Source organism: Methanosarcina sp. 1.H.A.2.2, assembly GCF_000979975.1.
Taxonomy (GTDB): Archaea; Halobacteriota; Methanosarcinia; order Methanosarcinales; family Methanosarcinaceae; genus Methanosarcina.
Window position 1 is genome coordinate 1 of the sequence record NZ_JJQL01000037.1, and the last position, 57,671, is coordinate 57,671.

The window sequence follows — 57,671 nt, forward strand, 5'->3', positions numbered from 1 at the left end:
GAACATGAAAATAAGATCAACTGGAAGTTTACGAGAAAAGTTGCTGATGAGAAAATGTCTAAATATTATGCACCATAATTAAGTTTCTAAGACACTAGTGCTTAGAGCAATAACCCTTGAAGGCGCAATCAATGGAATTGAATGGTACCTGAAGCCGGATTTCAGCAAACTCACAGACATAAATGTCTGGCAGGCAGCCTACGGACAGGCCTTTTACAGCCTGAGTCTTGGAATGGCAATAATGATTACTTATTCAAGTTACCTTCCAAAAAAGAACGATATCGTAAACAACGCTTTCATTGTCAGCCTGGCAGACGGAGCCTTCAGTTTCACCATGGGTTTTGTGGTTTTCGGGACTCTCGGACACATGGCTTATGCAAAAGGGCTCGGAATTGAAGAAGTCGTAGCCCAGAGCATAGGCCTTGCCTTTGTGGTGCTGCCAGAAGCCCTTAATATGCTCCCGGGATTAAAAACTCTTACTGCAGTTGCTTTTTTCCTGTGCATCGTAATTGCTGCCCTTTCCTCCCTCATCTCCCTTGTGGAAGCTTTTGCCTCCTCAATAATGGACAAGTTTGACATGAAAAGGAGCAGGGCAGTTGATATCACTATCGGCTTTGGGCTGCTTTTCAGCCTGATCTATGCGACCAGGGCAGGGATTTACTGGCTTGATATCATAGACCACTTCATCAATACCTACGGGCTGATTATAGTGGGCATCCTCGAAACCGTTGCAATCGGCTGGATCTATGGTGCAGATAAGATAAGAGAATGGGTCAATACTTATTCGGATTTCATGGCCGGAGCCTGGTGGAATGCCTGCATAAAAGTGGTGATTCCGGTTGTCCTGATGTACCTCGTCTACATAGATACCCGGTCAAACCTGGCTGCACCTTATGAAGGTTATGATCCTGCAGCCCTGATGGTCGGAGCCGGAGTAATTGCCCTTGGAATTCTCATCTCTTTCCTTGCGCCTTTTATCAATAAGGAGGTAGAGTAAAATGATGCTCTCGACAGGCAGCATTCTGATGGCCGCTTTCGGGTTCATAATCCTTTACGGAGGGCTGGGGCTCTGCCTGAGCATAGCCCTGAGAAAAAGGAATCCCTGAGAGAAAGGTGAAGAAATAAGGTCATTTGGGCGAATTGTTGACCAAGAAAGAAACAAAAGAAACAGAAAAAAGCAAAAAGAAACAGAAAAAAGCAAAAAGAAACAGAAACAGAAAGTTATCGGTTTCCCCGATTCTTTCTATCTACTTGTTTTTTAGAGGTGTCCTCAGCTGTTTTTACTTTCTGGCTTTTTTCTATTTATTCTTCTTTTTTGTCTGGAAGACCGCTCTCCTGCGTCGAGTGTAACAGGAACCAGAGCTTCTGTAAATCTTTTGACCCAGTATGGCGAATAAGATTGCGCGGAGTCCTTCTTAGAGAAGCTCACTGCTAAAGCCCATAAATAAGTCCTCTTGAGCGAATCTAAAAATAACAGTTACTTGTCCATAAATAAGTCCTCTTGAGCGCAGCGAAAAGGACTGCGTACTGTTGCGATTACATCGCAACTCCCAGGAAATCTCCGATTTCCTGCGATCCCGAATCTCAATTCGGGAGGGACAGAGGGAGATAGTCAAATTCGCTCTCATTAACTTCATAGGGAAGATCACAGATCCCGTCCTCGTCCAGGTCCGTACAGTTCTGGCTGAACCCCGTACCATCGGGTTTTGCCCATAAATTGCCCCCTATGCTGGGTCCACCTGCGATGTTCTTTCCTGAAGTTTTTGTAGTGTTCCAGCTAATATTCTTATTTCCATAGGCGGGTTCCAGGTTCAGGGTGTTGTTGAAAAGGTTGTTATAGAAAGTATTGTTACTGCCCGCAGCCAGGTAAAGCCCGAAATTCCTGTTTGATTCTATCAGATTGTCCCTGAATAGATTATCACTCGAATAAGAGAGGAGAATTCCCATGTCATTGAGATTTATGGTGTTGTTCCTCACTGTATTGTTCTCAGAGAAAGATGTGTAAATCCCATAATCGTTTTCGGAAATAAGGTTATCTCTGATCAGATTTGAATCTGCAAAACCATAGTCTCCGGAATAAATGTAGATTCCCTGATATTCGTTCTGGTATACGGTATTATTTTTAAGGGAATTATTGCCTGAACTATCCAAAACAATACCTTCAATATTGGTTAAAACCGTATTGTTGTTCAGTAAATTAGTTTCCGAATTTTTAAGGTATAATCCCCTCTGGTTGTTTTCGACATTGTTGTTTGTAATGTTGTTCCGGTCGGAAGAAACCAGATACACCCCATAAAGGTATTCGGAGACAATATTGCTCTTAATGGTGTTTTCGGAAGTGTTGTACAGGTAGATCCCGGCTGCTTCTTTCCATATAGAATATGGTCCGGATATGTAAAATCCCGAAATCATAACGCCTTTTGAAGTCACTTTAATCACGGGCTCGGTTGTATTGGAAGCCCTGATAATTGTGCTCCAGGGATCCGCCGATTCCGAAACAAGGCTTATGTTGTCCACATCCAGAAGGACATTTTCTTCATAAGTACCGGGATAGACAAGAACAGTACTTCCCGGAACTGCGGAGTCCACAGCATCCTGAATCGTGAGAAAATCTGCAAAAGGAGAACTGTTCATTATAAGCAATACAGGTCCGGGAGCTCTTGCAAGAGGAAGGGCATCAATTATGCCTGTATTTTCGATATTGTAAGCAGAATCGCTAATTCCATCAATATTGGAATCTTCAGCAGTTTCCGAAAAGCCGCCACCATCAGGTTTTGCCCAGAAATTGCCGCCAAGATATGGACCCCCCATAAAATTCGTTCCCCGGGTCCTTTCCGTGTTCCAGGTATTGTTTCCGCTCTTTTCCAGCTTTACATCTATTGAATTGTTGAAATAATTGTCATACAGCCTGTTGCTATTGGAATCAGAAAGCAGAATTCCGCAGTCCGTATTTTCCCTGAGGCTGTTACGGATGATTGTATTATTCTCCGAAGCCTCCATTAAGATTCCACAGAAACTGGCCAGAATCTCATTATCGCGGAGGATATTTGAGCCCGAATTCGACAGATAAATAGCAGGTCCTGAAGAAGAGTTCGCATTGTATGCAGTATTATTAATCAAAAGGTTGTTATCTGAAAAGTTTAGGTATATTCCGGAATTCCCGTTGATCCCTGCACTGTTTTTGGTGAGGATATTATTGCTTGAAGACTGAAGGACGATACCGAGGGCATTTCCGGTCACACTGTTGTTGCATAACCTGCACCCGTAAACGGAGTCTAAGTAGATTCCCGCTTTCCCTCCGGATTTCATGCCTGTGCCTTTTACCGTAAACCCGCAGATTGTGACATTGTTTGCATTCACATGGAAGATATTGTCATCAGGATCAAGAGCCTGAACTGTAACCTCTTCAGGGTTGATGGACCGGGAGTAGATTTTCAGGCCCTGCACATCCACAGCCACGTTTTCTACATAAGTCCCCGGATAAACGAGAATGGTTGATCCCTGCTCCGCAGCCGAAACAGCCTTCTGGATTGAATCATAATCGGCATCCTGCTCATCATCTCCAACAGTTATGGGCACCGATTCGGGAGGCGTTGAAAGAGGCAGATAATCGATATTTTCAGGGCCTCCTATTTCATAAGTGGTATCGCAAATCCCGTCAAGGTCAAAATCCCTTGAGGTCTGAGAGAAACCCTTACCATTCGGGTTTGCCCAGAAATTTCCTCCAAGATACGGGCCCCCGACAATGTTAGTACCCGGAGTAAGGGAATTGTTCCAGGTATTTCCTTTGCTAATTCCAAGCTTTACGTTTATAGTGTTGTTAAAATAATTATTATAGATCCACTCATCACCTTCCAGATCTGGAATGGAAACCCCGCATTCTGCACTGGAAGTTATTGTATTGTTGAGTATTTCAATACCATAACAGGCATCTCCTTGATTAATTCCGATGCTGCAATTCAAGATCATATTATTATGAATTCTGGTTCCACTCGCCTGAGAAATATCTACCCCGTGAAAACAGTCCGTAATCGTATTATTCCGAATATTTATGCCCCGATCGTATACATCGATCCCATTGGAGCAATTCGAAATCGTGTTTCCGGATACTACATCGCCTCCTCCGCAACAGGCGAAACTTACCCCTCCGCCGTTTGAGATTTCATTTTCGGCTATTAAATTATTCGATGCCCATGGGCCCATTAAAATGTAACCTTTTTCAATGAGGTTCCCTGTCAGATTATTTATCCCGCTTCCTTCGCTCAGAGAGATCCCATCATTAAAAAGCAGGTTTTTCGAGATAGTATTATAACTGGCATTATCAAGGTAAATTCCTCTATAGTTTTCAAAAAGTGCGTTTTCGGTAATGACGCAATTGCTGGCGTTTTCAAGGTAGATTCCGCATAGAGGCCGGTAGTTTCCGTATCCCATGGTCTTAAAAATCTCCTCTGCTGCAGAAGTGCGAGCGTATTCCGGAGAAGATTCCCCGCGTAAATTCACAGGGTCTGCAAAATTTCGGGCAATAATTCCCCAGGGATAGTTGAAAGGCTCTCCAGCTCCTGTTATGTTAAAGCCACTGAGAGTCACATTGTCGGCTTTTATATGAAATACGCTTTCGTTTTCATCCAGAGGTTCCACCAGCACATCAGGATTTCCTGACTCCGACCTGACCTTAAGCCGGGTCACGTTTACAATAATGTTTTCCCTGTAGGTTCCAGATCTAACTATAACCGTATCTCCAGAAGACGAATTGGTTACTGCTTCTTGAATTGATCTGAAATCCGCTCCAGAATCGTCATCTACAGTAATTTCCTTTGCGGACGCGGAGCTGTAAACTTCAATCGTGATAAGCGCAATAGCTACTAAAATAATAATTCTGTTTGCTCTCATTAATTCCCACTCCCATGAACCATTCATGTTTTTGTGAACCTGTTTCAAAGCTCCATTTAGTTCTGTTTTGAGAGCAGCCAGATTTTTACCTGTTTTAAATTGTTTTAATGCTGTTTTATCTACGTAAGATACTGACCGAATTGAATATGGGGAATTTAAACAGGTTCGGTGAACTAATACAAATGGGAACTGTGAAAACCCTTTTCTGAACCGGGTATTTTTATCGGGATGAATGTAATACTTATCTATGTAAATGTAATACTTATCTATGCAAATGTAATACTTATCTATGCAAATGTAATACTTATCTATGCAAATGTAATACTTATCCATGTAAATGTAATACTTTAGACAACGTGATAATAATAAATAGATCCATATTTCAAAATATCAAGAGTTACTATTATCCGTAATCAGGCGCGAGGATTTTTGCAGTACCCTATAAAAGAAGCTAAGCATACGGGCAGATATAATTATCTAATGGCAACTGGAAAACTACGAGAGATAGGAAGTTAGAGAAGCACGTTTTTTAAAGATAGGCGGCAGAGAATCATAGTTTAGAGAGTTTAAAAGAAGGCAAGAGTTTAAAGCACGACATCAACAGCTATCAGTATTATTTGTAATTTCTCCTGTAGAATTAAACCATAAAAAGAGAGGTAAAGAAGGAGGTTCTGCAAGCGGGATATAGTCAAAGTCGATTCCGTTGACGTTGTAAGGCAGGTCGCAGATCCCGTCAGAATTCGAATCTTCAGCGGTCTGAGAAAAACCGGTACCGTTCAGGTCAGCCCAGAAATTGCCGCCCAGGTATGGCCCCTTCACGATATTTGTTCCAGATGTTTTTGTAGTGTTCCAGCTGTTTCCTTCACTGTTTTCAGCCTTTACATTTATAGAGTTGTTAAAGTAATTATTATAGATGCGGTTGTCAGTACTGTAGTCCAGCAAATAGATTCCGGATTCATTACTGGAAGTTATCGTGTTGTTGAACAGTTCATTATTCTGGCTGTTTTCTCTCAAAAAAATGCCTCTGCTGCTGTTCGAAATTGTGTTGTTATATACCGTGGAACCATAGACTAAAATCAGGTAAATCCCATAATCGCAGTCCGTAATCAGGTTGTCACGAAGAACAGTCCGTGCCTGAGTGTCATATAAATCAATCCCTGTACTGCAATTAAAGATCTCATTGTTCGAAACGAGGTTTCCTCCCCCGCAGCACGCAACCCCTATCCCTCCTCCGTTCGAAAGCCGGTTCCGGGATATTGTGTTATCCCAGCAGTGTGCGCCAAGAATAACATTTCCCTCTTCAATGGAATTGTTTATTGCCATATTCTTGCTGCACCCTTCATCAATCCAGATGCCGTTTCGGAAATAAGTATTGTTCGAGAGGGTATTGTTCATTGCCCCCTGAAGGTAAACTCCATACTGATTTTCAAAAATATAGTTCCTTTCGATTGTGCAGTTCTCAACCTGATCAAGGCAGATTCCTGCCTGAGGACATTCAAACCCATTCGATCTCGAGACAAAGATCTCTCCTGAACCGGGCCTGTAAGCCTTTCCCACTTCCGGCACATCACTCATATCCGAGTTGCCTGAACTTCCGGAGATAAAAGAATTTCTGAAGCTGACAGCCTCAAAAACACTGAAAACCTCTCCTGAACCGGTTATGTTGAAGCCACTGATAGTTACATTATCAGCTTTAACCTGAAATACGCTGGAGTTCTCGTCCCTCGCTCTGATAAAAACGCCACCAGGGTTCTCAGGTTCCGAAGTGACTGTTACCCCCGAAACATTGACAACGATATTTTCCTCATAGTCCCCGGCTTTCACAATCACAAAATCCCCGGTTGTAGAGTTATTTACCGCAGCCTGAATTGAAGCTCCGGGCTCAACATAAATAATCTCTGCACCCGCAACGCCTGCAGAAACCAGGATCAAAGAGATAACAAGCATTGCACTCATTAGCCTGGTAAAACAATCTCCGATAAGTATGATTTTCAGAACTAACCCCCTCCCAGATACTTTACACAGCCCTGCCGGTTCAGGATAAGATAAATTTTGAACCGACACTTTCCGTGCATAATGACTATTATTTCTTATGATATTATCAAGTTCATTACTATATATATCAACTGTTACTTTGTTTTTACACAAAAAAATGGCTACCAATCATGAAATATTCCGACAGAGATGGAAACAAATTGCTCAGATATCCGGTTGGACTTAAGTACAATTTCCAGTATCAATAAATTTTAGTAACTAATTACTTCATTTTACTAAGAAGCTGTCTTAAAATTCAAACCATTTCTGTATTTGGATAGTGGGCATTGTTGATATAAAGTTCAAAACCGTAAATTTATTACATAGGACTTATTCACTCGAGGTATAAATTCAGATACATTAGACATCATGGTTAAAATATACACTTTAGAGATATAACAGTTTAATACTACCGGTTTTCAGTTCAAATGTGTAAGTCCTATCCCAATTGTATTATCAAATTTAATTTTAAAACACGCCCTAAGGCTATCAATCTTTCATTGAGTTCTTTAATTTGAGATTAAAAATTCACAATGTAAGCAATAATTTCATGGTTTGAAGCACACTAAGCAAGAATATCTTCACGTTTCACAATCGAAAAAAGAAATCATTTTATACCCAATTTTTCCTCGGAAAGAAGAAAAATTGGTAGCCTTCACAAGGCTACCTGAATAGTTACATTATTTTTAATGAAAGTCTGAATGGATTGTTTTACATTACGAGTTTGTGAGATTTCAACATCGTAAATTGCTTAGTAACTTTCAGACTTTTTCAATATTCTGGTTTACTTCATTAGTTTCTTCACTTGCTTCTTCACTTGCTTCTTCACTTACTTCTTCAGCGTCTTCACTTACTTCTTCAGCGTCTTCACTTACTTCTTCAGCGTCTTCACTTACTTCTTCAGCTTCTTCACTTACTTGTTTAGTGTCTTCACTTGCTTCTTTAGCTTCTTCACTTACTTGTTTAGTGTCTTCACTTGCTTCTTCAGCTTCTTCACTTACTTGTTTAGTGCCTTCACTTACTTCTTCAGCGTCTTCACTTACTTGTTTAGTGCCTTCACTTACTTCTTCAGCGTCTTCACTTACTTCTTCAGCGTCTTCACTTACTTCTTCAGCTTCTTCACTTACTTGTTTAGTGCCTTCACTTACTTCTTCAGCTTCTTCACTTACTTCTTCAGCTTCTTCACTTACTTGTTTAGTGCCTCCACTTACTTCTTCAGCTTCTTCACTTACTTTTTCAGCTTCTTTATTCATTTCTTTAGTTTCCTTGCAAGTTGGTTTAGTTTCTTTACATACTAATTTAACTTCTTTGCAGACTGGATTAGTTTCCTTACATGTTGGCTTGGTTTCCTTGCAAGTTGGTTTACTTTCCTTACAGATTGGCTTGATTTCCTTACAGATTGGCTTGATTTCCTTACAGATTGGCTTGATTTCCTTACAGATTGGCTTGGTTTCCTTACAGATTGGCTTACGTTCCTTACAGGCTGGCTTAGTTTCCTTACAGGTTGGTTTGGTTTCTTCACAGACCAGTTCACAAACGGGGTCGTTTTCTTCGCAGACTGATTTACAAACTTTGTTAGTTTTATCACAGATTTTCTTACCTTCTGTTTCTAAAACATTTATTGTGGCTAACTTTGAATCTATACCGTTTTCATTACTTACGGTCAGTTTAACTGTATAGACTCCTGCTGTCGAGTAAGTATGAATCGGGTTCTTCTCTGTTGAAGATGTTCCGTCTCCAAAACTCCAGTTAAGAGAAAATGCATTTTCAGACCTGTCATTAAACTGAACTGAAAGAGGAGTATGACCTCCACTAACGTTGGTATTGAAGTTTGCTACAGGAAATTCGATACCAAGCACGAACTCCTTCTTTGTTATCACAGTCTCATTAGCCCATATCTGACTTATATTTCCGTTAATATCCACAGTGCGCATGCCGATGGTGTAACTTGTTTCGGGTTCGAGGCCGGTAGAGTTGAAGTATTCTGCGGAGGTGTTGGTCTGGAAGACGCCGTCAAGGTAGATTTCATAGTAGAAGAAGTCAGGGTCTGTTGGGTTGGTCCAGGTCCAGTTGATCCAGGTAGTACCTTTAGTGGATTGGAGGTTTATTGAGGAAGGAGGTAAATTACCGGGTTTCAGAGCAGTATATGAAATAGAATTATCCCATGCAATGTTGCCTGCTTCGTCCACAGCAGATACATTCACTGAATGAGTGCCTTCAAGTGCTGTAATGTCACCAGTCCAGAGATTTCCACCCTGATTAAGGAGTGAAATATCATTTGCTTTTACACTGTTAACTCCAACATCGTCTGTGGCATTGACTGTAACAGCGATCACAGAGCCGGGGGTGGGGTTTGCTGGATACAAATCAACTGAATTGATCACAGGAGCTACGACATTATCTGTTACAACACCTTTTGTTACATGTAGATTCACAGTGCAAGAATCACCCCCTCCAACACCAGTTGCAACGATTTTGCCAGTGTAATTTCCAGAAACTGCACTTTCAGGTACATCTATTGTAATTAGAATGTTTTCAGGCACCCCTGCCGAAACATTGACTGTTGTTGGATCTACTTTGATATTACTTGTATCAATAACATCACCATTCTCTGATTGGAGTAAAGTCGGTGTTATTGTAACCAATGTTGAGGTTTGAGATGTACTGACAGTAACGTTCTCGGTAATCAGTCCCCCAGCCTTTCCATCTAGGGGCAGGTGTTCTGGTGAAAGCGAGATCGAACTTGTTCCCGAGATTATTTCAAAGGAAGTATCATTAATTCTGGTGAACTGAGATCCATCAGGTAAACTTCCTGTAGATGTAGCATCAACTTTATAATCTCCCATTAAAGAAGTATCCACGAAATAATTTGCATATACTCCATCCTTTGCTTCACCATCTCCGTTGCCACCATTATCATACAGTGTAATCTGTTTAATACTCGAATCTGGGAGAGTAATATTGACATTGACATCAGCTCCTGTGATTTGAGTTCCTGCATCAGAAAGACTAGTAATGATTTTTACAATTTCACCCTGGTTGTACTGGTCTTTATCAGTAGACAGCAACATGGATAGCGTTGATTCAGCGCGGACCGTAACATAAACATCCTCTCCACCTGCTGGCATGTCGGTCGCATTCAATTCCATATTCCACATTCCAGGTTCTGGATCTGTGACTTTGTAAATCTTATAAGTGGGACCAGACAAATATTCAATAGTAGGATCTGAATCTGCAATAGAGGGATCTACTAACGACCCATCAGGTTTGTACAATACGAGGTCTACATTACTGCCTGGCCAACTAACGCCGAAGGATGCTTTCTCTATTGAAGAGTCTATTTTAACAGGTATTGACAGGACGTCATTGGTAACCATATTAACAGTGAGTTTGTTAGCAGTATCCAAATCGAGAATTTTTGCACCAATGTCATTATATATTTGATTTAGATAACCTTCCTCGCGAGAAGAATAGTACTTGCCTCCTGTCATTTCAGCAATTTTTTCCAGCAAGTCTACATCAACATAATTACCAAGACCAATGGTGTAAACCTTTATGTCTTTGTTTTGGGTCTTTTGGAAAGAGGAGATCACGTCGTATGGATGTTTTCCACTATTTTGATATCCATCAGAAAGTAAAACAATTGCCTTATGACTATTTTTGTCACCATTATCCTGTAATTCATATAAAGCAAGTTCCAAGCCTTTTCCAATCGCCGTAGTATCCCAAGTAGAAATTAAGCCTATTTCATTTTTAATGAGTTTCCTTTCATTATCAGTAAGAGTGGTGAGGGGATAATTCTTACTTGCATATGAGCAGAACGATACGACCCCTGCTTTATCCTCAGATCCCATTTGGTCTATGAATTGTTTCGCTGAGTTTTTAGCATTTGAAATTGGCGTACCAGACATGCTACCCGAACGGTCGATGACGAGCATCACATTAGCGTTACCCTTTGCCTCATCCATTTCGGTTTGGGGACGGTGTGAGTTAATGAAATCAGAAGGGTCGTGATAGTTTTCAAGTACTTTTGTCTTGCTTGAAACATCCCATGCACCAGGTTTTAGAAGTTTTTTACGTATCTCAAAATGCAGATGTGCAACGCCGTCATCCTTTCCAATTGTCCCAATTTTTTGACCTCTTTGGACAACATCACCACTACTGACTAACATATCTTTAAGGTGGGCGTACTGTGACCAAACAGTAGTGCCATCCTGCAGTCTATGTTCTATTAAAATAATATTTCCCCATGCGTTACTATCAAGTGATGCATAAATAACTCGTCCGTTAGAAATTGCATAAACGAGATCGCCAAAATCAGCATTGCCCACGGGATTTCCAGAATCATCTATCCCGTTCCAATCTTCTCCTGGATGAAATATTTTTTTGTTTTTGTTATATTCTAAGAAGTCCCAGCCGTTCTTATCGTTTACTGTTCCATGTTTGTAACCTTTTCCATCTGGCGCTCCAACTGGAAAATCAAATCCATCAGAGAGGATTTCTACTGGATCTTCAGGAGAGTCATTTTGAGTTTTAGTGAGTATGATATCTTCACCGTAGAAGTATTTTAAAACGCGAATCCAATCATACCCTTTACTAGCTAGTTCATTTGCCTGAACTTGCCCCATACAACCCCGATTATAAGGGTTACTAGAAGGAGGTTTAGTTATCCAACCCAGAGAAGTTTGATAAATACTATCTCCACTCTTACCCTCATTGTAAGTAACATACGGTGCCGTATCACCAGTTCCTTTTACGTAAAAACTGCAAATTATATCTCTATCATATCTTAAAGTGACACCATTTGTTTCAGAAACTGCTTTTTTGTGATTCTTATTGAGGACTTTATTAGGATTATAGACTTGGTCCCTCTCATCATCATATAAATCAAAGTTTGATCCACGTGGGTTTTTTATCTTATAGTAAGCAAATGTTCTTGAAGCCACGGCCTGTGCCTTCATGGATTCAAACGGAGCTCCACCATTTTCTGCAGCTACAACATATGGCAAATACTCAGTTTCTATATCTAATACATCAATTTGACCCGTAGCAGTTCTATACACTCTTATGGTATCTCTGGTTGGAGTAACTGGTTTGACTATAAAGTCGGGTTTATCTTCGGAGTTACCTCCTGCACTGAGCCAGGATCCTGTGACACCTGCGGAATTCTTTGCTCTTGCTTGCCAGTGATATTGTCCGTTAGATAAACCTGTACAGGTTACAGAAGCTGTGCTGCCAGAGGCTACTAATGACGAGGTTTTTGTGGGAGTGCCAGTAAAAGCCGTTCCAAGAGGTTTAACTTCCACTTCTAATTGTACTTTATCTCCATTAGGGTCCAAAACAACACCTTTCATAATGACGGAATTTTCAGTCGTAGTGCCACCAAGAGGTATCTCAGTTAATTCATCAGAATTGTATTGAGAAAGGGAAGCTGGAAGATTTGGAGACGGCTGTTCTTGTGGAGCATCTCCGTAATATAATTGAATACCGTGCAGTATTGCAGTAGCTGCCTTCTTTTGACCGTCTTGACTGACTAATTTTTGACGATCATCTGAATTACTAATGAATCCGAGTTCTACATTAACTGCAGGTATTTGTTTTGCACTATATCGACTTGCATCTAATACAACAATAGATCTTGTCCCAATAGCATCTTGAATTGGAACAGCCCGATCACCTTTGGTTTTGAGATCTGATGTCACTTTTCCATATATCTCATTAGCGAGGGTCTTAGCAAGAGCCCCGGCATCTGTATTTTCTGGTGGATAATAATATACTTGAGTGCCACTAGGCTTAGTCTTGTCATTTGAATCACAGTGAATTGCTATAAATATCTCACAATTATTATTTTGTGATGTTTGCCAGCGATTTTTATGAGATGGATTAATATTTGTATCTCTAGTCAATACAGGTACAGCACCTTCTGAAATTAAGAGTTCTTTTAAGTCAAGTGCAACTTCCAGATTTATATAATCTTCTCGGAACTTAACCTCTCCCGACTCATCCTTCCATACGGCACCTGTATTAGCACCGTGCCCAGGATCTATACATATCTTCTTTCCAGCAATACCGTCTGCTGAAACCACTCCTGTTGTCACAAGTAGTACAGTTGCGGTTAGAATTACCAACATAATATATCGTTTCAAACTGTAAGTCATATATATACCTCAATCTGCTCACTCGCAAAAAGCACTCTTTTAGTTATCCTACATATCATCAAATTCGACGTAATCTAGCCAATTCGTCACTAAACATCGAATAATGAATCATGCTTTTGTAGAGTTCTAGTACATCGACTTTTTTTGAAGTGGCCAATACTTTCAATCATTTGCTTCTCCAATTTCGCTCTAACAGTTTTTTCTTCATTTTACCGCCAACTATTTTCTTCATTTTACCACCAACTATTTACAAGCGTATCCAAGCAACTCAATATTGCTGAATTCTAATTTCGGGATACCGACACGTGCAGTTATGGACTGAGTCCATCAGAAATAGAAATTGCAGCATTAGCGGTTCCTGGTATCAAAATTAAAAAAATAACAAAATAACGATTCTTGTACATGCTTTCAAAGTCATTCAACCACCATTCTTGTTTATAAAAAAGCGTTCCACCTCAAAATTAAAATGTACAATCAGGAATATGCAGAGGTCATGCTGTGATGAATTCTCATCTAAACTTTATAACATCAGAACATTAAAAATTTTAATAATTATTACTAATCCAGCGACCGTATATGCTAATTGTGTTTTGGTTTTTATCATAAATATATTAACAACGAAATTTTTCGGTCAAATGATCTCTCAACTTAGATCCAAAGCTCTGGATGAGGACACAAAAAGCACTTACAATAAGGAATAAAACTTACCTCGAAGCTGTCAGAGGTAAAAACTTGCTCAGAAAAAAGACTCTTTTTTAAAGATTACAGCCACTTCACATTTTAAAATGGGTTTTCAGTACTGTATAATAGAAATTAAAAAATATAAAATGTTATGATGGTTTTAGTTATGCAGCACAGTGAACCTAATAAATATAGGATAAACAACTCAGAAATTCATATCACAAATAAGAATTTCCGTATATAACGAAAGAAAAAAGAGCCAAAAAAGAAAAGAAAATAAAGCCGCCATAAAAGCAGCTTTACTTAATGATGTGCGTGTTCCTGCTCGATCTGCTCTTTTTTATGCCTGAGATAAGACTCATCGGCTGCTTTCAGGCACCTGTAGCAGAGATCCACATCTTTTTTTACGACTCCCTTTGAGAAGTCAGGGACCTGCAGTTCTACGGAGAAAACTCCGGTTTTATCTCCGCAGAGGGCGCATTTACCTTTTCTGCATGAAGTCTGATTTTTGTTTACAGTTAAGTAAGTTTTCTGGGCGGAATCGAGGCAGGTCTCACAGAGGCCTTTCCAGACACCGTTGGGGTAGGCGAATTTGAGGAGGGGGCGGATAGCCCGGACCGGGATAACGGTCGGGATTGCACGCCCGCAAAGATCACAATCTGTCATTTCTCATACCTCCTTAGAATGGTAATAGTACCATTGCTGCTTCCATTGCCCACTTAATGAAGGGTTCGGGCCAGAGACCCATTGCCAGTACACCGGCCACTGCAACAAGAAGAGAGGCTGCGTATGGGAAAGGAATGCTGACTTTTTTACCTTCGGGGGGAAGGAAGTACATGTATTTCACAAGCCGTGCATAGTAGAACAGTGAAAGGGCACTGTTCAGGATTGCAATCACTGCAAGCCAGGTCATGCCTGCCTCAATGGTTGAGGAGAAGAGCACGAACTTGGCCATGAAGCCGGCAGTTGGGGGGATACCTGCAAGGGCAAAGACGAAGATCGTCATGGAAAGGGCTGCCAGAGGCATTCTCTTCCCAAGGCCCCTGAAGCTGTCAAGATGATCGGGGATATCGAGGTTTCCTCTCTTTTCCGAGGTTACCATCCAGACAACTACTCCGGCTGCGATAAAAGCTCCTGCTTTCATAAAAGCATGGGCAAGGGCGTACATGATGCCGCCTGTAAGAGCCACCGGGGTCATTACCGCAAAAGCCATTGCAATGTATCCTGCCTGTGCCAGGGAGGAGTAGGCGAGCATGCGTTTTACGCTGGTCTGAGCAACTGCGACCACGTTTCCGAAGGTCATTGTTACCACTGCCAGGATTGTGAAAGCAAGCTGCCAGTCAGGCTGGAGGGCTGCAAGAGCCACAATGAAAATCCTGAAGGCTGCCACAAATCCCATCTTTTTGGACCCGGCTGCAAGCAGAGCGGAAACAACTGAAGGGGACCCCTGGTAGGTATCCGGAGCCCACATATGGAAGGGCACCAGAGCCATCTTGAAGCCGAAACCTGCAATCAGCAGCACGACTGCGACAAGCCCTATAGGGTTTTGTGTCAGGAGGCCGGAGTTTGCAGCAATTATTGGGATGCTGGTAGTGCCGGTTGCCCCGTAGACAAAGGAAATCCCGAAGAGCATGAGCGCTGCAGAAACCGAGCCGATCACGAAGTACTTCATGGCTCCTTCGAGGGACCTTGCGTTCTGCTTTTCAAAGCCTGCAAGAGCGTAGGTTGCAAGACTTGCCAGTTCAAAGGCACAGAAGAGCACTATCAGGTCGTTTGCCGATGCTACAAACATCATTCCGACGGTTGCAAAGAGCATCAGGGTGTAGAACTCTTCTGTGTGCTCGCTGTTTTCAGTGTACTTGATTGAGGCAAGCGAAACAATCAGAGCAACTGCCAGGAAGACCAGTTTGAAAAACTGGGAGAGGGCATCGATACTCAGAGTTTCTGAGAAAATCGAATATCCAACCTGGAAGTCTTCCATCCTCAGAAGCCCGAAGCTTTTAACCGTCAGGACAAGGGCTGCAAGGATTCCCAGGGTTGCCAGGTAACCCAGTACATTCTTAGACTTGGGGGACAGGAAGACTCCGGCCATAAGTACGGCCAGGCCGGTTGCAACTAATACAATTTCAGGTGCAAGATACATTAATTCTTCCATTTCTTACACCCCCAGGACAGCCGCAAGGCTGACTATTGCTTCCGAATTCTTAATCATCATATCAAGCACCGGGCTCGGGTTCAGGCCGAAATAGAGCACCAGAAGGGCAAGAGCTGCCATTGAAAAGACCTGCAGGGAATTTATGTCCCTGACATCCCCGAGCTTCTCATTATACACTCCGAACATTGCCCTCTGCATTGCCCAGAGGTGGTAACCTGCAGTAATCACTATTGCCAGCAGGGCAAATAAGACAAAGCCAGGCAGGTTCACGAAAGTGAAGGTCAGGACCAGGAACTCGGCAATAAAGCCTGTTAGCCCCGGAAGGCCAAGGGATGCCATAAACCCGACCATCATAACCACAGTGAGCATTGGCATCTTCTTTGCAAGCCCGCCGAGGTCGTTAATGATCCTTGTGCCTGTGGTGGCCTGGATTGCACCGGCAGACATGAACAGGATGCTCATGATAAGCCCGTGGGAAAACTGCTGGAACATGGCGCCTGAAACCGAAAGGGTAACAAGGCCGGCTGAACCCAGGGTAACAAATCCCATGTGGCTCAAACTGGAGTAAGCGATCATGCGCTTGAGGTCTTTCTGCCGCAGAGCCAGAAGAGCCCCGTAGACTATGCTGAAAGAACCGAGCAGGCCCAGCATCATGATCATCAGCTTGGGATTACCAGTGTTCGGGAGCATAGGGAGTGAAATCCTGAAAAGCCCGTACCCTCCGATTTTGAGCAGGATAAAGAGTACACTGCCTGCAGTAGGAGCCTCGGCATATGCATCCGGAAGCCACGAGTGGAAGGGGAAAGTCGGCATCTTTGCCAGGAACCCGAAGAGGATTGCAAGGAATATTCCATCTTTCATCAGGCCGGGTTCGAAGAACTGGAACTGTGCGATCAGTTCTCTTATATCAAATGTAGGAACACCTGTCTGATGCAGGGCTGCGTAAAAGAGCCCGAAGATTCCGAGCAGCATCACGAGAGATGCAACATGCGTGTAGATAAAGAACTTGTAGGACGCATGAGCCCGCTTTTCTCCACCCCAGATATTTACAATGAAGAAGAGTGGCACCAGGGTAAGTTCCCAGAATATATAGAAGACTACAAAGTCAAGGGCTACGAAGACGCCTATGACTGCGGCCTGCATGGTAAGGATCAGCCCGTAGAACCTGTTAGGGGCTTCCCGATCTTCTTTCCAGCTATAGAGGATCATAAGCGGGATAACGAGCGCATTCAGGAGGATAAGAGGCATGGAAATGCCGTCAATTCCAACTGAATAGTTGACCCCGAGGAAGGGAATCCACTTCACAGATTCATAGAACTGCATTGCAGCAGTACTGCTGTCAAAGTTCAGATAGGCGTAAAGGGTAAGGCCCAGAGTCGCAAGCGACCCGACAAGGCCCAATCCTGCAGCCTGGTCTTTTGTTTTTGTGAAAAAGGTCACGACTGCGAAAATCAGCGGCACCAGAATCAACAACGATGCGACCGGCAGCATCAGAGTACCTCCATTATCAATTTAACGAGTATTATTAGCAGGCTCACACCTGCAATTATGACGGTTGCATAGGTCTGGACAACCCCTGTCTGAACCTTCCGGAGTTCTTCACCTATACCAACCGTGAGAATTCCTATTCCTTCCACAATGCTGTCAACGATCACATCAACTACCTGCGTGAGGAAAGCAATAACGCCGTAAACTATTCCGATTGAGAAAAACTCGGTATAGATTTCGTGCTGGTAGTAACGCTTGTAGAGCAGCTTGTAAATCGGGTTCTTCATGGAAGCAAGAGGCCCGAGTTTCACTGCTCTGAGGTAATAGATCACGAAAGCAATTGCAAGGCCTGCAAGGGCGACTATTAACGGGAGCCACAGAATAAAGAGAGGCTCGTGTCCTGCTGCCTCTACAAGCTCGTTTCCGCCTATGCCGGCAAGGCTTCCTATGTCAAGGTTTACGAAACTGTTGGCAAAGGTCTCTTCAAGGAACTTCATGAACCCGGTATGGGTCAGTGCGCCGAAAACAAGGGCAAAGAGTGCCAGAATGGAAAGAGGAATGGTCATAATGGCAGGGGACTCGTGCCCGTGATAGTTGCTTCTCGGCTTCCCTGTAAAGGTCATGAAGATCAGCCTGAAGATGTAGAGGGATGTCAGGAAGGCAGCAGCAATTGAGAATATGTACGGGATCCAGTTGTTGCTGTGTTCTCCGAAGAGGTATGCAGCTTCAATAATTGCATCCTTTGAAATGAAGCCGCTTGTCCCTATTGAGGTCCCGGGGATACCGAAACCTGCCAGTGCAAGAGCTGCAATTGTCATGGTGGCAGCAGTAATTGGCATTACCTTTCCTACGCCTCCGAGTTCCCTCATATCCTGGGTGCCGACTGCATGGATTACACTGCCTGCACAGAGGAAAAGGAGAGCCTTAAAGAAAGCATGGTTGATCAGGTGGAAAAGGGATATACCAACTGCTTCAAGCCCTATTGCCGAACCGAGACCAAGACCCAGCATCATGTATCCGAGCTGGCTGATGGTTGAGAACGCAAGTACACGCTTGAGGTCGTTCATTACAATGCCCATTGTGCCTGCAAAGAGAGCGGTAAAGCCTCCAAAGTAAGCGACTACCATAAGGGAGTCAGGGGCTGCAATAAACATCGGGAAGGTCCTTGCGACCAGATAAACACCGGCAGTAACCATTGTTGCTGCATGGATGAGAGCTGAGACGGTTGTTGGGCCTTCCATTGCGTCAGGCAGCCACACATGGAGGGGGAACTGCCCGGACTTTCCTACTGCTCCTCCGAAGAAAAGCAGGGTGATAATAGTAAGGTGGCTTATTTCAAAGCCGAAAATGTTTGCCTGCAGAGCCGAAAGCTGGGGGATATAACTGAAGATTTCATCAAAACGAAGCAGGTAAACTCCGTCCTGGAACCCGCCTGCAACCTTAAGAAGATCGGAAGTGAGCACGATTATTCCTGTAAGGAACATTACGTCTCCGATCCTGGTTGTAAGGAAAGCTTTCTTGGCTGCGGCTGCAGCTGAGGGTTTTTCGAACCAGAAACCGATCAGGAGATAAGAACAAAGCCCGACAAGTTCCCAGGAAACAAAGAGCTGCACAATGTTGTCCGAGAGGATCAGGGAAAGCATTGCCGCGGTGAAAAGTGCGGTTTCTGCAAAATACCTGGCCTTTCCGGCATCATGGGACATGTAGCTAACTGCGTAAATATGGATCAGCAGGCTCACGAAGGTGACCATTGACAGCATGACTGCAGCCAGGGGGTCAATTAACACTCCGAGATTGAGCACTGCAAACCAGGAATAGGACTGGTTTACGACCTCTTCGGGGTTTGCCAGCAGCCCGAGGGTAATCGCAAAAGAGATTACGAAGGAGGCAGCAATGGCAAGGATGGGAACGATTGCCCCTCCGGATGGCATTTTCTTGCCAAAGAAGAAGGTGATCGCAAAAGCCAGTGCCGGAAGCAGGGGGATCAAAAATGCAAATTCTTCCAGAGCCGTTTTTACCACCTCAGGATGTTAAGCTCATCAAGATTAATTTTTTCGTGCATTCTGTAGATTGCCATGAAAATCGCAAACCCGACTGCTGCTTCAGCAGCTGCAAGGGCAATCGAGAATATGGCAAAGACCTGCCCGTTAAGGGTATCCGTATAGCTTGAAAAAGCCACAAGGTTCAGGTTTGCGGAGTTCAGCATGAGCTCTATACACATGATCATCCTGATACCGCTTTTGTGTGTCATCACGCCATAAAGCCCGATTGAAAAGAGCAGGGCTGCCAGGCCTAGATAAAATGTTAATGGAATAGCAGTCATCTGTTGCCCTCCCCTTTTGCCATGTAGATTGCTCCTATAAGGGATGCGAGCAGGACAATTGACAGGACCTCGAAAGGCACTACATACTGGGTAAAGATCAACATACCTATGCCCTCGATATTGCTCGGGTCAGCCGGATTCTCAGGGAGTTCCGAAACCGTATTCCAGGAAGTCCCAAAAACTCCTGTAACAACAACAGCAACAAAGAGCAGGACTACGAGAAGAGCCGGGAGTCTGTTAATTCGCACCGGACCCACCTCCCAGTTCGCGCTTTGTAAGCATAACTGCAAAGAGGATCAGCACTCCGATTGCTCCGATATAGACCAGCACCTGGACAACTCCCAGGAACTGAGCGTTTAAGAGGATATAACACGCTGCAATGCCGAACATGCACATGATCAGGGAAAGCCCGGCTCTTACAACGTCCTTTGCAATAACAACAAAGATTGCAAAGAAGACTGTGACAACCGCAAGAAGCCCGAAGACAGCCATTTCCAGAGCTGCTCCGATAGTTTCAATTCCGATCATTTTTCATCACCTTCATCGATATCTACTTCCCTTGCGAGTTTGTCAGGAGTCATGAGCAGGTCTTTATGAGTCCATTTCACCATGCCTTTGGCGTATTCTTTCCCGCTGGAAAGAGCACCTTTGGGACACTGGTCAATGCAGAGCCCGCAGAAGAGGCAGTGGCCTATGTCGATTTCAGGGAACCACCTCTGTTTGCCGCTGCCAGGGGCAACCGGGGCTTTAATGATCTTAATCGCGCTGTTAGGGCAGGTGTTGGCACAGATTCCACAGCCAATACATTTGCTTTTGTCGAGGATCTGAAGCCCTCTGAACCTGTCGGAGAGCGGAGTTTCCACTTCCGGGCACAGCCTGGTTACGCGTTCTTTAGGGATGTTTTTAAGCGCATATCTGATGTTTTTAAGAACCATACTCTTAAGCCCCCAGATATAGTCCAAGGCCCACTGCCCAGACAAGGTTCAAAAGGGACAGAGGGAGGAGTTTCTTCCAGCTAAGGTCTACTACCTGATCGATCCTGTACCTTGGGACAGCCCATCTCATTCCGATGATCGTCATCAGCACAAGCACGGTTTTAAGAAGCAGGAAACCTGTGGGGACAATAAAGCCAAGCACCGGGCTGTTTGAAACAAAAGCCGGCACGTTCCAGCCGCCAAGGAAGAGGAGTGCAACAAGGAAGGAACCGAGGATCATGTGGATATACTCGGCAAAGAAACCGAGACCGAAACGCATTCCACTGTATTCGGTAATCCATCCTGCGACCAGTTCTTCTTCAGACTCGTTCTGGTCGAAAGGAAGCCTCCCCATATCAGCCATAAGTGCAATAAAGAAAACAATGAATCCGATCGGCTGCAGGAAGATATTCCAGAGAAGCCCCTGGGCGCTGGCAATTTCCACTATGTTCAGGGAACCTGTCATTATACCGACACTGACAACAGTGATCCCAAGGGGCACTTCATACCCGACCATCCGGGCAAAGTTCCTGAAAGCTCCGAGAAGGGAATACTTGTTGTTAGAACCATAGGCAATCATGAAGATCCCGAAAATGGTAAGCGCAGACATTGCCTCAATATAAAGAATACTGATATCCATCTCGGTTACAGCCAGAGGGTACTCGACCCCGTTGATGAAGACTGCACCTACCGGGATTGCGACAAGCATCAGGAAAACCGAGCTCATCATGAAGATCGTGGCGTTGTCAAAGAGCATGCGGTCAGCATTCTTCGGCCTCAGGTCTTCTTTCGTAAAGAGCTTAATAGCGTCAGCCACCAGCTGCAGGAGCCCGAACTTACCTACTCTTGAAGGCCCGTACCTGAACTGGATGTCGGCTGAGAGTTTACGCTCAATCCAGACAGCACCCATTGCTCCAAGGAAGATGGCTCCCACAAGAGACAGGCCCACAAGCCCGCGGATCCAGGGGATAAAGGGAATTATTAATTCAGGGATTTCTATCATTACAATCACCTGTCCGCTTCACTGGTGCAGCCGTCCATACTGCCTGAAATCGCTGCAACGTCTGCAACTGTTGTGCCCTTGATCAATGGAGGCAGAGCCTGAAGGGTCGGGAAGTAAGGTCCTCTGACTTTTACCCTGTATGGCTTGTCTGTGCCGTCGGAGATCATGTACATGCCCATCTCGCCTCTTGGGTCTTCGACTCTGTGGAACACCTCACCTGCAGGAACTCTCATTACAGGAGTCCTTCTGCCGTAAGGGGTCCCTTCAGGGAATAGAGGGCCATTGGGGATCTGGTCAAGGCACTGTTCAAGGATGTAGATACTTTCCCGCATTTCGTTAAGCCTGACCTGCACCCTTGCAAAACAGTCGCCTGCAGTTTCCGTGCAGACCTTGAAGTCGAGGTCTTTATACACAAGGTAGGGTTCATTCTTCCGGATATCGAAAGGAACACCCGTTGCCCGCAGAGCAGGCCCGGAAACCCCGAAGCTCTTTGCAACGTCTGCAGTCAGGACTCCGACTCCTATGGTCCTTTCCCTGTAAATTCTGTCCGAGTAAAACATTCCCTCGTAATCTTCAATAACTTTCTTGAGGTTGTTCAGGATCGGGAGAGCTTTTTCTTTGAACCCGGCTGGCAGGTCGTCGCGTACCCCTCCGAATTTAAGGTAGCTGTGAGTGACCCTTGCCCCGGTGACCATATCAATAAGGCCTACAACTTCTTCCCTTTCCTTAATCGTATACATGAACATGGACACGAAGCCGATGAACTCCCCGAACTCTCCCAGACCAAGCAGGTGACTCTGGAGCCTGGAGAGTTCTTCTAAAATAACCCTTATATACTGTGCTCTCTCCGGCGGTTCGATGCCTAACAGCTTTTCGGCGCAGCCCACAAAACATTCTTCGTTTGTCAGGGCTACAAGGTAACAGATCCTGTCAACTATCGTGATTCCCTGAAGGTAGGTCTTGTTCTCCAGGATTTTTTCAATGCCTTTGTGAATATAACCCAGTTCCACTTCAGCATCCATCACAGTTTCCCCTTTCAACCTCAGGTTTAACCTGAAAGGTCCGGGCTGCATGGGATGCTGGGGGCCCAGGTGTACGATCATTTCATTTGGTTCAAGCATTTCTTCCATTTTTCACCCCTCACACCAGGTTTCTTGCGGTCTTATTCGGGAAACCCTCGTAGTCTTTTCGAAGAGGCCACTCACCCAGCATATCTTCGGGGAGCACAAGAGGCTTCAGATTAGGGTGGTTTTTAAACATAATCCCGAAAAGTTCGTAGGTCTCTCTCTCATACCAGTTTGCATTCCAGTATACCGGTACAATAGACTCGATTTCCGGAGTATTCCTGGGCAGCCTCGCTTTCAGCATCAGAACTACAGGATGGTCATATGAAGCTATATGATACACCGCTTCCAGCTCGTTCCTCGGAGGGTAATCCACTCCGCAAACGGAACAGAGGTGGTCGAACTGAAGGGAGTCCTTAAGGTACTGGCAGACTTCTTTTGCTTTCTCCTTATTCACATATGCCCGGATACGGATCGGAGATTCGATCCCGGCTTCGGAAATTGCCTCCGGAAATTTGCCGGTTAATGATTCTATGATTGTTCTGGCATCCATTGTATTCCCTCAAATAAGCCTGAAATCTCCTCAGTATTCCGTTCCCAGGTCTTTTTTGGCTGTTATCTTTTCCTGCAGTTCCACAAATCCCTGGATCAGGGCTTCGGGTCTGGGAGGACATCCGGGAATGAAGACATCGATAGGAAAGAGCTCATCGATATTCTGCACCGTGCTGTAGGACTCATAAAAGGGACCGCCGCTGATCGAACAGTCTCCCATGCAGAGAACCCATTTAGGAGCAGGCATCTGTTCCCAGAGCCTCTTCAGGGCCGGCAGATATTTTTTTGTCACATAACCACTGATGATCATGACATCCGCATGCCTTGGGGAGTTCCTGGGAATGATCCCGAAGCGGTCAGTATCATAGTGGGCACAGCCCGTAGCGATCATTTCCACACCACAGCAGCCCATTGGCTGGGTCATGAACCAGAGCGAGTTTTTCCGCCCCCAGTTGATAAGATCCTGAGCCTTGGTTTTCTTAAGGAATTTGTGGATTGCACTGGTGGTTGTTGTGATAACGCCGGGGATTTCTTCCGGAGTTTCTTTTGAGTAATTCGTTTTTTTCTCCTTCACTTCACCCATGTAAGGGCCTCCTTCTTCCAGAGATAAACGTATCCGAAGAGCAATATGAAGATAAATGCAAACATCTCAACTACTGCAATTGAGGTAATCCCATGCCCCTTATAGACTGTAGCCCATGGGTAAAGGAAAAGGACCTCAATATCAAAGAGAACAAAAGCAATCGCATAGAGATAATACTCGACATTGAACTGGATCCTGGCAGTTCCTATAGGAACGGAACCTGATTCGTATGTCGTGTATTTGCTGGCTGCCTTGCTCCTCGGACTCAGTTGCTTTACGATAAACATTGTCATGGGCGGCATGACCAGTCCCACGGCAAGAAATATTGCAACCGGTATATAGCTATCAATTATTCCAGACATTGTATCACCTATCAAAGTGCAGCAATCTGAAACTGCAGTTCCGCATGATCATAATTTTATATTTATAAAGATGAGCGGACAAAAAAACTGTATCCGGATTCCCAGGTTATTTAGAAAAACCATAATGATCCGAATACAGGTCCTGTAGGGAATGCCCGTATCCGGGTACCCCCTCTTCCGAATAGGGCCCTTTGAATACAGACACCTGACTGCCGGGCTCTGAAAAATTTATTTTTTCCTTGCCCTATTTTAGGTAATAAATTACCGAAAGTCAGGGGAAACCCTTCTTCCGGTGGCATGGATTCAATTGCCGTGAAAGTAGTATTATTAATAATTAAGATTCCAGGTAGCTATGCTAGTTCTGCAAATGAATCAGGGGTTATTTATAGCTATTTGCTAGATAATTAATATTATATAAATATTAAGTCTAAATAATTAAAACTCTGTTTTTAAAATATACATATGTTGAAATAAATCTGAGGAAAAGCCTTGACCTGCTGACGAAATTATATATACAACATAAATATGTTATTATCTTTGAACCGCCACAAAATTTTGTGAATAATTTAATATAATGACAACATTTTCTCCGGAAATGGCAAGGAATTATATATATCAGCTAATTATTTTAGTTTCCATTAAAAATCCTCTGAATATAGTATAAATAATAATGATAAATCCCGAGGATAAAAGGCTCTTGAGGCAACCTTTAAAATAAAAATAATAAGGAACTGAAAGTGCTGAAAATTTCCTGCTTAAGTGCGGGAGAGACGGCACTCAATTTCCTTCAAATATGCAGGTCAAGGGCATCAGATAGAAAAGAGTGATCAAAAGATTTGATTGTCGTCAAAAAAAATACAACACTTGTCAAAAAAATACTAGACCGGTCAGAAAAAACAATAACTATCATACCATGTGGCATATCAGAAAGGTCATAGTAGCTATATGCAATGGTGTACTGTCATGTGCGTTTACTATTCCCCGGGGATGTATCCATTAAAAGGCAGTACAACAGTTGCTCACATCCCTTTGTGCTATACTTCAGTACAATCCCTTAGTAATATATGTACACTTGTACCTGCCTGAACTCAAAATAATCTAATATTGATGAGGAAAACGGGTCTTCTTGACCATTTGACAGCGTTCTTTGAAGCCATATTATGTTCTGAAAGGGATAAATCCATAGTGTGCTACCGATTACATATTACAACAAGCACATTATCATAAGGGAAGCCCGCTTTCCATTGACCCTGAGAAACTAATATGAGCAAAACGCTATACCAACACATTATAATAAGTCTTTTCACGATAGAAAAGCTGGTGGATCGCATGAAGATAAACGATAATTGTGTAGGATGCGGCCAGTGCGCTTCTTTTTGCAAAAAAGGAGCAATAGAAGTAAGGGGAAGAGCACGAGCTACCGATGCCTGCGTAGAATGTGGGATGTGCATCCCCTACTGCCCTGTAAAAGCCATCGAGGTACCGGCATGAAAACGATTGTAATCGGTGCAGGCCTTGGAGGGCTCTTAAGCGCTGCCAGGCTCTCTAAAGCAGGGCATGAGGTTGAAGTTTTTGAAAGGCTTCCTATTACAGGAGGCAGGTTTACCAATCTTAATTATAAAGGGTTCCAGCTCTCAAGCGGAGCTTTCCATATGCTTCCGCACGGACCAGGGGGCCCACTTGCCCGGCTTCTCGGGGAGATCGGAGCTGAAGTGAGGGTAGTGCGGTCAGAACAGACCACTATACGCGTTCCTCTGAACCAGGGAAAACCCGATTATGCAGAAGGCTTCAAGGACATCTCTTTTATCGAATTTCCATCACTACTTTCGCATAAGGACCGCCTGAAAATTGCTTTTTTGATCGTGAGCACAAGGAAAAATCGCCCTTCAGGAGTCACTCTTGAGGCCTGGATAAAAACTCAGGTTAAGGGCGAATGGCTGGTAAGGTTTGCCGACTCTTTCTGTGGCTGGGCACTGAGCCTGAAAAGCAATGAGGTCCCTGTAGAGGAGATTTTTGAGATAATTGAAAATATGTACCGGTTCGGAGGTACAGGCATCCCGGCAGGAGGGTGTAAAGGAATTATTGACGCCCTTGAAGCCGTGATTCTGGAAAATGGTGGGAAAATATATACCGAGCAGGAAGTTTCAAAAATCCTGGTTGAAAAAGGAAAAGCTGCAGGGGTGATTTCTGAAAGCAAGAAACATGAAGCTGACCTTGTTATCAGTAATCTGGGGCATGCTGCAACCGCTTTGCTCTGCAGCGAAGCCCTCTCAGGAGAAGTGAATGCAGGTTACCTTAAAATGCTTGAGACCATTCAGCCATCTGCAGGCATAAAGATTTGCCTTGCCGCGGATGAGCCTCTGGTCGGGCACTCCGGAGTCCTGCTAACCCCCTATACAAGGCGTATAAATGGGGTCAATGAGGTTACTCAGGCTGACCCGAACCTGGCACCTCCGGGGAAGCACCTTACTATGTGTCATCAGTATGTGGCCCCTGAGAACATAAAGAACCTCGACTCCGAAATTGAGATGGGACTTGCGGACCTCAAAGAACTTTTTCCCGGCAAAAAATACGAAGTTCTTCTTATCCAGTCCTACCATGACAGCTGGCCCGTAAACAGGGCAGCCTCAGGTACGGACCCTGGCAATGAGACCCCGATTCCCGGGCTCTACGTCGTAGGGGACGGAGCCAAGGGAAAAGGAGGCATAGAAGTCGAAGGAGTAGCCCTCGGTGTGGCTGCAACCATGAAAAAAATCCTCGGCTAAACCCAGAGAAAAAAAACAAAACTCAGCAGGTGTTTTACCATTCCACCGGAAAACCCTCCTTTCGTAACCTACTCTAAAAACGTATTCATCCCAGTAACCAACATCTGCAGGAACCACTGCGGCTACTGCGGCTTTAAGCGGGAACCCGGACAACCCGGCGCCCGGCTGATGAAGCCTGAAGAGGTAGTCCCGATTCTTGAAAAAGGAGCAAAGGCAGGGTGCACTGAAGCCCTCTTCACCTTTGGGGAGTATGCAGAAGAGGTACCTGGGTACAGGGAATGGCTTGAAGAGCTTGGATATTCTTCAACCCTGGAATACCTTGTTTTTCTTTGTGAAACCGCAATCGATATAGGGATTCTCCCTCACACGAACGCGGGGATTATGACACGTTCCGAACTGGAAGTCCTCAAGCCCTTAAATGCGAGCATGGGGCTGATGCTTGAGACTACGGCAATTCTGGAAGCCCATAAAGACTGCCCCGGCAAGGTTCCGGAACGCAGGCTTGAGACTATCCGGGAAGCCGGGAAACTTAAGATTCCCTATACAACCGGCCTCCTCGTAGGGATCGGAGAGAGCAGGGATGACAGGATAAAGTCTCTAGAAGCAATCACAAACCTTCACAGGGAGTACGGGCACATTCAGGAAGTCATTATCCAGAACTTTTCCCCAAAAGCCGGGACACCCATGGAAAACTTCCCTGAACCTGCAGTGGAAGAGATGATGGATACCGTAGCCCTTGCCAGGCAGATCCTGCCGCGCGATGTGGCAGTACAGGTTGCCCCAAACCTCATTGATCCAAAAGCCCTGATAGTAAAAGGGGTAACGGACCTGGGAGGGATATCACCCCTGACCATTGACTGGATCAATCCTGAGGCCGAATGGCCGGATGTAAAAGACCTGCAGGAAAAGCTCGGGGCCATCCCGCTCAGAGAACGCCTCCCCATCTACCCGCAGTACGTGGAAAAAAGGTGGTACTCGGACAGGATCGGAGAGCTTATAGAGCGGCTCTCGGACGGGGAAGGTTACAGGAAGTTGCCCGAAAAAAGGCACGCGAAGGAGTCTGAAAAATGAACAGTAAAATTCCTGAAGACCTCATAGAACGCGCATACCAGGGGAAGAGCACAAAAGAAGATGCTCTCCTGCTCCTGGAAACACCCCCTTTTGAACTCTTCAAGTTTGCAGACGAACTTCGTTCTCTTGCAGTAGGGGACACAGTGACTTACGTCGTGAACAGGAACATAAATTTCACAAGCCGCTGTGTGGGGACCTGCGGATTTTGCGCATTCAGGACAAACGATGGCAAGGTCCTGAGCATCGAAGAAATTATGGAAAAGGTAAGAGAGGCAGAAAAGGCCAATGCCACTGAAGTCTGCATCCAGGGAGGACTGCTTCCCGACGTGGGCCTCGACTTCTACCAGGGGATTGCCGAAGCCATAAAAGCCGAATTTCCGGAAATGCATATTCATTCTTTTTCACCAATGGAAGTCTACCATGCCTCCCACATCAGCGGGATTACGGTAAGTGAAGCCTTAAGAAGGCTCAAAAGAAGCGGGCTTGACACCATGCCGGGCACTGCCGCCGAAATCCTCTCTGACAGGGTGAGGGAAATAATCTGCCCTTTGAAAATCAAGACAGGAGAATGGGTCGAAGTGGTCAGGCAGGCGCATGCTGCGGGAATTCCAACCACTGCAACCATGATGTACGGGCACGTGGAAACCCCGGAGGAAAGGATAGACCACATGCTGATCATAAGGGAAATCCAGAAAGAAACCGGAGGAATTACCGAATTTGTGCCCCTGCCTTTTATGCCTTACAACAACCCTGTAGGGGAGAAAATGATCAGGGAAGGCAAATATGCCACTCCGGGCCTGGAAGACCTGAAAATCTATGCAGTCTCACGAATTCTCTTTCACGGGCATGTGGACAATATCCAGGCAAGCTGGGTGAAACTCGGGAAAAAATTTGCCCAGTTTGCCCTCCACTGTGGAGTCAACGACCTTGGCGGAACCCTTATGGAAGAAAGTATCTCCAAATCCGCAGGGTCCTGCCACGGGGAAATGATCACGCCCGAAGAACTGGAGTGGATGATCCACGGAGCCGGCAGGGTCCCTAAAGAGAGGACTACCCTGTACAGGGAAGTGCATGAGCTGGCTTCCGGGAACTCCCGAAGGATGTCAAAGTGCGGAGCTTCCGAATAAACCAGATGCCCATTACCCTACTTCGGTAGTGGGGAACGATTATTTAATTCCCATTACAATAATAAAAAACTAATTAAATAAATAGCAGGGCTGGAGTTGACGCATTCCTTCCCCACCTGCCTCCTTCGGAGTCGAGGAAGGGGTATCCTGCTTAAAAGAGATGAAATCTGAAAGGAACGATAGGGATGTACACGAAAAAACCGGCAACCCCTGAGGCTGTCATTGAAAGAGCACATCAGGGAAAATGCACTAAAGAAGACGCCCTTCTCCTGCTTGAAGGAAACCCATTTGAGCTTTTTGAGCTTGCAAATGAACTTCGAGCCAATGCGGTAGGCGACATTGTCAGTTATGTGGTAAACAGGAATATCTACATCACAAACAAATGTATCGGAAACTGCGGGTTCTGCGCCTACAGGACCGAGACAGGTTATATACTGAGTGTGGAAGAAATCCTGAAAAAAACAGAAGATGCAAGAGCAGCCGGAGCCGTGGAGATCTGCATCCAGGGAGGGTACACCCCGGAAGCTGATATGGAGTTCTACCTGGAAATTATAGAGTCCATAAAATCCAGTTTCCCTGATATCTGCGTCCACGCCCTATCCCCGATGGAAGTAAATTACGCAGCAGGAATTTCCGGCATGTCCGTAGAAGAAGCGATGCGTAAACTTAAAAAAAGCGGGCTCGACTCTCTTACCGGAACCTCGGCAGAGATTCTTTCCGACAGGGTGAGGAAAATTATCTGCCCTGGAAAAATCAATACCCAGCAATGGATCGATACGGTAACTGCGGCACACAGAGCAGGGATTTCCACCAATTCAACCATCATGTACGGACACGTGGAAACCCTGGAAGAGCGCCTTGACCATGTCTTTACCATCCGCAAAATCCAGCAGGAAACCGGCGGGTTTTCGGAACTCATCCCTATGTCTTTTTTGCCTTACAACAACCCTGTAGGGGAAAAGATGCTCGCATCCGGAAAGTTCTCAAGCACAGGGCTTGAAGACCTGCAACTTATTGCCATTTCTCGCGTGATCCTGCACACCCATATAAACAACATCCAGGCCACCTGGGTAAAGCTCGGGAAAAAACTTGCCCAGTTTGCCCTGCAGTGCGGTGCAAACGACCTTGGAGGCACACTTATGGAAGACCAGATCTCGACAGCATCCGGCGGCAACTACGGAGAATACGTGTCTCCTGCGGAGTTTGAATGGATGATAAAAGGTGCCGGAAGAATTCCCATGCAGAGGGACACCCTGTACCGGAAAGCAGAACCCAGGTTTCCTTACCGGGAAGGCGCGCTGCCTAATTGTGGAAGAGCTGGAATAGGCAGCAGGGAATAAGGAAAAAAGAATCCGGAAAAAAGTATCAGAAAAAAAGAATCAGGAAATAATAAAAAGAGTAATAGTTGCAGGAGTCCAGATGAGAGCCGTCATCCCCTATAAGAAAAGCGGGGCAAAATCCCGATTATCCCCTGTCCTGAGCCTGGAAGAAAGGGAAGAGTTTGTAGAACTTATGTTAAACCAGGTAATAGATTCTCTCAAGGAAGCCGGAATTGAAAAAATCGACGTTCTCAGCCCTTCGGCCTACGGACTTGAGGGCATGACAAAAGCGAGAGTTCTGCTGGACGAAAAAGACCTGAATGAAGCCCTTAACAGGTACCTCGAAGAGGCAGAAGAGCCCGTCCTGATTGTTATGGCTGACCTGCCTTTACTCTCCCCGGACCATATAAAAGGGATAACTTCAACTAAAAAGAATATATGCATCGTCCCCGGAAAAGGCGGAGGTACGAATGCCCTGTTTATAAAGAACCCTTCCAGATACAGGGTAAAGTATTACGGCTCGAGTTTTCTAACCCACTGTTCGATTGCAACCGATTCCGGGCAAAATTATGAAATATATGACTCCTTCCTTGCAGGCACGGATATCGATGAGCCAGAAGACCTGGTGGAACTTCTTATCCATGGGAAAGGAACTGCAAGAGACTACATTAACCGGAAATTCAAGTTAGAGGTCAGCCGGGGAAGGGTTGGACTGGTCCCTCTTTGAGCCCAATAAGTTAAATGGAAGGACATGGAAGAGTTTTACATCTGTTTCTAACTTTTATTCTTCCATGTTTTAATTTAGATCTCCCATGTTTTCTCTTTCGTTCTTCCATGTTTTAATTTAGTTCTCCCATGTTTTCTCTTTCGTTCTTCCACGTTTTAATTTAGTTCTCCCATGTTTTAGCTTTCATTCTTCCATGTTTTCCCTTCCATTGTTCATCTCTTCGCCCGGGATTTGTGAAGGAATTATTATATAAGATTGTATAATAGATCCAAAAATTTTAAATAGATAGTATTCACAGTGTGCTATGAATAAAAAACCAAAAAATTCATTGATATTATTGGTTTTTAATTCTTGAACAGATAAGCTCAAATTTGCCTGAATATAGCAAAATCCAGAAAGGCAGTTCACAAAATAGGTGAGCCTGTGAGATCTTTTACAGATGAAGAAAGAGAGATCATAAAACGAAAAATAATTGACCGAGGGAAGGACTGTTTTGCCAGATACGGGATTAGGAAAACAGGCATTGAGGACCTTACCGAGGGTTTGGGAATTGCAAAGAGTTCTTTTTATTCATTTTTTAACAGCAAAGAAGATCTCTTTCTGCAGATATTTAAGGAAGAGCAGGAAGCTTTAAAGGATAGCATACTTGAAAATTCCTTCCTGAAGTATAGGACGGAACCCGATAAAGCTATCAGGGCTTATCTCAGGCATGTGTTGCAGATAGTAGATAACCACCCGATCTGGAGAAAAATTTTCATTGAAAACGAGCACCTTGAACTGACAATTTCCCGGTTCTCCGAGGAAGAAATACAAAATATTCGTAGAGATAACGTGGCAATAATTCTGCCTTTTTTTGAAGAGTGGGCGAAGAATGGGCTTCTTATCGATAAACCTGCCAGAATTCTTGCAGAAACTACTCAAGCGGTCCTTTTCCTTATACACTTCAAAAAAGAAATTATAGATGATGATTTCTCAGAAATTATGGACATCTTAATTGACCTGCTGGCAAACAACATTGTAAAAAAAGGAGATCGAGCTCCAGGCAGGAGTTTGAGGGAATAAAAGCCTCCGGTTAGAATATAAATAAATAAATAAATAAATAAATAAGTAAGTAAATAAAACTCTTCGTGCAAGGTCAAAAATAAAAATTATGGAGATAACTATAAATAATTTTATACTAAAGCGATCGCATCAAATGGTGCTTTCTGAACATAGTTTACATACTAAAAAGTGTGCAATGGGCAACATAATAAAAAAAACATAAAAAAGTAACTGAAAGAGAAGTATATTACTGAGCACGTCGGCACGGTAGCCAATAACTTTAAAGTAGATAAATACAATAATGTGGAAACTGATTCAAAAAATAAATTATATTTAAAGGATAAACCTGAATTCGAAAATTACCTTTCTCAAAAAGAAACTCAAGTAATAAAGAATAGACATTAAGAGCCGAAAAAAGATTAATTAACAGAATATAATTTTCGGAAGCATTGTAATCAAAAAAGAGATATTCAGGAATTCAGGAATTATATTAAAGTCATTAGTTTAAATGATGTAGAATTATATTGGCGAGCCTTTCTATTCACGCCATATATTTGCAAGAGACGACATCTGCTGGTTAAATATCATGATTTACCTTTAAAAGTTACAGGTGAGCTGGTGAGCATCAACATAAACAGATATAAATGTGGATACTGTGGGGCCTGTGTGGGAGTTTGCCCTAAGGGAGCACTCGAACTTGTAGAAACCTGGATTGAAGTAGATGAAAATATCTGTATCGTATGCGGGATATGTGATCGTATCTGTCCTGTGGGAGCAATCGAGGTAAAGAAATGAAGGCCACATATGATGTTCTGGTAATCGGAGCCGGTCCTGCAGGTTCCATTGCTGCAAAAACAGCAGCTGAAAAAGGGCTTGATGTACTGTTAATTGAAAAACGCCAGGAAATAGGTGATCCTGTACGCTGTGCCGAGGGTGTGAACAAAGAGTATCTTAAAAAACATGTGAAGATCGACAAGCGGTGGATCTGCGCTGACCTTAAAGGCTCCTGTATTCACTCCCCTGACGGTACCAGGATAGAGATGGCTGAGGAAATCTCCGGAGGAGAAGTCGGCTACGTACTTGAGAGAAAGGTCTTTGACCGCGCCCTTGCGGACCTGGCTGCAAAAGCCGGGGCTGAAGTCAGGGTAAAGACAAGAGCTACAGGGCTTATCATTGAAAACGACTTCGTAAAAGGAGCCAGACTCATGCATCTCGGGAAAGAGTATGAGGTGCGTGCCAAAATAGTAATAGGAGCTGACGGAGTCGAATCGAAGGTAGGCAGGTGGGCAGGGATTGACACAGCCCTGAAACCTGTAGATATTGAGACCTGTGCCCAGTACCTGATAGCAGGTGCAGACATAGACCAGGAATACTGCGAATTTTATGTAGGAAACGACATTGCACCCGGCGGCTATGTCTGGATCTTCCCTAAAGGGGAAGGCAAAGCCAACGTGGGAGTCGGACTTCTCGGGAGCAAGACAGGAAAATTCAAGCCCAGACCTGTCGATTACCTCAATAATTTTGTGGAGAAAAAGTTCCCCAATGCCAGTATCGTAGAAATGGTCTTCGGAGGAGTCCCGGTATCCGGCAGCATCGAGAAGACTTCAACTAACGGGTTGATGCTTATAGGAGACGCCGCACGCCAGTCAGACCCGATCACAGGTGGAGGGATCCTCAACGCCATGGACGCAGGTAAGATGGCTGGAGAAGCTGCTTACACAGCCATATCCGCAGGAGATGTCTCACTGGGAAAGCTTGAAGAGGTCTATGAGAAAAGGTGGAGAGCCACGATAGGGCACGATATCGATATGAGCCTTATCGTAAAGAACTGCTTTATCAACCTTAACGACGAGGACCTTGACTCTCTTGCCCATTCGTTAAAAGACGTAAAATTCGAGAGAATGAGCCTCCTTGACCTGCTACAGGCTCTCTTCAAAGCCAATAAAAAACTGCTCTGGGACCTTCGCGTGCTTTTCAAGGATGCAGCAAAAGAAGTGATAAAGAATAAAAATAATGCCTGAAAATCAGGCATTTTTTATTCTGCATTTTTTATTCTATTTTAGACTTTTTTCAGTGGATTTTTTCTACAAACATCGTTTTTTTAAAACTTTGCTTTTTCTAGGTTTATTAGATTTTTTTAAAAATTACTTGTTCCAGAACTCCGGCGTAAAGAGCACGATTACGGTGTATACTTCAAGCCTTCCAATCCACATGTTTGCTATCAGGATTAATTTCCCGAGAGGGGGGATCGGGTCAAAAGTGCCCATCGGTCCTACCACATTCAGGCCCGGACCGATGTTCCCGAGAGTGGCTATGGAAGCAGTAACTGAAGTTATGATATCCATACCCAGGACCGAGAGGATAAGGGCACTTGAGATAAAAATCAGGAGATAGATCACTACAAAGGAGAAAATAGAGTTTATAACCTCATCTGGTACGTTTTTATTGTTGAATTTTAAACTTCTTATGGCTCTCGGATGAAGGGACTTGAAAAGTTCCACTCTCCCGTGCCTGAGGAGCATGAGGATACGCACAACCTTTATGCCACCGCCTGTAGAGCCAGCACAACCGCCAATGAACATAACAAGGAGAAGAACCATCTTTCCCGATTCGGACCAGAGGTTAAAGTCCGTTGTGGCAAACCCGGTAGTTGTCATGATGGAAACTACCTGAAAGATCGAAAGCCTGAAAGAATCAAAAAGACCTGTACCAAGGTCGCGATAGAGAAGAAGAGTCAAAAGCCCGGTTGCTGCAAGGGTGAGGGCTGTATAGAAGCGGAATTCATCGTCTTTAAGAAGGAAGTCCTTGTCAACATAAATTGCCCTGTAATGAAGAGCAAAGTTTGCACCTGCGACGAACATGAAGAAAGTTATTATGAATTCGACCAGAGGGCTTCCAAAAGCTTCAACGCTCATCCCATAAGGCGAGAAACCTCCGCAAGCCATTGTGGTAAACGTATGAGTAACTGCATCGTATAGTGAAAGACCTGCAAGCAGGAGAGCAACAACCTGCACGAATGAAATTACAAAGTAGACCATCCACAGGATCTTTGCAGTTTCCCTTATTCTTGGTTTTAGCTTATCTTCCGTTGGACCTGGGGCTTCAGCCCGGAAAAGCTGGCGACCGGCAACTCCGAGTTTTGGCAGGATAGCAATGAAGAGCACAATAATGCCCATACCGCCCAGCCACTGCATCATACACCGCCAGAAGAGAATGCCTTTAGGATGGCTTTCTATATCGGTAAGGATTGTCGAACCTGTGGTGGTAAAGGCCGACATGGATTCAAAAAGGGAATTGAGGGGAGAAATTCCGTCCAGCATGAAAGGAATTGCCCCGAAAACCGCAGCAGCAAGCCAGCCCAGAGCAACAATTGCAAAGCCTTCTTTGCGCATCCAGTCTTCATCGGTTTTGTAGGAAAGCAGGATTAAGCCGGTAAGGACGGTTATCACTATAGAAACAAGAAAAGGCGTCAGGCTTTCCCCGTAATAGTATGCTACTCCGAGAGGAACAACCATTAGCATCCCGAGAAGCCGGAGTAAACCGCCAAGCACATAAAAAACAATCTTAATATTCATGCATATCCTCTGTTTTTGCAGCTTATGACTCTTTTAATGTATTCATATTTATTGAACGAAGCGTAAAAACCCCAGGTTTAGCCTGTGGAATATAAGCAATAACTTCTACAATACTCGTTTCGTTATCTTTTTACTTGATATACATCGAAACCAATATAATACTAAGTACTGGTTACGAGAACCGGGTAGCCAATGCAATATCTGTTCACCTTCAGGCTCACCAGGTCATGGGAAATACACCATTTCTAGCTTGAAACTATATAAAGCCGAAACAAGCGACGGAGCAGGACATAGTAGGGCAGGAACTGCCCGAATTGACGCCTTTGGAGACTTCGGAAGGTAGTCTATGAATTAGGAAACCCGTTAAATCTTTAGATTTAGCGGGAAGTTCACTGCTTACGAGAAAGAAGGGAGAAAACTCCTATGCTTTAGCCAGGAGTAGTTCACCGAAACAACTTCTCAACATGCGGGACAGCGGAAGAAAGAGCAAAAACGATGACTCTATCCCCTTCCCGGATGATAAACTCCCCTTTGGGGATAACGACATCATCATTGTGGACCACCATGGTGATGATTGCACCTTTTGGAAACTTGACCTTGTTGAGCGGTTTTCCGACGATTTTTGACTGCCCTGATGCCGTATATTCGATAATTTCGGCTTTTTCTCCCTCAAGAGTTGCAAGAGCTTCTATGCCTTTTCCCATAGTAAGTTTGAGGACTTCGTTTACGGTTGCTGCTCTTGGGCTTACTGCAATGTCGATTCCCACCATCTCGAAAAGAGGCACATAGTCCGAGCGGTCAGCTCTTGCAATCACTTTTTTGGCGCCCATTTGCTTTGCAAGAAGGGCACATAGAAGGTTCTTTTCGTCGCTGTCCGTAACTGCAACAACAACATCCATGTCCTCGATACTTTCTTCCCTGAGAAGGCTGACATCAGTGCCGTCCCCATTGAGTATAAGAGCATTTTCCAGCACCTCGGCCACTTCTATGCAGCGGCTTTTCCGGTACTCAATAACCTTGAGATCCGCGTTTTCATCCTTATCGATAATCTTGGCAAGGTAGAAACCCACAATTCCGCAGCCAATAAGGAGAATTCTGTTTCTGTGGGGCACTTCGTTCCCGAAAACGCTCTCAAGATCTTCCATGGCTCTGGGCTTGCCAATGATCACCATGTGATCGTTTTTTTTGATAATATCGTCCCCACGAGGGATGATTATTTCGTTTTCCCGGAAAATCGCACTGACAATGCAGCAGTCTTCAAGCTTGAGGTCCTGCATATGCTTTCCTACATACCTGTTGTCAGGACGGATGGCAAATTCCATCATCTGAACTTTGCCTCCGGCAAACATTTCCGCATCTATTGCAGAAGGGTTTGAAAGCACCTCGGCAACCTCTGAGGCGAGCGCGAGTTCAGGACAGATCATAACGTCCACGCCCACCTGAGCTCTGGAAGTAACAGGTACATCTATGTAGTCAGGGTTGCTAACCCTGGCAATAGTCTTTGTTTCTCTCCAGCCTGCATGGGATTTAAGGATCAGCTTTGCGGTCATACAGGCGACGATATTAACTTCATCGACCCCGGTAACAGCAACGAGAATATCCGCATCAGGAAGAATACTTGCAAGAACATCGGCATTTGCGCCGTTCCCTTCCACGACCTGAACATCCAGCTCATCCGCCCGTCTCAGGGCGTCCTCATCGTTCTCGATAACAACCACATCGTGTGTGAGGGAAAGAAACTTTGCGATATGATATCCAACTTCACCTGCGCCGATTACCACTGCTTTCATAAGATTCCCTCGAAGAAAAGACTGTTTGCAAATAGATTATCCTGCTTGCTTAAGTAGTCTTTGGAAAAAAGAAAACGTAAATGGGCGGATTTCTAAGAAATAGTTAGTATAATGAACGTCCTCCCCCTAACCCCCTCGCCTGAAGGCTCAAAGATTTGAGGAAGGGGACTTCCCGCTTTCGAGTAAAAACTTATGATACGTGGGAAAAAACAGAAGCCAGAACAAATTTAGAGGCAACTGTTTTTGAGCCTGTGAAAACCTCCAGCTCAGGAGTGCCAGAAATCACTTGTAAAGAGTACCAGTACGGTGTATAATTCAAGCCTGCCAACCCACATATTGCTTATAAGGATAATTTACCCAGCGGGATAAGCGATTCATAGTTTCCCATTGGGCCAAAAAGATTAAAGCCCGGGCCTATGTTTCCGAGGGTCGTGATCGAAGCCGTAACAGAGCTGATTAGCTCGACTCCGAGCAGGGTCAGAAGCATTGAGCTGAAGACAAAGACGGATCTGTAGATTATTCATGGAAAAACCCCGATCTCGTAAAACTTACCGGAATATTTTTTCTACTTCAGAAACCGCAGAAGCCATAGAGAAAATAACTACACGGTCTCCGTTGTTGATAACGAAATCCCCTCTTGGAATGATGGTCTCTTTTCCACGTACTACCATGTTGATAAGGGCTCCTTTAGGGAACTTTACTTTGCTTAAAGGCTTGCCGACAATCCTGCACTTCTCAGAAGCCGTATATTCTATGATTTCGGCTTTTTCGCCTTCGATAGTCGTGAGCGTCTGTATGCCTTTGCCCATGGTAAGTTTGAGGACCTCATTTACGGTTGCTTCCCTGGGACTTACGGCCATGTCTATGCCGACCATTTCAAAAAGAGGCAGGTAGTCCGAGCGGTCAGCCCTTGCAATTACCTTCTTTGCCCCGAGCTGCTTTGCAAGCAGGGCACAGAGAAGGTTCTTTTCGTCACTATCCGTAACTGCAACAACAACATCCATATCCTCAATATTCTCTTCCCTGAGAAGGCTGACGTCAGTCCCGTCTCCGTTGAGCACAAGGGCGTTTTCAAGCATCTCAGCTACTTCTATGCAGCGGCTCTTCCTGTGCTCAATAATCCTCAGGTCAATGTTTTCTTCTTTGTCGATAAGTTTTGCCAGATAGATGCCTACAATTCCACAGCCAATAAGAAGAATTCGGGTTCTGTGAGGCACCTGGCTCCCGAAAACATTTTCAAGGTCATCCATGGCTTCTGGCTTGCCCACAACTACCATGTGGTCGTTTGCCTTGATTAAATCGTCTCCATGAGGAATTATTATTTCACTATCCCGGAAAACCGCACTGACGATGCAGCAGTCAGCAAGCTGAAGGTCCTGCATATGCTTTCCCACAAGTCTGCTTTCCGGATTTATTGCAAACTCAGTCATCTTTACTTTTCCCTCGGCAAACATTTCCGCATCTATGGCAGAGGGGCTTGAGAGCACATCAGCAATTTCCGATGCAAGCGAAAGTTCAGGACAGATCATAAGGTCAACGCCAACCTGAGACCTTGACGTAACTGGTGAATCTATGTAATCAGGATTGCTAACCCTCGCTATGGTTTTAGTATACTTCCAGCCGGGTTTACTCTTTGTAATCAGCTTGGCAGTCATACAGGCAACGATGTTGACCTCATCAACGCCTGTAACGGCCACGAGAAGGTCAGCATTCTGCAGGACTTTTGAAAGAATATCAGCGTTTGCGCCGTTCCCTTCAATTACGAGCACGTCAAGTTCATCTACTCTTCTTGACGCGTCCTCATCTTTCTCTATAATTACCACATCATTTTTAGGAGAGAGGGCTTTTGCAATATGATAGCCTACTTCCCCTGCACCAATAATTACAGCCTTCATAGAACACCTTCAAAAAAAACTGTTTTTAATGAATCTACCACTGCAGAAATGATTGAACCAGAAACAATGAGCATAGGGCGGATAAAAATAAAAGTAATTAAGGCGAAAGTAGTCAAAGTAAAAATAACCGAAGTGAAGGTAGTCAAAGTAAAAATAACCGAAGTGAAGGTAGTCAAAGTAAAAGTGATCAAAGCTAAAATAATCATAAAAAAGATACCAGGCATAATGTTGAAGTGTAAAATACTGCCCGATACATTATCAGTTGTAGTAAAATTAATCAGCGTGTTTACCATCTCTGGAAATTAAAAGTTTTGCAAACCAGAATTTCTCAAACCAATTCTTTTGCGAATTAAATATGATTCCTAGCCATAGAATTAAACGGGTATATATAAATGTTTTCAAGCTCCCGATATAGAAAAGAATCTAAACAAAAACGAATTATATAGAGAGAATTATTGATCGAAACAGAAAGTTAAAAGAAAAAGAAAAAGAGAAAATTAAAAAAATACCTGAAAAGAATTGAAAATTGAGCCAGAAGCTTTATTCTCAACCCTCTAAAGCATCTTTTACCTTTTCAAAAAGCCCCTTACTCTTTTTGGACTTCTCGCCTTTTTGCTTCTCAGCTTTACTCTTTTCCTCTCCTTCAGGCTTCTTTCCATTGCTCAGGTATTCGAACTGGCGGAGAAGCTCCTTTTGTTCCTGAGTAAGTTTTGTGGGAGTCTTGATTATTACTCTTACGAGCTGATCTCCTTTACCGTGCCCTTGCAGGTGCTGTATGCCCTTGTCCTTGAGCCTGAAGACTGAATGGGTCTGAGTCCCGGCCGGGATGTTCATTTTGACATTACCGTAGAGGGTATCAACCATAACGTCCGCTCCGAGTGCAGCCTGGGTGAATGGTATTGACAGTTCGGAGATTACATCGTAATCGACCCGCTTGAAATACCTGTGTTCCATCACATGGAGGATAATATAAAGGTCTCCGGAAGACGCTCCTGGTTCTCCTGCATCCCCTTCTCCGCTGAGCCTGAGGGTCATGCCTGAGTCTGCTCCTGCAGGTACGTTAACTGTTATTGTTCTCCGGCTCCGGACTCTGCCTGCACCGCTGCAGACGGAACATGGCGACTCAATCATCTGGCCTCTGCCGTGACAGGTACCGCAGGTGGTGGTGCTCACGAACTGCATTCCTAAAGTTGAACGGGTAGTACGGACCTGCCCTGTACCGCCGCAGGTAGGGCAGCGCTTTGGGCTTGTGCCCTCTTTTGCACCTGTTCCTGAGCAGGCAGAACACCTTTCTGTCCTTGGAATATCAATGTCTTTACGGACTCCAAAAGCAGCTTCCTCGAAGGTTATATAGAGGTCGTACTGGAGGTCTGAACCTCTCCTCGGCCCCATAGGACCCCCTCTTCTACCGCCTCCGAAAAACATTTCAAAAATGTCTCCGAACCCGCTGAAATCCGCGCCCCGGAAAATGTCCTCTGCACTATATTGGCCATCAATTCCGGCATGCCCAAAGCGGTCATACTGAGCCCGTTTTTCAGTGTCTGAAAGAATGGCGTAAGCCTCGGATATTTCCTTGAATTTTTCCTCAGCCCCTGCTTCTTTGTTCCTGTCAGGATGGTATTGCAGTGCAAGCTTTCGATACGTCTTCTTTATATCTTCGACTGGGGCGTCTTTAGATACTCCGAGAATTTCATAATAATCACGTGTTGTAGCCATCAGGATTCCCTGTTGTTTTAAAAAAGGATAAAAGTCCGGAACCTGCAGGCAGGTTTCCGGTCATGCCTGCGAATAATCAGGCGCTTTTTGTTAGTGTTAATTCTTCTTTAATTACTTACGCTTTTCGTCGTCAACTACCTCATAGTCGGCATCAACGACTGTCTCGTCAGGACCCCTTGCGTCCGTGCTTCCTGTTTCGCCTGCAGCCTGCTGGGCCTCCTGAGCTTTCTGATACATGGCTGTCGAAATCGGATATACGGCTTCCTGAAGAGCCTCTGTCTTTGCCTTGATATCTTCAATATCCGTGCCTTCAAGGGATTTTTTCAGGTCTTCGATTGCAGCATTGACCTTTGACTTCTGGTCTTCGGTAGCTGCATCTCCGGCTTCCTTGATAGTCTTTTCTGCGGCATTGATAAAGGCTTCGGCATCATTTCTTGTCTCGACTTCTTCCTTGCGCTTCTTGTCCTCTTCGGCATGCAGTTCCGCATCCTTGACCATGCGCTCGATTTCGTCATCAGAAAGTCCGCCGGGTTTCTTGATGGAAATAGACTGTTCCTTGCCTGTGCCCAGGTCCTTTGCACTCACGTGCAGAATCCCGTTTGCATCAATGTCAAAGGTAACCTCAATCTGAGGAATGCCTCTCGGAGCCGGAGGTATGCCGTCAAGGGTGAACCTTCCAAGGGTCTTGTTTTCGGAAGCTATCCCGCGCTCTCCCTGCAGGACATGGATCTCGACTGAGGGCTGGTTGTTAGCAGCAGTTGAGAAGATCTGGCTCTTTTTCGTAGGAATGGTGGTGTTCCTCTGGATGAGAGGGGTTGCAATGCCTCCAAGGGTCTCGATACCCAGTGTAAGGGGATTAACATCGAGCAGAAGGACATCTTTGACCTCTCCGCCCAGGACTCCTGCCTGAATGGCTGCACCGATTGCAACTGCCTCATCAGGGTTGATGTTCTTGTAGGGTTTCTTGCCTGTGAAATTTTCCACAAGTTCAACCACTGCAGGCATCCTTGTTGCGCCTCCGACAAGGATCACTTTTTCAAGGTCATTTGGTGTAAGCTTTGCATCGCTGAGTGCGCGGCGCATGGATACAAGAGTCTTTTCCAGGAGGTCTTCAGTCATCTTCTGGAACTGGGCTCTGGTCAGGTCAATATCCATGTGCTTTGGTTCCCCATCAGAACCGACTGTCAGGAAGGGAAGGTTGACGTTGGTGCTGGCAACTCCGGAAAGCTCTATCTTGGCTTTTTCAGCAGCATCTTTCAAGCGCTGGAGGACAGCCCTGTCTTTGGAGAGGTCAATTCCTTCTGTTTTCTTAAATTCGGCGAGCAGGTAATCGATGATGCGCTGGTCGAAGTCGTCGCCTCCAAGGTGAGTATCTCCGCTTGTGGACTTTACTTCAAAGATTCCGCCTCCGAGTTCCAGAATGGATACATCAAAGGTTCCGCCTCCAAGGTCGTAGACAAGGATTTTGTGGTCCAGATCCCCCTTGTCAAGCCCGTAAGCAAGGGCTGCAGCTGTCGGCTCGTTGATAATCCTGAGGACTTCAAGCCCTGCAACTGAGCCTGCATCTTTTGTAGCCTGCCTCTGTGAATCGTTGAAATAAGCGGGAACTGTGATTACAGCCTGCTGTATTGACTCTCCAAGATAAGCCTCTGCATCGGATTTGAGCTTCTGGAGGATCATTGCAGAAATTTCCTGCGGGGCGTATGCCTTCCCATTAAGTGTGACTTTGTAGCTGGCTTCCCCCATGTGCCTTTTAATGGAATAAACAGTGTTCTCAGGGTTTGAAATAGCCTGCCGCTTTGCGACCTGACCCACAAGTTTTTCCCCTTTCTTAGAGAATCCGACGATTGAAGGAGTTGTTCTGTTGCCTTCGGCATTCGGGATCACAACAGCTTCTCCGCCTTCCATCACTGCCATACATGAGTTAGTAGTACCAAGGTCAATACCCAGTATTTTTGCCATGTTATATCCTCATAGTAAATTATCAATTAATTATTTATTATCAATTAAATTCTTTAGTTAGGTTACCTGGTTAAGCGGTTTGTTAGATTAGTCAGTTAAATTCCTGGTAAAGTTACTCGGAAAAAATACTTAACAAACTTACTTGATCTGATCAATAGGTTCTGTAATTTAGTTAAATTATTTAGTCAAAGAGGTCAGTCAAGTTACTTTTCAGTTAAGCTACTTAGTTAAGTTATTTAATAAAGTTGTTCTATTACTAACAGGATTAATTCAGTCTTTAGTTCTCTGTCTCTTCAGGGCTTTTGGCCACTGAAACCATGGCGGGTCGGACAATCTTTTCTTTCAGTGCATATCCCTGTTTGTAAACGTCAACTATAGTATTATCCGGAACTTCGGAGGTTTCTATGTGCTGGACAGCCTCATGCTTGTGAGGGTCAAACTCGCCTGCCTTTTCGCATATTATTTTCTCAAGCCCGTATTTTTCCAGGATAGAGAAAAACTGCTTTGAAAGCTGCTCGATTCCACTTACAATCGAGCCCATATCTTCTGCAGTCCGTGCAGATTTCAGGGCACGTTCGAAGTTATCGGTCACTTCGACAAAGTCCAGAAGCACCTGCTCAAGCACAGCTGTTCGGTTTTCTTCCATCTGACGAACGGTTCGTTTTCTGAAGTTATCAAAATCAGCTGCAAGCCGGAAAAGCTGATCCTTGAGAAGTTCGTTTTCCTCTTTACAGACCGCTTCAGGACTCTTTTCAGTTCCGGAACTTACAGGTTCATTTTCAGAACTTACTGTTGTTTCATCGGCTTTTTTAGCCGAAGATCCAGAGTTCCGAGCTCCGGAATTTCCAGCCTGTTTCTGGTTATCTTCATTAGAGTGCATATTTTCCTTTTTACTGGACTTCTTCATTTATCGATACCCCTAAAATTATTGCAACTGTTACACTCGTCTTGATCTGTGATTGTTTGTAATTCTATAAATACTTTTTGGAGTCTCAGGGGGCAGATCTCCCTGAGAAAGCAAAAAAAAGAAAAATCAGTAAAAGTGATTCTGAAGTTTATAAGATAGTGCTTTGAGCATTATGACGCCTGCAATCATGCAAGCCGCGACTGCCGAAATTACCTGTTCCCATCCAAGAACGGAAATTCCTCCTCCTAACGCAAACTGCACGCCTCCTACAAGGGAGACAAACACGAATGAAAGCCCAAAACCTGCAAGCGCTCCACCTATAAGGGAACTCAGAGTGTCCAGGCCCTGTCTCTCATAGAAAACCATTCCCCCTATAAACACCACGGCAAAGATCATGAGTACAAATGCAGACGGCAGGGGACTTGATTTAGTAGAAAATATATCAAATAGCCCGAGCCCCATGTCAACCAGGAATATGCCCATGAGAACCGCAATAGAGAGGGTTTTGACAAAAGGATTTTCAAACAAAGACTGAGAATTTGGGTTTCTGCTGTTGATTTTACCAGCCACCATCAAGTATTACAATGTTTATCATAATGTTTACCTTTTAAGCTATAAACTATATAAATTATATAAATCTTTACTTACGTAATCGGCTTAATTTCCTCTGCTCCACTTTATCATTCAGATTCCCTTATTAATTTATTTGCCTAACTTTAGATCGCCCGTTCCCGTGTTTATCAGTGTTTTCCATAGTTATAGAGTTAGGTAAATGTAAACATTCACACTGGGCCTGTTTCCGAAAATAGAATTTTGTTTTGTTTGACTTCCGTTTAGTTCTGCTGCTTTTATTTGTTTGTTTCTTGTTGGTTTCTTGCTGACTCCCCCGGTCTTTTTTACTTATTGCTTTTTTCTCTCCTTTTTTGTGGAAAAGGCAGCTTGAAGGTGAGAGTGACCGAAGCGGTGTGAGATAAGAAGTGACTTTTTTCAGGGTATATTTCCTTCCGTGCAGGACAAAAAGTAATATAAAATGACCGGGTGTTTCTTCTCCGATGAAAATCCTGGTTGCAGAATTCGCTGTCGGCACGGATATCGATAAGTCCCTGATTCCGGAAGGGGCAGCTATGCTAAAAACACTTGCCGAAAGTTTTGTTCGTGTGGGGCATGAGGTGTACTACCCATCTGCAGGTACAGAAATAGGTACAGGTACATCATTGAAATCCACGGCTGAAAGCTTCAGGCAGGTAGTTGAAAGGGAGGCAAAGAAGTGTGATGCCGGACTGCTTATTGCTCCTGACGGAATGCTTCCAGAACTGAACAGGATCCTTGAAGAAAACACCGTAAACCTGGGGTGCTCGCCGGAATCGGCAGCCTGCTGTGCAGATAAAGTCCTGTGCACAAAAGCCCTGAAAAAAGCCGGAATTTATGCTCCCGGGATTGCGGAAAAAGCTGAAAAGGGCAAAAAGTATGTCATAAAACCAAGATTCGGATGCGGGGCAGAGGCAACAGATCTTGTTACGGAATTCGAAAAGACAGAAGAATTCATTGCAAGTGAATATATTGAAGGAAAACATTTGAGCGTAAGCCTTATTGCAGGAAAAAAGCCGCTGCCACTTACGGTAAACCGCCAGTTCATCGAGTTTGAAGAGAAAAAGGACAGGGAAGGAAAAAATCCCGAGAAAAATAGAGTTTCGGGCATAAAATACAACGGCAGCCTGACTCCTTATAAGACTTCCAGAAAAGATGAACTCTATGAAACTGCAATCTCGACAGTAAAATGTCTGGATTGTTTTGGGTATATGGGTGTGGATATCGTACTTTCGGATCGTCCTTATGTCGTGGATGTAAATCCAAGGCCTACAGCCTCATTATTCGGGATTAGCAGAGTCATGAGGGAGGAGATAGGCGAACTTCTTCTTAAGAATAGATTCGGAGAACTCCCTGATTCAGTGCAAATCGAAGGGGAATATCACTTTTCAAAAGATATGCTTGGCGAGCTTTTCGGAAGGAATTGAAAATAAAGAAAATATGAATAATTACATACCTGGAAAAACACGGAAAGGAATCAAAATGCATTCAAAAATTATAGGGCTTGACATTGGAGGAGCGAACACAAAGCTTGCTTCCTCGGACGGAACTCTTGTGGAACTTCACTACCTGCCTCTCTGGAAAAATACCAGGCTTCCGGAAGTCTTAAAAGAGATTGCGCAAAGGCTAAGGCCTGAAAGAGTTGCTGTTGTGATGACAGGAGAGCTCGCGGACTGTTTTGAAGACAAAGAGCAGGGCATCCGCTTCATAAAAGAAACAGTTGATTCGGCTTTCGGCTCCGAAAGGGTCTCGTATATAAACAGCCAGGGAAGGTTCCAGAATGAAGCTGAGAACTTGAGGGAGCTTGCTGCCGCGAACTGGGCAGCCTCAGCCAGGCTGATAGGGAAAGAAGTAGGAGACTGCATTTTTGTTGATGTTGGCAGTACCACAAGCGATATTATTCCGATCATATCAGGGGAACACAGGGCAGGGCTTACAGACTTTGAACGCCTGCTCAGGAGCGAACTTGTATACGCAGGTACCCTCCGAACAAACCTCGCCGCACTTCTTGAAAAGGTAAAGCTTGAGAAAGGCATGTGCAGGACGTCCTCGGAACTCTTTGCAACGACAGCAGATGCTTATCTCATACTCGGGAAGATCGATGAAGATGCGTACACATGTGAGACTGCCGACGGGGCAGGCAGGAGCAAAACAGATGCCATGCGCAGAATTGCAAGGCTGGTCTGTGCAGACCTTTCAGAGGTAGGGGAGAGGGAAATATACGAGATCGCAGAGCAGGTAAAAGAAAAACAGATCTCTGCCCTGGCTGAAGCGATCTTCGAAGTTGCGGAAAGAAATGGACTGAAGACCATTGCATCAGCGGGCCTGGGGGAATTTATGATAAAGGAAGCTGCTGAAAGGCTTGGATTTGAATGCGTTTCTGTTTCCGGGCGATGGGGAGAAGAGATCTCCAAGGTTTTTCCGGCATATGCGGCCGCCCGCTTACTGGATACCGAAAAACCCGGGAACTAAAACTCCAAAAAATCTCTATCCATAAAGAAATTAACAGCAACTGAAAGCTATAAATGGAGAAAAACCTTAACGAGTTAACTACCCGCTAAATCTAAAGATTTAACGGATTTCCTGCTATAAGGTTTTATGAAAGCTATGAGGATAGTTATCAAAGTAGGAGGAAGCCTGATCAGCGAAGCTCCGGAACTTATTGACAGGCTCGTAAAAGAATTTGGCTCCGGACATTCGGGGGCTGCTACTGATGAGCAGGTTTCCGATAAAAGTATTTTTTCCCTCCTTATCGTACCCGGAGGAGGGGTATTTGCAGATGCCGTAAGGAGAGCTGAAGGGAGGTTTGGACTTGGAGACGACGCAGCTCACTGGATGGCTGTGCTTGGTATGGAGCAGTACGCCTGCTACCTTCAGGACAAAAGCGGTGCAGTGGGTACGGATTCAATAACAGAACTCCCTGCCGGCGTTTCGATTCTTTTTCCCTACAGGCTGCTGAAGGCAGAAGACCCTCTGCCCCACTCCTGGAGCGTAACTTCGGACACAATCGCTGCCTGGGTTGCGAAGCAGACAGGAGCCCTGTTCATTAAGGCTACGGATGTTGACGGGATTTTCAGGGAAGGAAAACTGGTCAGGGAAATTTTCACCTCCGACTTTTCAGAAAACTTTGAAAGTTGTATCGACCCTTTCCTGCCCGGATTCCTTCAGAAAAACAGGATGGGGTGCAGAATTATAAACGGTAAATTTCCGGAAAGGGTAATTCAGGCAGTGTACGGGAAGCCTGTGCCCTGTACGGCGGTAAAGGGGAATATTTAAATTGTATATCGTATATGACTAGGGAGAGAAGCAAGCCGTGTCCAAAAAGCATCATTACATTCAGTTCATCAGACTTGTTGATGTTAATACAGGTGCCGATAAAAGCAGGATACTGAAGCTTTAGGAAAGTGCCTGATTCACCGGTTAATTTATTGTAGTTCACATAAGGAATAAGGAATAATTAAGGAGAAGAAAAATGTCGTCACAGAAAATTGAATACTGTACCTCATGCGGAATCCGTCTTGTGGAAAAAGGCTATGTGAAGTTTCCCTGCCCCCAGTGCGGAGCAGAGATCGGAAGATGTACAAGCTGCAGGCAGCAGGGTAACGTATATACCTGTCCTAAATGTGGATTCAAAGCTCCGTGATTTTGGGCAGAGTGCCAAAAGAACCAGAAGCGCATTGTAAAAGCAGCTTGAAATTGGTCAATAGAATCATCTGAATAAAATTACAAGAGGGATTGAAATGGGCGAAGTTGCAGCAAAAATGAAAATCATGCCAGAAAGCATTGACACCGACCTTGTAGAGCTGAAAGAGAAGCTCAAAACCGCAATTCCGGCAGGAGCCGATCTTCACGGGGACATAGCTGAAGAGCCAATAGCCTTTGGATTAAAGGCCCTGATTCTTACGCTGATCGTTAACGACGAAGAAGGCGGAACCGAAGCCGTAGAAGAAGCCTTTGTAAAAGTTTCTGGTGTCGAGAACGTCCAGATTCTGGAACTCTACCGTATCTGAGAAGGAAAAAAGAACCGGACACCTGTGTTCGGAAAATCTTTTTTCACTATTCTCTTTTTCGTAAAAGGGCTCGTAGATCAGGGGTAGATCGTTACGTTCGCAACGTAAAGGCCGCGGGTTCAAATCCCGCCGAGTCCACTAAGAAAGTAAATCGATAGAAAAAACCTGTAAGTAACTTAGCAGAAAAAACTTAAGGATGAACAGGGCAGAATTACTCTACCTCAAAAATAGCCTTTTTCAAGTATATTCGTCCCTCCTTCTACTTTTTCTTCGTTTTCTACAAACTACTAGGCAAGTTAGCGGTGGCTTCCCGTGACCTGTATATTAAAAAGAGGTTTCCGAGGTAAGAGAAGTATTTTTCATCCCATGTTGGGTATTTCTTCATAGTAGTAGAGCTCCCTTAATAGCAGCTGTTTACGTGTTGTTTTTTATCTGGCTGGCAGGCAGGCTGCAGCCATGTGCGGTGATTACTTATATTGTCTTCAGCAGGCAGAATCTCAGACTATTTGATACTGGCTGTTGAGCTCAAATAGATAAAAATGATAATTAAATGACCAGAATACATTATTAATTTTTTTAATAAATCGCTTAAATAGTTATTAGATACTAAAGAAAAGTTGACCCTTCAAGATACCGAAAATGGTAGAGATTCAGCATCATACAGTATAAAAAATGCAAAGAATTAAATACAAATAACTCTTTTTAAATATTCGTTGGGTAATCCCACGCTAGAATAACCCCCTCCGTTGGCCAGGGAAAATTGAAGCTCCCCTGGCCGACTATAAAATAAAAGATTAATTTTAAAAGGAGACGTTTTCAGTTAAACGCCTCTATTTATATGGTATTTTACGCCTCTATTTCTCTTCATCCTATTTTCTGTGCTTTTGCTTTCTTGATGCTCATCCTCCGGCAGAAGAAGTAACATACGGAAAATTAATTATTCTCAGAAAAGCTCATTGACGTTTTTTCCGGAAAAACGATATCTGAAGAACATCCGGTTTAATAATATCCGGATCTAAACTTTACAAAATCCGGGGACACATCATATACTTTTTAAATAATGGATACCTAACAGACCAGCGTATATATTTTTACAATAAAACCCCGATACGTCGGATTGAAGGGTTCAAATAGCGGAAAAATGGGAAGATCTGCAAAAGGCTATTTTTAACCCTGTTTTTAAGCGAAAATATGATTCTCGCTCTGAGATCTAAGAGACTAAGGCAAAAAGTGAAAAATGGGGGACTGGAAGTTATTAAAAGTAACAGCTTTCCCGAGAAAAAAGAAGAGGCTGGGGAATTAGAACCTGAAAACTCAATAGAGCTGCACGAAAAAATAATAGAGCACTTTCCTTCGGAGAACCCTAACCCTGTCCTCAGGATAAAAAAGAATGGAAAGGTTCTTTATGCCAATAGAGCAGCCTGCATTCTTCTTGAGCACTGGGGTATAAAAAAAGGAGAAGAGCTTCCTCAATCACTGAGGCACGGTATAAGAAGGATTCTTTCACAGAAAAAGCCTGAGAACCTTGAAATCAATATAGAGAATGCTACGTATGCTCTAAAGCTTTATCCTCATTCGGAAGATGGGTACACAGACATCTATGGGTTTGACATAAGTTACAGGGTACGGGCTGAAGAGAAAATCAGATCCCAGCATGAGAGACTGGAAAAACTTGTTGAGCTAAGGACCCTTGAGTATATAGAAGCAAACGAAAAACTTGCACAGGAAGTAACCGAGAGAAAGAAGATTGAAAAAACCCTTCGGAACAATCTCCAGTTTCTTGAGACACTTCTTGACAGCATTCCAAGCCCTGTATTCCAGAGGGATCTGAATGAGAATTATGTAAACTGTAACGAGAGTTTAGCCAGGCAAATCATGGGGCTTCCAAAGGAGATGGTCATAGGGGGATCATTCTCTGAGTTTCAGAAGAGAGTTCCAAAAGAGCTGGCTGAGATCTATTACAAAAATGACAGGGAACTTCTGGATAATGGGGGAAGCCATTACTACGAGACCAGGGTTATCTGCGCTGACGGTGTGAGCAGAGACTTCCTGTTCCATAAAGCTACTTACGAGGACAGTTCCGGAGAGATTGCCGGAATCGTGGGCGTAATGCTGGATATTACCCCGCGCAAAGAAGCTGAAAAATTTTTAAGGAAAAGTGAGGAGAGATACAGGATTGCTGCTGAGCAGACAGGGCAGCTAGTTTATGATTATGAGGTGGAATCAAAACAAATTGACTGGGCGGGAGCAATCCCACAACTTACAGGCTACAGCCCTGAAGAGTTCAGGCAAGTAGACCTGGAAAGCTGGATAGAACACGTCCATCCGGAAGACCGACAAAAGGCATGGGAAATACATGAAAAGTGTATGAAAAACGGGGGGAAATACCTTGGAGAATACAGGTTCAGAAGGAAAGACGGAAGCTACTTCCATGCAGAAGACAGCGGCGTGTACCTTCAGGAAGACCTTTCCCAGGTTTACCGGATTGTCGGAGTGATAAAAGATATTACAGAAAGAAAACTTGCCCGGGAAATCCTTGAAAGAAGCGAGGAAAGGTTCCGCATAACAGCCGAACAGACAGGGCAACTCGTTTATGATTATAATGTAAAATACGATCACAGTTCCTGGGCAGGAGCAATTGAAGAACTTACAGGATATAGCTTTGAAGAGTTTCAGGGCTTCACTCCCGAAGTATGGGCTCAGCACGTCCATCCTGAAGACCGCGAAAAAGCGGTAAAAGCCCACGAAGAGTGCATAAAAAATGGGGGAAAATACTCTGAAGAGTACAGGTTCAGAAGAAAAGATGGAAGCTACATCTGCATTGAAGACAGCGGCGTTTACCTGAAAGCCGATAACTTAGGTATATGCAGGGTTCTCGGGGTAATAAAAGATATCACTGATAGAAAACTTGCCCATGAGGAACTGGCAAAAAGCGAGAGCCGCTACCGTTTGATTGCAGAAAAAACTAAAATGCTTTTATATTACGATAATTACACGGACGGCAAAATTGACTGGGCGGGGGCAATTCCTCAGATCACAGGGTATAGTTATGAGGAGTTCCAGAAAGTTGGGGTTAATGAGTGGATGAACCTTATTCACCCGGAAGATTTCCAGAGAATAAGGTCTGCCCACGAACATTGCCTGCAGCATGAGGGGGATTTCCATCAGAACTACAGGCTCAGGAGAAAGGATGGGAGTTACCTCTATGTAGAGGATGAGGGAGTTTACCTGAAAGATGAAAGAGGCTGTGTGTATATGGCAGCCGGAGTGATAAAAGACGTCACAGAAAAGAGATCTGCCCAGGAAAAACTCCTGGAAAGTGAAGAAAGGTTCAGAATAGCTGCCGAACAGACCGGGCAGATAGTGTTTGAACATGACCACGAGGAGAAAATTATCAAGTGGGCAGGAGCTATCCTGGATGTCACGGGATATACGGTAGAAGAATTTAACAAATTTGACAATGTTTCGTGGGCAAACCATATTCATCCTGAAGATAGGGAAAAAACACTTGGTGAACTCAGGACATTTCAAGAAAAAGAAAATAAGTTCCGTATTGAGTACAGGTTCAGGAAGAAGGATGGGAGCTACATCCATGTGGAAGACAGCGGAGTCTATCTGAGAGATGAAAATGGGAGCATTCGAAAAGCTTTCGGTGTAATGAAAGATATAACAGGTATTAAACTGGCTTCAGAAAAACTGAAAGAAAGCGAAGCGCGCTACAGGTCCTTCATGAAAAACTTCAGAGGAATTGCTTTCCAGATGGGACTTGACTTCACCCCGATTCTCGTAGACGGCAATATAGAAGAAACTACAGGATACAGAAGAGGGGACTTCATCTTTGGAAAAGCTGACTGGTACCGGATTGTTCATCCCGAAGACAGAGAAAAGCTTTTTGAGAATAGGGAGAGATTGGTAAACGACCCCTTACTCCTTATAGAGCACGAGTATCGGATAAAGCACAGGGATGGAAAGCTAAGGTGGATCCGTGAGATTATCCAGAATGTTTCCGATCCCACGGGCAAAAAGAGAATTCTACAGGGTACAGCCTATGATATTAGCAAACAAAAAGAAGCTGAAGAATCTCTTGCAAAAATGGAAGAAATCCGTAAAAAGGAAATACATCACAGGATAAAGAACAACCTGCAGGTAATCTCAAGCCTCCTTGAACTTCAGGCAGAGAAGTTTAACGATATAGAAGTTCTCGAAGCTTTCCGTGAGAGTCAGAACCGGGTTGCTACAATGGCAATAATTCATGAGGAACTGTACAGGTCAAAAAATAACGAGAGCCTGGATTTTTCAGCTTATCTTCAGAAACTGACAGCGGACCTGTTCCACTCATACACAGTCAGAAAAGGGGATGTCAATATGCATCTCGATATAGAAGAGACTTTCCTGGGAATGGATACTGCAATTCCTCTCGGGATAATTATAAATGAGCTTGTATCCAATTCTCTGAAACACGCTTTTCCATCAGGCAGGAAAGGTGAAGTTTGCATCAAACTCTGCAGAACAGAAGAAAATAGTGAGAATAAAAGTATAAGTAAGATCATTAATAATATTGATGATAAGAGTTCAGTTGATAAAAATATCCAGTACACACTGGTAGTTTCGGACAATGGGTTGGGTTTTCCGGAAAATATTGATTTCAGGAACACGAGCTCTCTGGGTCTCCAACTGGTAAATATACTTGTCGAGCAACTGGAGGGCACGATTGAACTTGAAATATGTTCGGGGACTAAGTTCAAAATCTGGTTTAAGGAGACCTGCCAGTCATCTGAAAAAGTATCCAGTATCAAAGGGGAGATACAATGAAAAAGGCAAAAATTCTGGTTGTTGAAGACCAGAACATCGTCGCTCTAAACATCAGAAATAAACTCAAAAATCTGGGTTATACGGTACCCGGTACTGCATCCACAGGAGAGGAAGCAATAAGAAAAGCAGAGCTGACGAGTGCGGATCTTGTTTTGATGGATATCATGTTGAAAGGAGACATGGATGGAATTGAAGCTGCCCGTGAAATAAAAACCCGCCTTAGAATTCCTGTACTATATTTGACAGCTTATACTGACGATGAAACCCTTGAAAGGGCTAAAATGACAGAACCGGCAGGATATATTTCTAAGCCTTTCAAAGAAGAGGACCTGCATAGCAATATTGAGATGGCGCTCCATAAACACAGAGCCGAAAAAAAAGAGATTGAGAGTTCCAGTAATGACGAATAAAACTCTTCAATACACCTTAAATAAAGCCTGTATCCGGTTAAAACGGATACATGGTTCTCAAAAATAGAAGAAATTTTATTAAATGGTATGCTACCGTTCTTAAATGGTATGCTACTGTAATTAAAAGGCATACTACCGTTCTTAAAAGGCATACTACAGTTCTTAAAAGGTATACCACAGTTCTTAAAAGGTATACCACACAGATTTTAGCTGAGTTTTGCTGCTCCAACGCTGCATGGGATGAAAATTTTTCGCGGATATTTGTTCCGGAAATACAGGTCGTATGTATTTAGTAGGCGAGAAAAAGAATAAGCCTTAGATAATTCGCGATGGGGATAAATATCAAACTCGATAAAAACATGGGGTCAACTGGTTAATAAATCAGAATATATCCCGGAAGATGAAAAGATAAAAACGGGGGGAAATAATGTACAAAGCAAAGATTCTGATCGTTGAAGATCAGAATATAGTGGCTCTGAACATTAGAAATAGGTTAAAAAACATGGGGTATACCGTTCCTGTGACTGCTATTTCGGGGGAAGAGGCAATAAGAAAAACAGAGCTTACAAATCCTGATCTTGTTTTGATGGATATTATGTTGAAGGGAGACATGGATGGGATTGAAGCAACCAGGATTATCAAATCACGCTTTTCAATACCTGTTATCTACCTTACAGCCTATACTGACATTAAAACTCTTGAGAGGGCAAAACTAACAGAGCCTTCAGGGTATATTTCAAAACCCTTCAAAGAAGAGGACCTTTTCAGCAATATAGAAATGGCTCTCCATAAACACAGGTCGAGAAGGGTAAATGAAGAAAAGTAAGAGAAGGGTAAATGAAGAAAAGTAAGAGAAGGGTAAATGAAGAAAAATAAGAGAAGGGCAAATGAAGAAAAGTAAGAGAAATCCATTTAACTTTGGGGAAAGATAAAAGGAGGAAGGGGAAGCAGTCCACTTTATATTAAAGAGTAAAAACCTCACTGGCAGACCCTGATAAGTCAGTTGATATATTCAACATAGTCAAAATAATTGAAAATGGTATTTTTCGGTTTTTTGCTTTGTATTGTAGATAAATCCTGCACCTGACCTAAGAAACATTTTCCCTGCTCTGGAAACCGCTTTTCAACCAACCCAATATAATGTACCCCCGCCAGCTTACCTGGAGCAGCCTGCTTAAAAAATTCTAATGGGATTTTCTAGCGTCTGGAGTTCAGGATAGTGACTACGTTAAAAAAGAGCCAGATGCCGCAGAAGATCCAGAATACAGGACCTGCGGTGTTTACAAGAAATTCGCCTGGTCCGGGATTATCAGGGTACATATCGATATACAGTGAACCGGCAGTCATCAACAGGAAACTTGTAATAGTGAATAAAAGTAAAACTGTTCGTATTCGGGAAGTTTTTGGGTCTGAGCGAGAAAAGCCATTCATAGAATAGATTAGCAGGAGTAGAAATAAATAATTTTTTAAATAATTTCATTTTAGAGAAATGCATACATCTGTTGATAAAAAATAGATATGTGTGGTTTGAATAGCAGCCTGATAAAGAGAAGGGCTTTAACTGCATTATAAAAGTTGTGATTATGGATTGGGGACTTTAACTGCATTATAAAAGTTATGATTGTGGATTGGGGGCGTTAACTGCATTATAAAAGTTGTGATTGTGGATTGAACCTGTGGATTGAACTGGAGGTTGGATTATGAACTCCATTAGAAGTATAACGCCCAGAATATTAAACGTAAGAGATCTTATATAAATCATTACAGTTTTTTATACTTTAAAAAGTATAAAACAGAAATAGATATAACTTAGAAGTCAACTGAACTAAAAATATAATAGAGAATTAAAGCTATGCTCAATGCTAAAATTCTCTATTCAAAAGCCCATGGTTCCAATTAGAGCTTAAGAACCTTTGCGGCTTTCAAAGCATCGCCAACCATAGTCTCAATATCAAGCTTTTTTTCCTCAAGAACTATGAGGTCATAGTTTGCCTTGACTTCGGGATGTTCCGGAACTGCAGCACAACTTCCGGCTGACCTTGTAGATATATCATAAGTTCCAATTCTGCGGGCAATATCCACGATCTCGCTTTTGTCAAAGGCAATTAAAGGGTGATAAATCGGGATAGCAAGCTGGTAGATTTCGGCATGCATGTTGGCAGCAGTCTGGGAGGCTACCTGTCCGAGGGAAGAGCCAGTAATAATCCCACTTGCGCCTTCTTTTTTCATAACTTCGTAGGCTTCTCTGTACATCATACGTTTGCAGAGGAGGCATGTGTTTTTTCGGTCGCATGTTTCGATAAAAGCCCCCAGATTTGGACCGTGGAGGAGCTCATAAGTTGTGAACTGGTGCCCTGGAGCCCAGGCCTGTAGCTGGCGGATGCAGTCAAAAGCACGTTCCTTTGCCGCATCCTCTGCATAAGGAGAGTTATTGCAGTAAACAGGGATAATCATTACACCACGCTTCATCATCAGCCATGCAGCGACAGGGGAATCGATGCCTCCGGACATCAGCACTACCATACTGCCCTGTGTGCCGAGGGGAAGTCCTCCAACTCCTTTAACCGTCTCCAGGTAAATATAAGCCAGATTCTGCCGCATCTCTACAAAAATTTCCTTATCAGGAGAACTCAGGTCAACCCTGGGATGTTTTCCTTCTTTTTCAAGGGCGTTCCAGACAGCGTCTCCGCAGTTTCTCCCTAAATCCGCGGAAGTGAAAGAATGGTTTCCGCTTCTTCTAGCCCGGATAGCAAAAGATTCTCCTTCCCGAATGAGGCATGTTCCAAGAAGAGCACAGGTCCTGGCTGCACTCTCAAGGTCTGGTTCTGTTATTAATGCAGAAGAAGTTGAGACAATCCCAAAAACGTCTGCTGCCGCTCCAGCTGCCCGCGGATCTGTCGTCTCAATAAATATCCTGCCCCATTCTCTCCGTATCAGGGAATATGGAATGCTTCTTGAGTCCAGCATTGCGGCAATGTTCTTCATGAGAATTTTCTCATACCAGTTCCGAACGCCTGTGCTTTTAAGAGCAAGCTCCCCATATCTAACTATAACAACATTTGCCTGGCTTTCGAAGCCCTGGCGAGAAGGACCGGAGTCCTGGTTATCCATACTATTAGTAAAAGTATCTGGCATGTTCTCGCTGTCTCTTTTAGTCTTTATATCAATATCAGATGCATTTTTTGCTTCGATCTCATCAGAATTGCCTGTCATGTGTACTTAACGGTTAGGGCGACATGGCGTTTAAAGTTTTCAGGAAAAAGAATTTTTTTTCAGGAAAAAAGGAACCTATTGCGGCAACTTAGAGGAGACCGACAGAAAACTTTAAATAGAGTAATTTTTGGGGAAGATAATAATTGCATGGAGATATATGAAAGAATATTACAAAACATGAAAAATTGCCCCGGTGATATATCATTGTTACTCAGCACAAAAAATATACATACAGTAATATTATTTTTGGAAAATCTATATAAGTCAGGACTATTATAGTATTGTATGCTATTGTGTATTACGCACAATATCGAAGACATTGGGTAAGACTGGGTAAAAATTGCCCACCTATCGAAACGATAAAAACAAAAAAAGACAACCACGCCAGGGGTGGAGTACCAATGGATACTCTGAAAAAGCTTGCCGGAAAATCGATAGTGACAGTGATAGCTGCTTATAGCCTTCTGCTGATACTA

The 57,671-nt window shown here is 44.0% G+C and carries 47 protein-coding genes and 1 tRNA gene (1 of these 48 running past the window's edge); 22 read left to right on the plus strand and 26 right to left on the minus strand.

All coding sequences use genetic code 11. The features are described from left to right. Positions 1–97: 97 nt before the first annotated feature. Positions 98–997, plus strand: coding sequence for a sodium-dependent transporter (locus EO93_RS05520; RefSeq protein ID WP_235284125.1), 900 nt, complete (start codon positions 98–100; stop codon positions 995–997). Between the two features lies 1 nt (position 998). Then, entirely contained in the window at positions 999–1,106 is a 108-nt protein-coding gene (locus EO93_RS17285) for a MetS family NSS transporter small subunit (RefSeq protein WP_200895028.1), read from the plus strand. 478 nt (positions 1,107–1,584) lie between these two features. Here EO93_RS17285 and EO93_RS16465 read toward each other — a convergent pair whose 3' ends face one another. The 16 genes from EO93_RS16465 to fpoA all read right to left on the minus strand — a co-directional run bounded on the left by EO93_RS16465 (position 1,585) and on the right by fpoA (position 24,282). Further along, the gene (locus EO93_RS16465; protein WP_052735390.1) at positions 1,585–4,890 is read right to left on the minus strand and encodes a nitrous oxide reductase family maturation protein NosD; all 3,306 of its coding nucleotides are present in this window, start codon (positions 4,888–4,890) and stop codon (positions 1,585–1,587) included. A gap of 597 nt (positions 4,891–5,487) precedes the next feature. After that, entirely contained in the window at positions 5,488–6,846 is a 1,359-nt protein-coding gene (locus tag EO93_RS05535) for a nitrous oxide reductase family maturation protein NosD (protein WP_235284126.1), read from the minus strand. An 839-nt stretch (positions 6,847–7,685) separates the two neighbouring features. After that, the gene (locus EO93_RS16470; protein WP_052735391.1) at positions 7,686–13,082 is read right to left on the minus strand and encodes an N-acetylmuramoyl-L-alanine amidase; all 5,397 of its coding nucleotides are present in this window, start codon (positions 13,080–13,082) and stop codon (positions 7,686–7,688) included. Positions 13,083–14,066: 984 nt separating this feature from the next. Beyond that, positions 14,067–14,429 (minus strand): F420H2 dehydrogenase subunit FpoO, encoded by a 363-nt coding sequence (locus EO93_RS05545; RefSeq protein WP_048161364.1) that lies wholly within the window; start codon positions 14,427–14,429, stop codon positions 14,067–14,069. 13 nt (positions 14,430–14,442) lie between these two features. Then, positions 14,443–15,918 (minus strand): F(420)H(2) dehydrogenase subunit N, encoded by a 1,476-nt coding sequence (gene fpoN / locus EO93_RS05550; RefSeq protein ID WP_048161365.1) that lies wholly within the window; start codon positions 15,916–15,918, stop codon positions 14,443–14,445. Between the two features lie 3 nt (positions 15,919–15,921). Further along, positions 15,922–17,409: a F(420)H(2) dehydrogenase subunit M gene (gene fpoM, locus EO93_RS05555; RefSeq protein ID WP_048134267.1), complete on the minus strand. Its 1,488-nt coding sequence runs from the start codon at positions 17,407–17,409 to the stop codon at positions 15,922–15,924. Beyond that, entirely contained in the window at positions 17,409–19,427 is a 2,019-nt protein-coding gene (gene fpoL, locus EO93_RS05560) for a F420H2 dehydrogenase subunit FpoL (RefSeq protein ID WP_048161366.1), read from the minus strand. The genes fpoM and fpoL overlap by 1 nt, the downstream gene beginning before the upstream one ends. Next, positions 19,421–19,729 carry a F420H2 dehydrogenase subunit FpoK gene (gene fpoK, locus EO93_RS05565; RefSeq protein ID WP_048132999.1) on the minus strand — a complete coding sequence of 103 codons (309 nt, stop codon included), beginning with the start codon at positions 19,727–19,729 and terminating at the stop codon, positions 19,421–19,423. Before fpoK ends, fpoL begins: the two co-directional genes overlap by 7 nt. Next, complete coding sequence (gene fpoJ, locus EO93_RS18400; RefSeq protein ID WP_048133001.1) at positions 19,726–19,977, minus strand: F420H2 dehydrogenase subunit FpoJ; 252 nt, start codon at positions 19,975–19,977, stop codon at positions 19,726–19,728. Before fpoJ ends, fpoK begins: the two co-directional genes overlap by 4 nt. Further along, positions 19,967–20,257: an NADH-quinone oxidoreductase subunit J gene (locus EO93_RS18405; protein ID WP_048133003.1), complete on the minus strand. Its 291-nt coding sequence runs from the start codon at positions 20,255–20,257 to the stop codon at positions 19,967–19,969. Before EO93_RS18405 ends, fpoJ begins: the two co-directional genes overlap by 11 nt. Beyond that, on the minus strand, positions 20,254–20,664 hold the full coding sequence (gene fpoI / locus EO93_RS05580) for a F420H2 dehydrogenase subunit FpoI (RefSeq protein ID WP_048133005.1): 411 nt from the start codon (positions 20,662–20,664) through the stop codon (positions 20,254–20,256). Before fpoI ends, EO93_RS18405 begins: the two co-directional genes overlap by 4 nt. Before the next feature lie 4 nt (positions 20,665–20,668). Further along, positions 20,669–21,706: a F420H2 dehydrogenase subunit FpoH gene (fpoH, locus tag EO93_RS05585; protein ID WP_048133007.1), complete on the minus strand. Its 1,038-nt coding sequence runs from the start codon at positions 21,704–21,706 to the stop codon at positions 20,669–20,671. A 5-nt stretch (positions 21,707–21,711) separates the two neighbouring features. After that, a complete protein-coding gene (fpoD, locus tag EO93_RS05590; RefSeq protein ID WP_048133013.1) occupies positions 21,712–22,836 on the minus strand; it encodes a F420H2 dehydrogenase subunit FpoD in 1,125 nt (374 codons plus the stop codon). 10 nt (positions 22,837–22,846) lie between these two features. Continuing rightward, positions 22,847–23,323, minus strand: a complete 477-nt coding sequence (fpoC, locus tag EO93_RS05595) for a F420H2 dehydrogenase subunit FpoC (protein WP_048133016.1) — start codon at positions 23,321–23,323, stop codon at positions 22,847–22,849. Between the two features lie 30 nt (positions 23,324–23,353). Beyond that, a complete protein-coding gene (gene fpoB / locus EO93_RS05600) occupies positions 23,354–23,905 on the minus strand; it encodes a F(420)H(2) dehydrogenase subunit B (RefSeq protein WP_048133018.1) in 552 nt (183 codons plus the stop codon). Further along, entirely contained in the window at positions 23,893–24,282 is a 390-nt protein-coding gene (gene fpoA / locus EO93_RS05605) for a F420H2 dehydrogenase subunit FpoA (protein ID WP_235282881.1), read from the minus strand. Before fpoA ends, fpoB begins: the two co-directional genes overlap by 13 nt. Before the next feature lie 1,314 nt (positions 24,283–25,596). Here fpoA and EO93_RS05610 point away from each other — a divergent pair. The 9 genes from EO93_RS05610 to EO93_RS05650 all read left to right on the plus strand — a co-directional run bounded on the left by EO93_RS05610 (position 25,597) and on the right by EO93_RS05650 (position 34,338). Continuing rightward, positions 25,597–25,758 carry a 4Fe-4S binding protein gene (locus tag EO93_RS05610; RefSeq protein ID WP_048133022.1) on the plus strand — a complete coding sequence of 54 codons (162 nt, stop codon included), beginning with the start codon at positions 25,597–25,599 and terminating at the stop codon, positions 25,756–25,758. Then, positions 25,755–27,032, plus strand: coding sequence for an NAD(P)/FAD-dependent oxidoreductase (locus tag EO93_RS05615; RefSeq protein WP_048161367.1), 1,278 nt, complete (start codon positions 25,755–25,757; stop codon positions 27,030–27,032). Before EO93_RS05610 ends, EO93_RS05615 begins: the two co-directional genes overlap by 4 nt. 39 nt (positions 27,033–27,071) lie before the next feature. After that, a complete protein-coding gene (cofG, locus tag EO93_RS05620) occupies positions 27,072–28,103 on the plus strand; it encodes a 7,8-didemethyl-8-hydroxy-5-deazariboflavin synthase CofG (RefSeq protein WP_048161368.1) in 1,032 nt (343 codons plus the stop codon). Further along, positions 28,100–29,230: a 5-amino-6-(D-ribitylamino)uracil--L-tyrosine 4-hydroxyphenyl transferase CofH gene (cofH, locus tag EO93_RS05625; protein ID WP_048133029.1), complete on the plus strand. Its 1,131-nt coding sequence runs from the start codon at positions 28,100–28,102 to the stop codon at positions 29,228–29,230. Before cofG ends, cofH (EO93_RS05625) begins: the two co-directional genes overlap by 4 nt. A gap of 185 nt (positions 29,231–29,415) precedes the next feature. After that, on the plus strand, positions 29,416–30,570 hold the full coding sequence (cofH, locus tag EO93_RS05630; protein WP_048133031.1) for a 7,8-didemethyl-8-hydroxy-5-deazariboflavin synthase subunit CofH: 1,155 nt from the start codon (positions 29,416–29,418) through the stop codon (positions 30,568–30,570). 79 nt (positions 30,571–30,649) lie between these two features. After that, entirely contained in the window at positions 30,650–31,276 is a 627-nt protein-coding gene (gene cofC / locus EO93_RS05635; RefSeq protein WP_048161369.1) for a 2-phospho-L-lactate guanylyltransferase, read from the plus strand. A 423-nt stretch (positions 31,277–31,699) separates the two neighbouring features. Further along, complete coding sequence (locus EO93_RS05640; protein ID WP_048161370.1) at positions 31,700–32,338, plus strand: TetR/AcrR family transcriptional regulator; 639 nt, start codon at positions 31,700–31,702, stop codon at positions 32,336–32,338. Between the two features lie 597 nt (positions 32,339–32,935). After that, positions 32,936–33,112: a 4Fe-4S binding protein gene (locus tag EO93_RS05645; RefSeq protein WP_048133040.1), complete on the plus strand. Its 177-nt coding sequence runs from the start codon at positions 32,936–32,938 to the stop codon at positions 33,110–33,112. Then, positions 33,109–34,338, plus strand: a complete 1,230-nt coding sequence (locus EO93_RS05650) for a digeranylgeranylglycerophospholipid reductase (RefSeq protein WP_048161371.1) — start codon at positions 33,109–33,111, stop codon at positions 34,336–34,338. Before EO93_RS05645 ends, EO93_RS05650 begins: the two co-directional genes overlap by 4 nt. Positions 34,339–34,461: 123 nt before the next feature. On the opposite strand, the gene EO93_RS05655 is transcribed toward EO93_RS05650, so the two are convergent. The 4 genes from EO93_RS05655 to trkA (EO93_RS05665) form a co-directional block, all read right to left on the minus strand. Beyond that, positions 34,462–35,892, minus strand: a complete 1,431-nt coding sequence (locus EO93_RS05655) for a TrkH family potassium uptake protein (RefSeq protein ID WP_048133044.1) — start codon at positions 35,890–35,892, stop codon at positions 34,462–34,464. A gap of 443 nt (positions 35,893–36,335) precedes the next feature. Next, positions 36,336–37,682 (minus strand): Trk system potassium transporter TrkA, encoded by a 1,347-nt coding sequence (trkA, locus tag EO93_RS05660; RefSeq protein ID WP_048161372.1) that lies wholly within the window; start codon positions 37,680–37,682, stop codon positions 36,336–36,338. 340 nt (positions 37,683–38,022) lie between these two features. Further along, positions 38,023–38,169 carry a hypothetical protein gene (locus EO93_RS18085; RefSeq protein WP_235284127.1) on the minus strand — a complete coding sequence of 49 codons (147 nt, stop codon included), beginning with the start codon at positions 38,167–38,169 and terminating at the stop codon, positions 38,023–38,025. A gap of 61 nt (positions 38,170–38,230) precedes the next feature. Further along, entirely contained in the window at positions 38,231–39,577 is a 1,347-nt protein-coding gene (trkA, locus tag EO93_RS05665) for a Trk system potassium transporter TrkA (RefSeq protein WP_048161373.1), read from the minus strand. Positions 39,578–39,625: 48 nt separating this feature from the next. Between trkA (EO93_RS05665) and EO93_RS05670 the strand changes: the two genes are divergently transcribed. Beyond that, positions 39,626–39,883, plus strand: a complete 258-nt coding sequence (locus EO93_RS05670) for a hypothetical protein (protein WP_156161242.1) — start codon at positions 39,626–39,628, stop codon at positions 39,881–39,883. Between the two features lie 240 nt (positions 39,884–40,123). On the opposite strand, the gene dnaJ is transcribed toward EO93_RS05670, so the two are convergent. The 4 genes from dnaJ to EO93_RS05690 all read right to left on the minus strand — a co-directional run bounded on the left by dnaJ (position 40,124) and on the right by EO93_RS05690 (position 44,735). Further along, the gene (dnaJ, locus tag EO93_RS05675) at positions 40,124–41,293 is read right to left on the minus strand and encodes a molecular chaperone DnaJ (RefSeq protein WP_048161375.1); all 1,170 of its coding nucleotides are present in this window, start codon (positions 41,291–41,293) and stop codon (positions 40,124–40,126) included. A 111-nt stretch (positions 41,294–41,404) separates the two neighbouring features. Continuing rightward, positions 41,405–43,255: a molecular chaperone DnaK gene (gene dnaK / locus EO93_RS05680; RefSeq protein WP_048161376.1), complete on the minus strand. Its 1,851-nt coding sequence runs from the start codon at positions 43,253–43,255 to the stop codon at positions 41,405–41,407. A gap of 277 nt (positions 43,256–43,532) precedes the next feature. Further along, complete coding sequence (grpE, locus tag EO93_RS05685) at positions 43,533–44,162, minus strand: nucleotide exchange factor GrpE (RefSeq protein ID WP_048161377.1); 630 nt, start codon at positions 44,160–44,162, stop codon at positions 43,533–43,535. A gap of 126 nt (positions 44,163–44,288) precedes the next feature. After that, entirely contained in the window at positions 44,289–44,735 is a 447-nt protein-coding gene (locus tag EO93_RS05690) for a hypothetical protein (RefSeq protein WP_048133062.1), read from the minus strand. A 479-nt stretch (positions 44,736–45,214) separates the two neighbouring features. On the opposite strand from EO93_RS05690, the gene EO93_RS05700 reads away from it, so the two are divergent. The 9 genes from EO93_RS05700 to EO93_RS05745 all read left to right on the plus strand — a co-directional run bounded on the left by EO93_RS05700 (position 45,215) and on the right by EO93_RS05745 (position 54,808). Then, positions 45,215–46,177, plus strand: a complete 963-nt coding sequence (locus EO93_RS05700) for an ATP-grasp domain-containing protein (RefSeq protein WP_048161379.1) — start codon at positions 45,215–45,217, stop codon at positions 46,175–46,177. 55 nt (positions 46,178–46,232) lie between these two features. Next, a complete protein-coding gene (locus EO93_RS05705; protein WP_048133090.1) occupies positions 46,233–47,222 on the plus strand; it encodes a hydantoinase/oxoprolinase family protein in 990 nt (329 codons plus the stop codon). A 126-nt stretch (positions 47,223–47,348) separates the two neighbouring features. Next, the gene (locus tag EO93_RS05710) at positions 47,349–48,026 is read left to right on the plus strand and encodes an amino acid kinase (RefSeq protein ID WP_082107573.1); all 678 of its coding nucleotides are present in this window, start codon (positions 47,349–47,351) and stop codon (positions 48,024–48,026) included. A 196-nt stretch (positions 48,027–48,222) separates the two neighbouring features. After that, positions 48,223–48,393: a zinc finger domain-containing protein gene (locus EO93_RS05715; RefSeq protein ID WP_048133068.1), complete on the plus strand. Its 171-nt coding sequence runs from the start codon at positions 48,223–48,225 to the stop codon at positions 48,391–48,393. 97 nt (positions 48,394–48,490) lie between these two features. Next, entirely contained in the window at positions 48,491–48,760 is a 270-nt protein-coding gene (locus EO93_RS05720) for an elongation factor 1-beta (RefSeq protein ID WP_048133070.1), read from the plus strand. A 66-nt stretch (positions 48,761–48,826) separates the two neighbouring features. Beyond that, positions 48,827–48,898, plus strand: a tRNA-Ala gene (locus EO93_RS05725). Positions 48,899–49,951: 1,053 nt separating this feature from the next. Continuing rightward, complete coding sequence (locus EO93_RS16475) at positions 49,952–53,572, plus strand: PAS domain-containing protein (RefSeq protein WP_052735392.1); 3,621 nt, start codon at positions 49,952–49,954, stop codon at positions 53,570–53,572. Beyond that, positions 53,569–53,982 (plus strand): response regulator, encoded by a 414-nt coding sequence (locus tag EO93_RS05740; RefSeq protein ID WP_048133072.1) that lies wholly within the window; start codon positions 53,569–53,571, stop codon positions 53,980–53,982. Before EO93_RS16475 ends, EO93_RS05740 begins: the two co-directional genes overlap by 4 nt. A 427-nt stretch (positions 53,983–54,409) precedes the next feature. Further along, positions 54,410–54,808 (plus strand): response regulator, encoded by a 399-nt coding sequence (locus EO93_RS05745; RefSeq protein WP_048161380.1) that lies wholly within the window; start codon positions 54,410–54,412, stop codon positions 54,806–54,808. 371 nt (positions 54,809–55,179) lie between these two features. Here the strand turns inward: EO93_RS05745 and EO93_RS17295 are convergent, their stop codons facing one another. Next, positions 55,180–55,329 (minus strand): hypothetical protein, encoded by a 150-nt coding sequence (locus EO93_RS17295; protein WP_156161132.1) that lies wholly within the window; start codon positions 55,327–55,329, stop codon positions 55,180–55,182. A 549-nt stretch (positions 55,330–55,878) separates the two neighbouring features. Further along, complete coding sequence (gene thiI / locus EO93_RS05755) at positions 55,879–57,117, minus strand: tRNA uracil 4-sulfurtransferase ThiI (RefSeq protein ID WP_048133097.1); 1,239 nt, start codon at positions 57,115–57,117, stop codon at positions 55,879–55,881. Between the two features lie 479 nt (positions 57,118–57,596). Between thiI and EO93_RS05760 the strand changes: the two genes are divergently transcribed. Further along, on the plus strand, positions 57,597–57,671 hold the beginning of the coding sequence (locus EO93_RS05760; RefSeq protein WP_048133077.1) for a hypothetical protein. 105 nt of this gene lie beyond the right edge of the window; only the first 75 of its 180 coding nucleotides appear in the window; its start codon is at positions 57,597–57,599; its stop codon lies beyond the right edge, outside the window.

Coding starts and splice junctions, on each gene's coding strand:
- fpoD (WP_048133013.1), bottom strand. CDS start 22,836: ATGGAAGAAATGCTTGAACCAAATGAAATGATCGTACACCTGGGCCCC.
- EO93_RS16475 (WP_052735392.1), top strand. CDS start 49,952: ATGATTCTCGCTCTGAGATCTAAGAGACTAAGGCAAAAAGTGAAAAAT.
- EO93_RS05535 (WP_235284126.1), bottom strand. CDS start 6,846: ATGAGTGCAATGCTTGTTATCTCTTTGATCCTGGTTTCTGCAGGCGTT.
- EO93_RS05715 (WP_048133068.1), top strand. CDS start 48,223: ATGTCGTCACAGAAAATTGAATACTGTACCTCATGCGGAATCCGTCTT.
- trkA (WP_048161372.1), bottom strand. CDS start 37,682: ATGAAAGCAGTGGTAATCGGCGCAGGTGAAGTTGGATATCATATCGCA.
- EO93_RS05705 (WP_048133090.1), top strand. CDS start 46,233: ATGCATTCAAAAATTATAGGGCTTGACATTGGAGGAGCGAACACAAAG.
- fpoN (WP_048161365.1), bottom strand. CDS start 15,918: ATGGAAGAATTAATGTATCTTGCACCTGAAATTGTATTAGTTGCAACC.
- fpoK (WP_048132999.1), bottom strand. CDS start 19,729: ATGACTGCTATTCCATTAACATTTTATCTAGGCCTGGCAGCCCTGCTC.
- EO93_RS05545 (WP_048161364.1), bottom strand. CDS start 14,429: ATGACAGATTGTGATCTTTGCGGGCGTGCAATCCCGACCGTTATCCCG.
- fpoI (WP_048133005.1), bottom strand. CDS start 20,664: ATGGTTCTTAAAAACATCAGATATGCGCTTAAAAACATCCCTAAAGAA.
- fpoM (WP_048134267.1), bottom strand. CDS start 17,409: ATGCTGCCGGTCGCATCGTTGTTGATTCTGGTGCCGCTGATTTTCGCA.
- dnaK (WP_048161376.1), bottom strand. CDS start 43,255: ATGGCAAAAATACTGGGTATTGACCTTGGTACTACTAACTCATGTATG.
- trkA (WP_048161373.1), bottom strand. CDS start 39,577: ATGAAGGCTGTAATTATTGGTGCAGGGGAAGTAGGCTATCATATTGCA.
- EO93_RS05710 (WP_082107573.1), top strand. CDS start 47,349: ATGAAAGCTATGAGGATAGTTATCAAAGTAGGAGGAAGCCTGATCAGC.
- EO93_RS05650 (WP_048161371.1), top strand. CDS start 33,109: ATGAAGGCCACATATGATGTTCTGGTAATCGGAGCCGGTCCTGCAGGT.
- EO93_RS16465 (WP_052735390.1), bottom strand. CDS start 4,890: ATGAGAGCAAACAGAATTATTATTTTAGTAGCTATTGCGCTTATCACG.
- EO93_RS05655 (WP_048133044.1), bottom strand. CDS start 35,892: ATGAATATTAAGATTGTTTTTTATGTGCTTGGCGGTTTACTCCGGCTT.
- EO93_RS05745 (WP_048161380.1), top strand. CDS start 54,410: ATGTACAAAGCAAAGATTCTGATCGTTGAAGATCAGAATATAGTGGCT.
- EO93_RS05615 (WP_048161367.1), top strand. CDS start 25,755: ATGAAAACGATTGTAATCGGTGCAGGCCTTGGAGGGCTCTTAAGCGCT.
- EO93_RS18085 (WP_235284127.1), bottom strand. CDS start 38,169: ATGCTTCTGACCCTGCTCGGAGTCGAGCTAATCAGCTCTGTTACGGCT.
- EO93_RS17295 (WP_156161132.1), bottom strand. CDS start 55,329: ATGACTGCCGGTTCACTGTATATCGATATGTACCCTGATAATCCCGGA.
- EO93_RS05720 (WP_048133070.1), top strand. CDS start 48,491: ATGGGCGAAGTTGCAGCAAAAATGAAAATCATGCCAGAAAGCATTGAC.
- cofH (WP_048133031.1), top strand. CDS start 29,416: ATGTACACGAAAAAACCGGCAACCCCTGAGGCTGTCATTGAAAGAGCA.
- fpoB (WP_048133018.1), bottom strand. CDS start 23,905: ATGGGTGAAGTGAAGGAGAAAAAAACGAATTACTCAAAAGAAACTCCG.
- EO93_RS05700 (WP_048161379.1), top strand. CDS start 45,215: ATGAAAATCCTGGTTGCAGAATTCGCTGTCGGCACGGATATCGATAAG.
- fpoH (WP_048133007.1), bottom strand. CDS start 21,706: ATGATAGAAATCCCTGAATTAATAATTCCCTTTATCCCCTGGATCCGC.
- grpE (WP_048161377.1), bottom strand. CDS start 44,162: ATGAAGAAGTCCAGTAAAAAGGAAAATATGCACTCTAATGAAGATAAC.
- EO93_RS05740 (WP_048133072.1), top strand. CDS start 53,569: ATGAAAAAGGCAAAAATTCTGGTTGTTGAAGACCAGAACATCGTCGCT.
- fpoC (WP_048133016.1), bottom strand. CDS start 23,323: ATGGATGCCAGAACAATCATAGAATCATTAACCGGCAAATTTCCGGAG.
- EO93_RS05670 (WP_156161242.1), top strand. CDS start 39,626: ATGATTGAACCAGAAACAATGAGCATAGGGCGGATAAAAATAAAAGTA.
- cofH (WP_048133029.1), top strand. CDS start 28,100: ATGAACAGTAAAATTCCTGAAGACCTCATAGAACGCGCATACCAGGGG.
- EO93_RS16470 (WP_052735391.1), bottom strand. CDS start 13,082: ATGACTTACAGTTTGAAACGATATATTATGTTGGTAATTCTAACCGCA.
- EO93_RS17285 (WP_200895028.1), top strand. CDS start 999: ATGATGCTCTCGACAGGCAGCATTCTGATGGCCGCTTTCGGGTTCATA.
- dnaJ (WP_048161375.1), bottom strand. CDS start 41,293: ATGGCTACAACACGTGATTATTATGAAATTCTCGGAGTATCTAAAGAC.
- thiI (WP_048133097.1), bottom strand. CDS start 57,117: ATGCCAGATACTTTTACTAATAGTATGGATAACCAGGACTCCGGTCCT.
- cofC (WP_048161369.1), top strand. CDS start 30,650: ATGAGAGCCGTCATCCCCTATAAGAAAAGCGGGGCAAAATCCCGATTA.
- EO93_RS18405 (WP_048133003.1), bottom strand. CDS start 20,257: ATGATCGGAATTGAAACTATCGGAGCAGCTCTGGAAATGGCTGTCTTC.
- EO93_RS05690 (WP_048133062.1), bottom strand. CDS start 44,735: ATGGTGGCTGGTAAAATCAACAGCAGAAACCCAAATTCTCAGTCTTTG.
- EO93_RS05610 (WP_048133022.1), top strand. CDS start 25,597: ATGAAGATAAACGATAATTGTGTAGGATGCGGCCAGTGCGCTTCTTTT.